Source organism: Nitrospiraceae bacterium (assembly GCA_019637075.1).
Classification (GTDB): Bacteria; Nitrospirota; Nitrospiria; order Nitrospirales; family Nitrospiraceae; genus JAHBWI01.
The window spans coordinates 114295-171965 of the sequence record JAHBWI010000006.1; the positions used below are offsets into that span (position 1 = coordinate 114295).

The window sequence follows — 57671 nt, forward strand, 5'->3', positions numbered from 1 at the left end:
TGGTGAACGGCACACCGCCCAGGCTACAACCGAACGGGCCTGAACGGCGTGCCATTCTACACGGAAGTCTGCGCGGATGAAATCAAGAGTTCATCGGGTCTTAGGCAAACCGCTGGAGCTGATCGGCCAGCGTGCGGGCGACCGTCTGCAAATCGAACGGCCAGGCATAGCGGAGGTCGATCCCTGGATGTTTCGGCCTGAGCTGATCCAAGATCTCGGGAATTTCGATCTCCGAATGGGACCCGCCCGGCGTAAACATCGTGGTAATGACCGTCACTTGTGTCGCGCCTTGGCGAATCAAGTCCTCCACCGCATCCTCCAGCGTCGGCGCGCAGAACTCATTGTAGGCAATGCCGAACAGCGTGCCGTTCAATGAACGACGGAGCTCGATTGCCACCTTCTCGAGGCCGGTTTGGTAGGGATCGGTTTCCGAGGTCCGCGGCCACTGCCGAATCTTTGCATCCAATTCCAATTCCTCGGCGCCGGGGGGCAGCCCGGCCCTCCGACGCTGCGACTCGAGACGCTTCAACTTTGTCACCAAGTCTTGTGGGCAATCTTTTGGAATCCCTCCATGCCCCACCAACACCACGCCTTTGACCGAACTTGCCATCGCCATCTGTCCTTTCTTCTGTGGGTCTCTCTCACACATGGTTCCGCAACATCAATTCCTTCGGATGCGGGCTCAAATATACCTGGTCCTGAATGTAGGCAATCTCATATAAGGCCACGTAGTGCTTGATCAGCACCACCGGCACGATCAACGGCACCAGTCCCCGATGGTAGTCCAGGATGACCCCGTCGAGTTCCACCCGTTCCCGAGGAGACAACCGGTCTTTCAAATGCCCCACCAAATGCTGCAGGACGTTCACGTGTTTGCGCGGCGTCGCCTTGACGGCCAGCGCTTCCATGAACAGCCCACCGTAACGCGCCATCAGATCGGGTGGGCGATAGCGATGCACCTGTGCCACCAACCGGCCCAACACCTGGTAATGCTCGCGGCTATGCGCGAGCAGGAGGTACTTGTGGGCCGTGTGGAACTGCACTACGCCCCGTCTCGTAGGCGCACTCAAACCAAGCATCCGCCACCGGTGATAGCAAAAGACCCGCTCGATAAAATTCTCCCGCAGGACCGGATCGCACAGGCGGCCTTCCTCCTCGACCGGCACCAACGGAAACCGCTTCATGAAGGCGGCGGCAAAGAGCCCGACGCCATTGCGGCTGGGCATGCCGTGCTGATTGAAGATTCGTACGCGCTCGATGCCGCAACTGGGCGAATCCTTCTTGAACACATAGCCGCACAGGTCTAACGCCTCCAGATCGCGCAACCGCCGGTCGGTCACCTCCTTGAGCGGTTCCGTGCAGTCGCGATTGCCCCGGATCGTGACCAACCTCTGTTCGCGCCCTTGCTGGACCAGCCGCATGGCTTCGCGCGGTGTGCCAAGGCCCGCCTCCACCTCAGGGCAGACCGGCACCCATTCCACATAGCGCCCCAACACATCGACCAAAAACTGATCGCGCTTGTGGCCGCCGTCGTAGCGGACCTCCTCACCCAGGAGACAATGACTCACCCCCAAACGCAGGGGAAGCACGGAGGTCGCCGGATGGTTCAGAGCCGCGTCAGGCATGGGATGTCGTCGCTTTCGCGAGGTCGAGATACTCCTGTCTAGCCTGTCCATGATCGACGATCGGATCGGGATAGCCTACCCCGATCCGGCAGGAAGCGGCCGCCTGCTCCAAGGGAGGCATGAGGTGGGGCTCATGAATCCATTTCTCCGGCACCTGGCTGAGTTCAGGAACAAAGTGCCGCACGTAGCCCCCGTCCGGATCGAACTTCTTTCCCTGCAGGGCTGGGTTGAAGATCCGATATCCCGGCATCGAGTCGGTGCCGGTGGACGCGCACCACTGCCAGTTGCCGTTGTTAGCGGCCAGGTCGGCATCCAGCAGTTGTTGCATGAAATACCGTTCGCCGTCCCGCCAATCCAATCGCAGATCCTTGATGAGGAATGACGCGACGATCATGCGGACCCGGTTGTGCATCCATCCCGTTTGCTTGAGTTGCCTCATGCCGGCGTCCACGATTGGATAACCTGTGCGCCCTTCGGTCCAGGCCCGCCAGAGCCGGTCCCGTTCCGACCCCGCAGGCCGAGGCTCCGGCAACCCGTGCTTCCGTTTGAAGGGGCCGTCGGCGACGTGCGGAAACGCCGCCAGGACTTGCTGGAAGAATTCCCGCCAGACCAGTTCGTCGATCCACGTCATCACATCCGCACGCGACACCCGGCCTCCGGCAGTCAACGTATCGAGCGCGGCATGCACGGCCGTGCGGACCGAGAGCGTCCCAAAGCGGAAGTGTGGCGACAGTGCGGAGGAGCCGTCGACCGCCGGTCGGTTTCTTCCTTCGACGTAGCGATGGACCGGACCTTTCAGAAACCGCTGCAATCGCGCGAGGGCCGCCCGTTCTCCCGGTTCAATCCAGGGCCGTAGCGTCTCGTACCCCAATGCCTCCGCCGTAGGCAACGGCGGCTCCCAAGTAGGCGGCCTGCCCGACAAGTTCTCGTTGCGTTTGGGAGCAGGCAGGACGGAAGGCCTCTGGCTTCGCCACGTGGACCACCAGCGCTCGCGGTAGGCGCTGTAGCGCTGAAACGGATCTCCGGACAGGCCTCGCACCTCGTTGGCCTCGAACACAACGTGGTCCTTGAACGTCCGCACCGTACGCCCATCCTGAGTCAGCCGCTGTTCCACCGCCTGGTCGCGGGCGATCGCCGCTGGTTCGTAGTCGCGGTTCCAGTAGATCGTGTCGACGTCGAAATCCCTCGCTACACGGACGACCTCCTCGACTTGCTCGCCGCGGCGCCAGATCAGTGAGAGGCCCCGTTCGGCCAGCGATTGTCGAAGCCCGTCCAGACAGCCCAACATGAAATTCACGCAGGCAGACCCGAACGCGCGGGATTCCAGCAGCGGCTCATCGAACACGAACAGCGGCACGACCTCCGAGCACTCCGCACAGGCCGCCGACAACGCCGCCTGGTCCCGCACGCGCAGATCCCGCCGCAACCAGACCAACCCCTTCATGACGGCACCTCGGGGGCGGGCGGCGCAATGGATCGATTCGTCTGGTCCGGATCGGCAAAGAGCGAGCGGCGCCACACGAGATACAGCACGAATAGTGCGGTAGTCGCCATAAAGCCGGACCTGACGGGATGAAAACCGAACGCCGATTGATTCATGAACTCGCTGATGATCCCGAACGCGCCGTACGCTACGGCCAAGCCCCAACTCCAGGGTCGGAAAAAGAGAAATCCATAACCGATGAGGAAATGGACTGCCGGGGAGTGGAGCTTGACCGCATAGGCCGCCGGCCCAGCCACGACCACGCCGAACAGCTTCAACGCGTAGGCCGGGAAGAACTCGATGATCATCAGGTCGATGAGCCCGACTGTCAGAAACATGGCTCCGAACAATTGAATGTCGCGTCCGTGTGAACTACTCTGCATGGTGCCCTCTCATCGCATTCGCGTCTCGATCGGGTGGCGCCAGGCTTCCGGTATGGCCGACCACCAATCGTCGGGACGAGCCTGCCGCCAAGCGGTTTGCTGCGCCCACCGCTGTTCCGTCACGGTGCGGTTCAGTCGCGTCGCCATCGCGGCGCTGAGATCCCCCTGTTGCCGCACGCTGGTCTGGATCATTTCCTTCGCCATCCTGGCCAACCCGCCGGGCGGGTCGACCAAGTCTTGGACCTCGTGATGCGCCAAGTTCAGGTAGAGCTGCTCCACATCGTTCCACCGCTCGGCCTTCGCCAGAACCTGCAGATACGCGTCGATCGAGTGATAGACATAGGTCAGATGCAGGTACGCCTCGACCGATGGGTGGGATTCGATCTCGCGCTGACAGGCCTCGACGGCGCGGCGGTAATCAGCCGCCGCGAGAAACACGCCGACTTTGGTCAGGTCGATCGCCTGGTCACCCGGCTCGGCCGGACCAGCAGCGAGGACCGAGCCGGTGGAAAGGCTGGCAATCAGCATGGCCCCGCAGATGGCTTGGGTGAAGGTCGCCATCATCGTCACCTAGCGGGCGGGACCGCCGTGGGAATCCATCGGACCCTTGCTCAAGGTCTCTCCCGCCACGCGCGTGACGGTGAGATCGCGAGCACCCTTGTCTCCCTTCACGGACAGCGTCACGGGTTTTCCCGGCTCTCCCCGCACCATCAAGATCACCTGCTCGTAAGTTTTTCCGGCAACCGGCGTCCCGTCCACCGCCGTCACCTCATCCCCATGTTGCAGTCCCGCCTGCTGCGCCGGCCCCTGCGGATGGACCATCGCCACGTAGAGAATCGCGGGATCCCCGATACGCTCAGCCCCCACATGCAACGACACGCCGATCACCCCCTTGGGCATCTGCGGTTCGTCCGCGGAGGGTCGGGCGGCAGGGCCGCTTTCATGTGCTTGGGCGGTACCGATGGAACCGCCCGCAAGGCCCGACATCGTACTCAACACCCCCAGCACCGTGAACATGGCCAACGATTTCTTCATGCTCATCACGTGACCTCCTTCATGAAAATGAACGACCGACAAGTCCCAACAACAACAGCCCTGCGAGCAGGACCGTTGAGTTCAACCACACCGACCACCGATGCAACCGATCCCATGTGCGCCGAAGCTCCGGATCGACCGTGCCCTGCCGTTCCTGTTCCTTCAACCGATCGCGCATCTCATTGCTGAGGGGCGTCAAAGGGGACCGGCAGTAGGACTCGGCCGCGAAGATCAACAACCAGAGCAAGCCCGTCAGCACCAGCGGCCAATTGATCCCATGCAGCAAACCGATGCCTGCAAGAGACAGCAGCCCCAACACCGCCGCTCCCATGCCCAGTAGGTAGTAGGCAGGAAAGAGGGCGCGGACCACCGCCGCAAACGACTCCCGATCCAGCGTCTTAGCCAGCACCGGCGCGACCACGAACGACAGGAGCGTCACCTTGCCCACTAGAACTGCGATGGCGAGCTGCTGGAGGTAGTTCGTGAGTGCATCCATTGCTGCTTATCCTCAGCGGGCTACTGCCCCATGCTGCTCACCCTTCAAAACCGCGCGGAGGGCCGACTCCACCGTCGGAAAGCGAAATTGAAATCCGCCTTCCAACGCGACGGTCGGCATGACACGCTGCCCCGTCGTCATTAACGAGCCGAGTTCGCCGAGCCCGGTCTTCAAAGCCCACTCAGGCACCGGCAGCCAAGACGGCCGATGGAGAACCTCTCCCAACACCGAGCAGAAGCGGCTCATCGGTACGGGATCCGGTGCGACCGCATTGACGGCTCCGGCCACCGATGGTGTCACCAAAACCCACTCGATCAATCGGATCAGGTCCGCCCGATGGATCCAGGAGATCCACTGGTCACCCGGCAACATCGGCCCTCCGACAAATAATTTGAACGGGACCATCATGCGAGGCAATGCCCCGCCGTCTTTCTCCAGCACCATACCGATCCGCAGTCGCACGACTCTCACCCCAAGCGCTTCGGCGCGGCAGGCCTCACGCTCCCATTCCACGCAGAGGTCGGCCAGAAAGCCGCTGCCTGGTTCGGCCGTCTCCTGGACGATCTCCCCCTGGCTGGGGCCGTAGTACCCGATGCCGGAAGCATTGACCAGCGTACAGGGTTTCGTCGAATGCACGCGGAGCGCGTCGACAATGCCGCGCGTCGCGCAGATCCGACTCGACCGGATCGTCTCTTTTCTGGTTCGAGTCCATCGGCCGTTGGCAATCGGCTCGCCGGCCAAATTGATGACGGCGTCAACCGAGGAAAACGATTCGGTCCACGGGCCCGGCCATGAAGCGTCCCACCCGATGGTGTGCACGGAGGACGAGAAGGAAGCACCGCTTGAGTCCGGACGGCGACTCAACACCAGGACCTCATGCCCCTGCCGGCTCAAGGCGGTCACAAGCGCCCGTCCGAGAAATCCCGTTCCCCCCGCTACGATAATCTTCATCGGCGCACCCCGTCCGATTGACCGGTAGGACTAGTCCGTTCCGTTCCCCCCGGCTCCGTCGGTGTCATGGTTGCCCGAGAGCCGTTTGACCTGTTGACTGAACTTTCTTGCCTTTGTGCCGTAGAGGAGATTGGGCGGCGGACTATTTCGATTCTTGAGAATGACGGCATCCGTGACATTCCCGCACATGGCGCAGCGCAAGGCAGTGAAGTCGATCTGGCCCGTGTCATCCTGCAAGTCCATGTAGTATTCCGTGACCAACAGCCCCCCGCATCGGCTGCAGCGCGGGCTCCCTGCTGTCGTGGGGAGGGCGGATGAATCGTTCAGATTCCCATGAGATGCCACAGTACCCTCCTATTCTACGAGGGCTCGTCGTCGAATTCCTCACATGATCGTGGCCTTCGAGCATATTCAGGTCCAAATGCGCCAGACGAACAGCACAAGCAGGACGATCATGCGACGCTCCGGGCTTCGCTCCGAGACAGATACCCCGTATAAGTTCGTCCCACCGAAGCGACGGGCCCTCCCTGGGAAAAGGACCCGCCATCTTCGGCTGGGAACACCGTGCGGAGTCGCGGTGTCCCCCTTCGGGAACGAATGCTCAACTCGACGGTCACGATTCCGATCGGCGTCATCAGTGAGCGGTCACACCCCCGGCTGGCGATTGGTCGGTCACTTCGAGTGAACGGGCACATCGAAAGCCCGTGCCGTGCGTCTGCAGGGCAAACCCCCCTCGACCGCGGGCACTCGTCGTGATGTCCGCCACTGGGCTATGCCACGATCCGCCTCGGATGACCCGCACCACGCCCTTGTCCGGGCCGCGAGGGTTTTTCGCCGGTGCATGGCCGTAGTACTCCGGGTCATACCAATCCTGAACCCATTCACGGGCGTTCCCTGACAGATCTTTGACGCCGTACGGGGAATCGCCCCCCGGTAACGCACCGACTGGATGCATGGTCTTGTCGCCGTTCCATTCGCGATCGAAGTTGGCCGACTTCTCACTGGGTGCCTCGTTCCCCCAGGGATATTTCCGGCCGTCTGTGCCGCGCGCGGCCTTTTCCCATTCCGCTTCGGTCGGCAACCGCTTCTTCGCCCACGCGCAGTAGGCTTGGGCGTCGTACCAAGTCACTTGCACAACCGGAAGTTGCTCGATGCCCTTCTCCGAGAGGAGCGGCCCCGTACCGTAGGGGTTCGGCGGATTGCGATGACCGTTGGTCCTGACGAACGCCATATAACGCTCGTTGGTCACTTCGACCTGATCGATGGCGTAGGCGTCGAGATAGACGGATCGCTGCGGCCGCTCATCTTCGCGACCTTTGCCTTCCGGATTCCCCATGAGAAATTCTCCCGCCGCGATCGTTACCATCGTCACCGGATCTGCCTCCTTCGCCGAGACGGTATTGGCCATCACGAGGCAGCCGACGATCGAAACAACCAACCGGAAGCTCCATCGGGTGACCTCGACCCTCTGTCGCTGTGTCATTTCTTCTGCTCCTTGCTTCCATCAATCGCCTGCGCCGTGTGACTATGTACCTGACCGACCAGGCGATCGACTTGTTGTTGGTCCCCACGCTCGGCGGCCTGCTGTGCTTGCGTCACCAGCGTCCGCGCCTCGTGGAGATGGTGCTCAATCTCTGCTTGCAGAGCCGGGGATGCGATGGTCCCTCCCAAGGCGGCACGGTGATAAACCTCCCACGCATGGTCAACGACGTGCTCCGCCTCATGGACCTTCTGCATGTGCTCGGGATGGGGATGATGGGTCGGATCGATCGGACCGGCCAGACCGACCGCTGCGCCAAACAACGTTCCAAGTGCGACCCCCAACATGACCGAACTGTACTTGTTCATAGGCACACCTCCCTCACCATCACATCGCCTGTCACGCCCCAGCGACAGGCCTTAATGCTTGACGATCGCTCGCTCGATCAGCTGGCGAAGCTCCAGCAATTCGAGGTTCTTCGGGTCGATCGTGAGCCCGCGGAGCACCGCCTGTTCTGCAGCCGGAAATTGCTCGCGCCCCATGGCGATCAAGTTCCTGCGGCGCTCCCTTTGCGCACCGAAATCCCAAACCGACCCCGTAGCTGTTGTTCAGCGGATGATTCCAAAACCGATGGGTGCTGCGAACCGTGCCTTCCGGAGCAATCCAAGACCCACCTCGGATGACCCGCTTTTCTCCGACCGTCAACCGATCCACATAGGTGCCGGTTCCACCGATCCAGAGAGGTTGGGCCTGGCCGGTAGGATTCACGCTCGTTTCCAGCCAACTGTAGTACCGCGGGTCATACCAGTCGGAGACCCATTCGAACACATTCCCGGCCATGTTATAGGCGCCGTAGTAACTGATCCCCTCGGGGTAGGTGTTCACCGGTGCCGTAGCCTCACGATTCTTGCCGAAGTTGACCTTGTCTGGATGAAACTCGTTTCCCCACGGATACAGATGGCCGTGAGGTCCGCGTGCGGCATTTTCCCATTCGGCCTCGGTCGGTAGCCGCTTACCTCGATATTCACAGTAGGTCTTCGCCTCATACCAATTCACACCAACCACGGGCTGATCCGGCTGATTCAGCCGCGGGTCATCCCAGCACGCAGGAGCCGGATGCCCGGTCGACTTGATGAATTCGGAGTAATCCCGGTTCGAAACCTCGTACTTATCGATGAGGTAGGAATCCAACATCACCATATGAGCCGGGCTCTCATCGTTTAGAACCTCGGCCGACCAGGGGGTCTTCATGCGCTTCTCGTAGGCCGTCAGTCTCCTGCTCGAGTCGGGCGGCGTTTCCTTATCAAGCCCCATCACCGAGGCTCCCTGTGCGATGAACACCATGTCCCGCGGGATCAGGGAGTCGTCCGGCGGGCCCGCATCGGCAAGCCCCGGTACAACCATAGCGGCACCAATGATTGCGGTGATCCATCCCAACTTCATTGCTCACATCCCGGAGGCTTCTCTGTGGGGGCGGAGTCCGCCCCCACGTGACCGGCCCCCTTATTTCTTCTTGAGCGTCATGGTTTTCTTGATGAGTTCACGCGTTGCCAGATACTCCTGATTCTCGGGTTCCACCGCCAAAGCCTTCTCGATTGAGGCCATGGCATCCGCGTTCTTCTCAGCGCCCATCGCGACAAGCGCTTGGATAAAGGCATCTCGCCCGGCCTGCACCGCCTCATCAGACAACGCTTTCACGGACTTGGCGCAACGAAATCCCAAGCCGACCCCGTAGGAATTGTTGTCAGGCTGGTTCCAGAAGCGATGGCTGGTATGCAGCGAGGTTTCAGGGGCTAACCACGATCCCCCTCGCAGAACGCGCACCGCCCCCTGATTGGCAAAGTTGTACCCCTTCTCAGGACCCTGGGGATTCAAAGCCACGCTCTCCTTGTAGTATTTGGGGTCATACCAGTCCGCAACCCATTCGAAGACGTTGCCTGCCATGTTGTAGACACCGAATCCGCTGCCCCCTTCCGGGTAGGAGTCCACCGCCACAGTGTGGCCCACGTTCTGACCATAATTGGCCTTCTTCGGATCCAGGTGATGACCCCACGGATAGTGACGGTCACCGTCCGGCCCCTTCGCAGCCCGTTCCCATTCCGCTTCCGTCGGCAGACGCTTTCCGTCCCATTTGCAGAAAGCGTTCGCGTCAGTCCAGCTCACACCGACCACAGGCTGTTCCGGCTTGCTCAGGCGCGGATCGTCCCAGTACGCCGGGGCAGGATGGCCGGTTGCCTTCATGAATTCCTTGTATCGTGCGTTAGAGGTCTCGTACTTATCGATGAGGTACGCATCGAGGACGACCCGGTGCTGCGATTCGTCCGCATGCTCGCTGCTCCCCATCATAAATTCGCCTTTGGGTATGAGCACCATGTCCTTTTCAGTTGTCGTCGACTCACCTGCCTGCGCCAGCGAGAGGGTCCCCGCCACAAGCGCCACCCCCATTCCAATCTGCAATCCCGTTCGACTCCGCATGTGAAACCTCCTCGTTAAAGTGACCGGGCTACACCCGGTGGGTTGTTCATCTCATTCCGCCGTTACTGACACCCGACCATTCCGGTCGCGTTGAGCCCAGGCCGGCGGGGCTCTCGATGGACCAGCCGGTTCCGCAGAATGACTGGATCCACTACGTCGCCACACTGAACGCAGCGGCTCGCCGCACATTCGATCTCTCCGGTGCTGTTGAAAAGATCCATGCAGTACTCCGTGACCAATAGCCCTCCGCAGCGGAGACAACCGGTCGATGGCATGACCGCTGCGAAGGCCTTGTGAATTCCGTACCGCCCTTCCATCCGCTCTGCCTCTGCCGTGATTGCCATTGCTCCCTCCCTGCACCGCGTCCAATGATTGTAAAATGTATGTCTAATGTATAGCGCTATTTGTCCAATGTGTCAAGGCCTGCTTATATTTTTATTTGACAAACATTGGACAAGGCCATATACTAGAATCACCATATGAATACACATAGAATTCATAGGGTTGCAAGACTGACTGGGCTGAGCCGTGACGTGATTCGGGTATGGGAGCGGCGATACGGGATTGTCCAACCTTCGAGAAGTGTGAATCGCTATCGTGTCTATAGCGATGAGGATGTCGCGCTCCTGAGGTTCCTGAAATCTGAGCAGGACAAGGGCCGTTCCATTGGGGAACTCGCGTCGGAAGGGCGCGAACTCTTATTGATGCGAATGCGGACGACGCCGGCGCCGAGCGCGCCGGCTCAGCCGTTTGATCGGCTCCTCGATGAACTCATCGCCACACTCGAGCCCCTCGATCGCGCAGAATTTGAGCGGCGTCTCAATGGCGCCGTCGCGGTGATTCCATTCGAAGAAGCACTGCAATGCCTGCTGCTGCCATTACAGCATCGGATCGGCGAATTGTGGCATCAGGGCCGACTCAACGTCGGGGTCGAACATTACGTCACAAAGCTCATTCAACAGAAGTTGTTCTCAGTCATGAATCAGCTTCCGCTCAATGAGAATGGACCGCGTGTCGTGGTGGGCTGCCCGGCGGGAGAATTCCATGAGCTTGGGGCGCAGGCCGTGGCCTATCACTGCGCCATGCGGGGGTGCCAGATTTATTACCTCGGCCCGAACATTCCTATCGCGGACCTCCAGGCTTTCTGCCAACGCGTGGGCCCCGACCTCATTCTGCTGTCGATCGTCGAATACCAGACAGACGAGGAAGCCGAACGCTTCCTGCAGTCTTTGGAGATGATCGCAACGACCTGGCCCGTGGTGATCGGCGGCCAAGGGGCCAGCGCGATGAGCCATTTGATCGGGTCCCGGCATGTTGAGGTGCTCGACGATTCCGCCGCGCTCAACGCGCGCGTGCAAAACCTGCTTGCTCGACGCCTTCCGGCGAAAGCCTAGACGGCATTTCCTCGCACTTCGTTCAGCCACTCTCCGCCCTTATTCCCAGACGCACGAATTTCCGGTATGGTTCGCTTGGCAGCGCTCAGCGGCGGAGTATCCCAGATGGCAATCGACAGCGCGCACTACTACCGGCTCACCACTCGCATCTCGGGAAAAGATCTTGCGCTCGACGTGTCGCCCGACCAATCGGTGCGTCCTGTCCTTCGTGCCCCGGCGGATGTGAGCGGGCAATATTGGCGGTTCGTACCGGCCGGCGCAGGCCACCAGGCCCTGCGCAACGCCTATCTGGGAGAAGCGTTCAGCCTCGAGATGAACCAGCCGGCGGCGATCCGTCTGGCACCGACGAACCCCTCGCCGAAACAGGTGTGGATGGTTCAGCAAAGCAGCGCGACCTGCGCGCTCATCAATCAGGAAGGCGGTTCGCACTGCTGTCTTCGCGTGAAGGGAGGGGGGTTGACCGTCAGTCGTTCGACAGCAGCCAAGCCGAGACACCTTCGTTGGAGCGCGACGTCCCTCGCCACGGTGCCTCAGCCGGTTGCCATCCCGCCGCTCCAGCAGGCCGGCGACGTGTATTGCCCGGAAGGGCCAACCGATTTCAACTTCTATGCGCGCCCCGAAGGCACAGTCAGTGCCGTCATGATCTTCGTGGACTTTCCCGATGCAGAGGCCGGGTCCCTCTCCGCATCAGATTGTGCGGCACACCTGCTCGGGGAAGGCCGGGCTCAAGGTTTGTTCGAAGAACAAAGCTACGGGCATTGCCGATTGGCCGTCGACGTGCGATCCGACCTCGGCTGGAAACGGGTAACGCAACCATCCACGGCCTATGACTGTCACAATTTCCTCTCGCATCGGCAGTACGTGGCCGATGCCGCCGCGCGCTTCGCCGGCGAGATCGAGTTTTCCCAGTATCAGTTTGTCTTGATCGTGGCACCACCGAGCGCAGCATTCCTCGACTCGCCGGCGTTCAATGCACGTCCCGGCGAGGGAGTACCTCTGCCGAATGGAGAAATCAGGCTCGGGGTGACCTTCGGACGAGACAGTTACCGCAACAGCTACATCAATCTGGTGCACGAAGTCTCGCACCTGATGGGCCTGCCTGATCTGTATCCCTATGGCGGCGGGGTCGACAGTTCACGCGCCGGCTGCTGGGACATCATGTCCGACATTTTCCACTGCGAAGCCTTCATTGGATGGCATCGGCACAAAAACGGCTGGCTGCGCGCAGAAAGAAGCCATTACCTTCCGGAAGCCCCACAAGAACGCTACCTGACCCTCAGCCCGCTCTCGACCGGCTTCGGGACTTCCATGATTGTGGTGCCGATCGATGATGCACAACAACCGGGAAAAATTTTTGTGGTGGAGCTGGCGCAGCCAAGGGCAGGCACGGCGGCAGGCCCTCGACGAGATGGGGTGCTGGTCTATACGGTCAATGCGTCGATCCCAACCGGTCACTCACCCGTTGCGGTGCAGGCACGTCTCGTGAGCAACAGCCAGGAGCACGGCTACTTGTGCGAAGCAGCTTATCGGCCCGGCGATAGCGCGACGTTCACGGAGGATCACACCAGCCTGACCCTCGCGGTGTTGCAGCAATTCGGCGACTGTTTCCACGTGAAGCTGGCGATAACGCGGGCATAGGGCGGGCAAGAGACCATCGGCGAGCGACACCTGTTCATTCGGCTGCAGGCAAATTTACTGCGCGGGGGTCTCGACCCACTGCTGAGACACGATGAATCGTTGGATCGCCTCGCCTTCCGGAGATGTGCGGGCGACATTTGTGCTGCGAATGTTGTGTCCTTCTCCGAAGTGGAGGATGTAGTCTTCGCGCTCTTCGTGGATAAACTGCAGGTAGGCAAGGTTAATATGGAAGCGCCCCACCTTCAGCAGCTGCATAGGGTCCTTTCTGAACCAGCCCTCCGCGCAAGCTGCTCGCGACGGAGGCGGCTCGTTGGGCAAGAGCATCGCAGGCCTCGTTTTCCGGATGGCCGTCATGGCCCCGCACCCATTGCCAATCAATCCGATGGATCGCCGTGAGCCGGTCCAGTTCGGCCCACAGGTCTTGGTTCTTCTTCCGTTTCCATCCCAGCGTCATGGTTTTGATCAGGAGCTGAGAATCCGAATAAAGAACGACGCGGTACGACATGTCGAGAGTCTTCAACGCCTCGATGGCTGCCGCCATTTCCATGCGGTTGTTGGTGGTGTGACGCTCGTGCCCGGCCGCCTCGCGGCGGTCGGCCCCACGCTGAATGATATAGGCCCAGCCGCCGGGCCCCGGATTACCGAGACAACTGCCGTCGGTCCAGATGAGAATCTGCTCTATGGTCGAACTCTGTGGACGAGGAGGAGCGGACATACGATGTGCCAGGGTACACCATTAAGCGGATGGGCGTAAGAGGGAAAGTACGAATCCAGCAACTATCGTCGAATATGCGCGAGCGGTGGGCGCTAGGCCTTCATGGACCGATGAGCTTGCAGATCATCTTCCGTCATCGCCAAGCCACAAGACTGCTCCTGCAATCCTACCCGCACCGGTGTAGAATCCGCTGCAAACATTGAGGCCTGGGGGGACATGGCTCACGATTTTAATAAGCGTGTGCGCCGAACCGAACGCTTGTTCAAGTGGCTGGCACTGATTGCCTTTGTCTCCCTTATCCTCATTTGGATATTCGCGCTCGTGAAGTGATGCGGACGGCTGTCCGCTCACGATCAGACCCACCTGGGACAGGTAACGTTCGACCTTGTGCCTGGCCGAATGCGAGCGATGCAGGAATGGAGGCCACCAGCATTGAGAGGCTCCAGGAGCCTTTCTCGGCGGGGCTATGCCTACGCCGGTACGGCGTTACAACGGACAGAGTCGACGCGGCCATGGCCAGCATTGACAGGCGGGAAACCGCTGCACCACGCCAAGTCTCTGAAATCGTTGCAGGTTGAGGTGGGTGGTGCCGAAGCCGGGGTACGGGGGAACTTTTCATTGTGAAAATGACACCGCATCCCCCCGACACCTCCTTCCCTCAAAAAGCCAGCCCTCAAAATTTCTCGGCCATAAAAGTCCTTGGCGAAAGGAGTACCACTTCCTACTTTTTGAAAAGTTTCACATAGTCGGCAAAGATGAATAATCTATTTCTCTTTTGCCCTGTGAACTCTTTTAATATTCCTAGCTTTACGAAATCATCTATTAGTGTCGCGGCGGTATTCGTCTGCGCTCCAATCAGGCTCACTACTGCTTTTATGCTCACCATTGGTCGCTGATATAAACAGCGCATAAGAGTTTGAGCATTTTCCTGCCGGCGCACATGAAACGTCGGCATTAGTTTTCGCTCGATTCTCTCTTTAAGGGCAAGAATGTCCTTGAAAACCTGAATCGATAACGCTGTTGTCTCTCGCATACCAAGAAGAAAGAAACGCACCCATTCTCCTAGCTTATGAGCGGATCGTACCGATGTTAACTGGTCGTAATATTCGCCTTTGTGGCGTTCGAAAAAATCCGATAGGTACAACGCAGGTTTATCAAGTAAGCGGAAACTTACCAGATAGAGCACAATGAGGAGGCGTCCCAATCGGCCATTGCCATCCAAGAAGGGGTGAATAGTTTCGAATTGATAGTGGATAAGTGCGATTTTCAATAGATGGGGAACATGGATTTCCTCATTATGCATAAACTTCTCTAGGTCACTCATCAGGTCTTCCACATGCCGATGATGCGGAGGAATGAAGGTGGCATGTTTGAGACTAACGCCTATCCAATTTTGGCTTGTTCTGAATTGTCCTGGCTGTTTATGCTTTCCTCTCACACCTTTCAGTAATACGGCATGCGTGTCACGCAGCAAGCGATTTGAAAGTGGCATGCGAGGCAAGCGCTCAATTGCAAAATTGATAGCTTGAATATAATTTTGTATTTCCTGCCAATCATTTCTCTTTTCTGGGTCGAGATCCTTCTTTTCTAACAGAGCCTCTTCAATGTTAGTTTGAGTCCCTTCTATCCGACTGGAAGTCGTGGCCTCCTTTCGTATGTGCATACCTATGAAGAAATCCACATCTGGAATCAGCTGAGAATATGCGTTTAGCTCCCCAAGAAGACGATTCGCTTCCTCCAATAGCGTCAATGTCTCTGGTTCCGTTAAAGTCCACTCCCTGTTAATTAGAACGGGTAAAAAGCTCTTATATTCATACTGCTGCTCTAGCTCCCCAGATTTAAAGTCACTGATATTCATAGTCTTTTAGTCCTGCCCAAAGGCGATTTGATGTAACGAAATCTCTTATGTCAATTAGCGACGATAAATTGATATATATAAAAACGAATGTCAAATGGCAATTACATAAGGTTCTTCTTAGGGACTAGGCCTCAGCCAGGCTTATTGAAAGCAAAGTATGGACCTATCAGCACCGACAACTGAAACGCAGAAGATCACCGAATTACCTATAACGCGCAGACACAAAAGGCTTGCATCAGACTATGCCACCACCCGAGCGATCAGAGTTACTGGCAATTGCTAGTATCCACGCAACGATTCTTGCAATAACGGTCGCTGTTTTAGGAATTTCAGCTTCTTTGCTGAATGACAAGAAATTAGACCTTCTAAGGGATCTGGCGGAAGATCAAAGAAAGGTCGAGGTACGGTTTCCAATTGGGGACGCACGCAACTTTAAATGGGATGACCCGGCGTTTGCTACAGGGCACAACCAAACCCGTGACAGCGCAGTGAAAGCCATGTTAGATGCAGCGCGAACACCGATTTGCGGAGAAGGCATTACACAGAAATGCGAAACCGCCAGTAAACTGGGAGAAATCGCTTTCCCGAGGCTAGTGGCACTTGTTCACCATTACCCTTTCTCAAATGTTCGTGGCCCGCAAGCCATCATAAGGCGTCCTTTCAACACATCTCGTGCCCTCGCAGGTTGGAATACTGGACAGTACAAGAAGTGGCGAGACGACGTAATCAAGGTTGTTTCCATAACAGATGAGCCATATTGGGTCGGAGCATTAGAGAGTCAGGCTAAGGCATACCAAGCTAGTCTCGGCATCCCCACCAATCCGGATAGGGAGCGCGCCGTTGCGGAAGCCGGGCAGTTTATCAAGGATTTAGAGGAAAGGCTGCACGCCCTGCCTGATCAGAGAGGAACGGAAGCCAGAGATTTGCTCTTCCACATTGAAACGCAGCGAAGGTATTACAGGGACTTGGTCAGCACTACTCCGCCTAACTATGTCAGAACAATAAGAGACATTGTCGCGGAATTTATTTGGACGAGGGAGCTTCTTGATTCATCGGCAAGCTTTGGACTCCTCGACCATTATGGAGCTATAGACAGTCACAGCAAGAATGAGATTGCTTTCTATACAGTGCTCGGCACGTTCTTCTTTGGCGTTTTCCTTCCTTTAGTTGCTTGTCAACGAGTCTCGCAAAGCTCGTGGTGGTTTGTGCTGTTTATTGTCCTACCTTTAGCAGGGCACATTCTGACCGCAACCGTAGCTCGTGAGATGCTTGGTTTCTAAGGCAGGAGGTCCCTCGTCACTTTCTGACTGCGGAGTAATCTGAGGGTTCTACCCCATTTCCACGTGTAAGCTTCCCTGTCAACGCGACAGTGCCAATGGAGAACTTCGGGCTTCAAGATTGGCCCGATACGTGGCCGGCGGGAGTCCCGCCAGCGCGTCGTGCGGCCGCTCCTCGTTGTAACTCTGTAACCATTCCGCTGTGATCTCCCGGACCTGTTCGAGCGACTCGAACACGTAGGTATTGAGGACTTCCGTGCGATAGGTCCGATTGAATCGCTCGATAAAGGCATTCTGGTCCGGCTTGCCGGGCTGGATGTACCGCAGTTCAATGCCGCGCTTCGCACATCAGGTGATGAAGCGCTCGGCAAGCAGTTCGGGGCCGTTATCGAGCCGAATCGCCTGCGGTCGTCCGCGCCAGGCCACCACTTGCTCCAAGACGCGAATCACCCGGTCCGCGGGCAGCGACGTGTCGACGTCGATCGCCAAGCCTTCCCGCACGCCCTCATCCAGCACATTGAAGGTCCGAAACCGGCGGCCGCCGTAGAGCGTGTCGCGCATGAAGTCCACGGCCCACGTGGTATTCGGCTGTGGCACCACGACCAACGGTTGGCGTAGCCGAACCGGAAGCCGCTTCTTCGTCCGCCGTGGCAAATTCAGCCGCAACTGACAGTACACGCGCCAGAGCCGCTTATGGTGCCAGGGATGGCCGAGGTTCCGCAGCCGATCGCAACACTTCCAGAATCCTCAGCGACTCTTGGCCGCCACGAGCGTGGTCAGGGCCGCAATCACCGGCGCATCCCGCCGCGCCCAATCCACAAGCGGCTGATAGTACGTGGCGCGGCTCAATCCCACTGCACGGCAGGCCCGCTGAACCGGAAGGCCGTTCACCGTCACCAAATGCGTGACGACCTCCCGTCGGTCAGCAGGCCCTAGAGCTTTTTTGCGAGGACATCCTTGAGGGCCAGATTCTCCAACGACAGGTCGGCATACATCCGTTTGAGCCGGCTGTTTTCGTGCTCCAGCTCTTTGAGCCGCTTCACATCCGAGGCCTCCAGCCCCCCGTACTTGGCTTTCCACTTGTAGTACGTGGCGGAGCTGATGCCGTCGTGCCGCCAGATCTCGTTGACCGGACGGCCGGCATCGGCCTCTTTCAGAATGGAGACAATCTGCGTTTCAGTGAACTTCGACTGGCGCATGGGAACTGCCTGGCTGAGGGTGACTATTGTGCCAGAAAGTTCTCCGTTTGACTGTCTACGGTTTCGGGGAGCTTACAGGCTGGCGTGTGTTAGAGGAAGACGACCATCGATGGGGTATCCATAGTTTTGTGGTCGAGGATGAAGGAAGGACTGTGATCGAGTCAGGTGGGAGTTTGCCGGATGGTGCGCCAGCGGTGTACCTGGCAATTGCGTGGAATGTTGAAATCGTGGAGCAGTTGAAGAGGAATGCAGAAAGGGAAGCAATACTCTTGCAGTGATGGCGCAGATGTGGGGCAAACCCTTATGATGGGGCAGCTTGTCTATGTAGCAGGTTGCCCCCCTTTATTTTGTGCCACAAGCAAATGTTCTGTTGTATCTGACAATTCCGACACTCATTGCTTGTGCATTGGCCGACCTGCCGTAGAATTGGCCGTTAGCATTAGTATAGGTACCGACGGTTGTCTCATCCATCGCAAGCAGTGTAGCTGGTCCGCGACAATACTCATCGGCAGCTTCCTGATAATTCGCATCACTGGCCCACTTTCCCCCCTGGACAGTGACAGTGTTCTGCCTCTTATCAAAAGAAACGATCTTGATATGCGAGCAACCAGACAAAGCAACAAAACAAAAGAAGGTCGCAACACCAAACACACCTCTCAACATACGCCCTCTCTCTCGAATGGATGTTTGGATTATTCATTTGAACAACAATGAGAAGACGGAAACTGCAAGGGAAGCAACTGAGATGAAGATCGCTAAGTACGATCTGTAGGCATTATTCAAGTCAGCCCGTTGTCTGAGTTCGACATCTGCGGCAATGTACAGCGGAGAGCCCTTGTCCTGAGATCGAAGCAGAGAAAGCAGGTTGTCATCGGGTGCATACCTGATTTTGTTCTGGTCCGGCATATGCTTGTATCCTTCAAGCATATCCAGGTCTTCTCTTATCTCATCCGCGTTCATTCAGGCTGCCTCTGGTAGCCTCGTTAGAATTGTCAGATGATGTATACAATAACCGTTGACAAAGATTATTGACATGCAATAAAAGGAAAGCCCCTGGAGTTCGTGGCTCCAGAGGCCTCCCCGTCCTAAGCTCTACCTTCCCTTGCGCCGGTCTCTAAGGCGAAATGCCTTGAGGCCGTATTGAGAAGCGTAGATACGCTTTCCGTTCCGCAGCGTAATGTACTTGACGTACACATAATCGCCGGGGACTTCAGGTCTTCCCTTTTCCACGGGCCTTGCTCCTTTCTGGGGCACCATCGCCCCGCCGTTAGGCGAGTGATGCCTGTAAGGAGTGCCAGTCAAAAGGGATGCTTCGGACGGCGTTTATGTATCAAGTTTGCCGGAACGTGTCAAACAAAAATCATGCCAGTCTTTGCTCCCTGCTAGTTTCGCAGGAACGGCCTCAGGTTGACCCGTTCAAGATGCTGCTTGAGGACCGCCAAGGGAGGCCCCAGGTACACTGCCTCGTGAACATCCTTACCGCTATGCCCTAGCAATTCCCTTCTGGTCTCCCCATCTACACCAGCCTCGTAAAGCTTCGTTGTCATGGTCGGACGAAAGGAATGCAGACTCTTTTCCCCTGGTATGTTGAGTTTGAGCAACAGACGATGAAACCACTTTGCAACCAAGTCACCGGCAGTCCCTCGACCCATGCCACGACCTTTCTTCTTCAGAGCGAGATGCTTCGGGAACAGCAACAACTCACCCTGCGCCTTCATCGAGTCTACGTACTTCAGGAAACCAAGTTCAATCAGGTGCGAGTGGATCGGGACACGCCTTCGGCTCGCCTTGTTCTTGAGTCTTCGGCCTCTGCCTGGATCAGGCGCAATGTCGAAACAGTTCAGGCCCTCTTCGTCCTTGATGTCAGAGAGGGCAAGATTGGCAACTTCTTCGCGCCGAGCACCAGTGAGAAGGAGAAGCAGGGGCAACCAGTACCGAGCGGCGGAAGTCACCTGAGCATGTTCCCCATCCTTCAACTGCCTCCTGTACTCGCTGCTTGTGAACACCGCCTTGATGTCAGCATCCGAGAATGTCTCAGTCTGCTTCGCTTCGATGCCTTGGTAGGTCAGGCCGTCAACCGGATTGGTTTCAGAGTATTTTCCTTCGTTGATTAGCCATGAGAAAAAGTGCGTCAGATGGGTCAGGTCTTGGTTGATCGTCTGCTTCGACAGCAAGTCCTTCTCCGGCCACCCCGGATGGCGGCCATCACCTTGAGCACGCTTCAGGACATCCTTGAGCGCCATCCCAGGGAACTTCTTCGAGGCATTGCTAGGGAGCTTCCTGATGGTGTCACGATAGGTGATGCAGTCCTGTTTCGTGATGGTGTGAATAGGCTTGTCACCACCGAGTTCCAAGAACCTCTTCAGGACATTCCGCTTGGCTTCGATGGTGCCCGGCGCTCTGTGCTCGAAGTGCTTCAGGTATGCAGGGATGGCTTCTGACAAATGGAAGACCGCCTCCGGATCACGAATGGTGGCCGGTTCCGGTGTAGTTGGACTTATGCGATCTGTCGGACCATCGAGGGGCTCACCATACTCTTCTCCATAGTTGCCCTGTACTCAACCTTGATCTTGCCAGCAATGACGCTCTCAGCCTTCAGCAGTTCGCGGCAGAGCAGCTTGTGAGTCTGCGAGCCTTCCTGAAGATCCTTGATGTCGTACCGTCGAAGGAACTCTTTGAGCGTAGCCGAAGGCAATGCCTTCAGGTTGTTCTCTCGGAGGCCTCTGGCGTAGTCCTCAAGGTTGCTTCGGGAGAAGTCTGAAAGACGATCTTGCCACTGCCCGTTGACCTCGTTGGTGAGATCAGTCGAAGCGATAGACTCCTCCCACTCATCCAACCTTTCCTTGATGTATCGAAACACGAGGAAGCGAATCTGAGTGAGCGTCATCGAATGGCCGTGCCGTTGTAGATGAAGGAAGAGTGCCGAAGCGTTTCCCTCGACCACCCTTGATCTCAACTCTGCCACGGCCTGGTCAGATGTGCCGAGAGATTTCCAGATTTCTTCCTTGCCGAGGAGTGACTTCAGATCAGCGGGAACGAAGATGCGAACGTAGATTGAGTGACGATTGGACCTTCGCACAAGACGACGTACCGTAGCCAGTCACCTGGTCTACCGTAGCCACTGTACGTATCTGCTTGTTAGATCAGAACAGGAAGGAAAGCTGGTGCCGAAGCCGGGATTTGAACCCGGACACCCTTGCGGGCGCTAGACCCTGAATCTAGTGCGTCTGCCAGTTCCGCCACTTCGGCCCTAGGTGGATGCTGAAATAAGCCTACAACTGCGATCTCGCTTCACTTAAACCGTCGACATACAAAACCGGAGTACGCCTTCGGTTTTCGTGCGCTGCGGCCTTGTTCTAGGCTTGTTTGAGCATCCCCACCGGAGAATCGCTCAATTCTTTGTCAGCTCGCTCCAGCTCAGTGCGAACTACCTGCTAAGCGAACGCGGATTATCGCTGATCGTCATTCACCCGTCAAGGTGAGGGAATGACGATGCTCCAGGGACCGTCCGGCGTGACGGTACGAAGGTCGCCGCTCAGGACGATGCGCTCACGGACCAAGCCTGCGCTGGCCAGCAACCAGGGCCGCCGGATCAGGGGCGCTTCGTCGGCCAGCAGCAGGTCGAAGCGAATCTTCTTGAACAGAGGATCGGCCGCCACCCGAGCCGCAGTCGTGACGACGACGCGGCGATTCTGCACGAACGCCTGGCGGTTAGTGTCCTCTTCGGCCGCCAGCAGCTCGCGAATCTTCTTGGTGCCGCCCAACTTCACGATCTCTTCCTTGAGTTCGGCAAATTCGGGCTTCATTTCCTTCGGCACCGCCGCCTCGGGAATCAGCTCGTCGATCCGCTGCTTTGCAATGTTGAGTTCCTTCATCAGGCCGGCGATCTGGCGGTCATAGATCTGCTTATATTCACGCAAGGATTCGACGTTCTTCCCGACGGCCTGCATCGAGAGCCGCTTCCAAATGGGCAACTCTTCATACTGAGCGAGCGTAGCGTCGATTTCCTTGATCTTGCCCTGTAGCTCGCTCAAGTGGGTCAGCAGGCGCCATTCGAGGAGCCGCACTTCGTCCAGATCCTTTTGCTTCTGAGCCTTGTACGCCAACAACGGCGTCAGCTCGCGGAAACGCTCGTATTTCTTCCGCAAGGCGGCCTTTTCAGATCGAGCCTTGGCGTAGAATTGGTGCATCTGCGCCTCGAAACCCAGCTCGCCTAGAGGAATGCCGGCCTGTTCGCGACCCAACGCCACTTCATAGCGGCTGAGCCAGCTCCTATAGGTGAGGCCGGCGCCTTTCATGGCGCGCGCCAATACCAGGGTGACCGCATCGGCGGATTGATGGTCCGGCGTGACCAACAGAATTCGCTTATTGGTTCGGGTGAGCTCGATCGCGAGGGTCGCAAGCTTTTGGCGTCGCGCCGCAAGATCCTCCTGCCACAGAAGCGTCAGAACCGTGGTGGATGCCATCGACTGCAGGGTGGCCACATCGCCCGATTGCGCTGCATCAAAAACCGGCAGCAGCCGCTCTGCCGGCCCCAGGCTGTAGGAGGCGCCGGTTCGGCTCATGTCGGCCAGCCGGCGGCCCACGGTTTGGGCAAATCCGCTGGCGTCGGGTACCAGCGTCACGGACGGCACAAGATCCCCGATGGGATCGAAGAGCTGCAGCACAAGCCGGTCGCCGTGCTGCGACAACACGACCCCTTCGGTCGGTTCCTCGTCATCCGGCAGCAAAACGGTGACCGGAAAGTCCACGCCGATCCGAACGTCGGGGGGCAACACAAACTCATACAGCTGCAACGCCCCGACAGTCTGTAACCTCCGCCCCTGCGAGGCCGTCACCGGCTGATCCCGGCCTCGTTCGGCGTCGGAGGCCGCCTCCGCGTCCATTGCCATAGCCATGTGCTCGAGCCATTGCTCGAGCGTTGCTGGGACCAGTGTCACCGTGGGTGCTCCTCATGAGGCCGGCTGTTCAGGATTGCTGCACAGGCGGGACTCTGCCGTTGGGCCCCGTATCTTAATGAGTGCGCGGAGAGTCTGTCCAGGGACCTGCGCCCCTCAAAACCGCCTTCCACCCGGAATCGCCCCTCCGTCGATTCATCCGGAATTTCACTCAGGCGAATTGACTTTTCCCCAGGGCGCCAGTATGCTTTTTCCCTTTCCACTCAAAGGAGTTGCAGTATGAAGGTGATTCTACAGGAAACTCTCGAAGGCGTAGGCAATCTCGGCGACCTCTTGGATGTCTCGGATGGGTTCGCCCGAAACTATTTGCTGCCCCGCCGCAAGGCCGTGCTGGCGAACGACCGGAACATCAAGGAATTCGAGCACACCAAGCGCGTCGCAGCGGAACGGGCCAAGAAGGAGCGGCAAGAGATCGAGGCTCACGGGAAGAAGATCTCTGCGGTGTCGTTGACGATCGAGGCGCAGGTCGGGAAGGACGACAAGATGTTCGGGTCGGTCACGGCCAAGGACATCGCAGAAGGGCTTGCCGAGAAAGGCTTCACGGTGGATCGCCGCAAGATCCAGCTGGCGCAGCCGATCAAGGAGTTGGGCACCTTTACGATTCCAATCAAGCTGCCGCGCGAAGTGACGGCGAGCATCGCCGTGCAGGTTGTGAAGAAGCAGGGCGCGGAACCGGAAGCGGAAGCCACGGCCTAGTCGAGCCAGATCGAGCGCGGCCCTTCCCGGGCCGCAGCGCACCCGGAGGAATTGAGAAATAATGGACGAGCTTATCGGTTCGTTGGATGCACTGAAGTCGACCGATCCCGACACGTACGAGGCCATTCGGGCGGAGGAACAGCGGCAGCGTGAGAAGCTGCTCCTCATCGCCTCGGAGAACTTCGCCAGCCCGGCGGTCCTGGCGGCCCAAGGCTGCTTGATGACGAACAAGTACGCCGAAGGGTATCCGGGGAAACGGTATTACGGTGGCTGCCAGCATGTCGACACCGTCGAAGACCTCGCCATCCAGCGGTGCAAACAGATCTTCGGCGCCGATCACGTGAACGTCCAGCCCCATTCCGGGTCGCAAGCCAATATGGCCGCCTACCTCTCGGTGTTGAAACCGGGTGACACGATCCTCGGATTGGATTTGGCGCAGGGCGGGCACCTCACGCACGGCAGCAAGGTCAACTTCTCCGGAACCATTTTCCGAGCCTTCTCTTATGGGGTGGACCGGCAGAGCGAAACCATCGACTATGCAGCGGTGCAGAAGATCGCGGAGGAGTGCCGTCCACGTATGCTGGTGGTCGGAGCCAGTGCCTATGCCCGCACGCTGGACTTTGCGAAATTTCAAGCGATCGCGAAATCGGTCGGCGCGTACTTGATGGTCGACATCGCGCACATCGCCGGTTTGATCGCGGCAGGCCTGCATCCCAACCCGGTGCCCTACGCCGACTTCGTCACCACGACGACCCACAAGACCCTCCGCGGACCACGCGGTGGCGTCACGATGTGCAAGGCCGAGCATGCGAAGGCCGTCGACAAGATCATTTTCCCGGGCCTGCAGGGCGGTCCGCTTATGCACGTGATCGCCGCCAAGGCGGTCGCCTTCAAGGAAGCATTGTCTCCCGGCTTCAAACGCTATCAGCAACAAGTGTTGGCCAATGCCAAGACCTTGGCTCAGGGTTTGATGGAGCGGGGGTACAAGATCGTCTCCGGCGGGACCGACACCCATCTGATGCTGGTGAACCTGACGAACAAAGGCATCACGGGGAAGGAAGCCGACGCCGCGCTGGACGCCGCGGGCATCATCGTCAACAAGAATGCCGTGCCGTACGACGAAAAGCCGCCGGCCATCGCCAGCGGTATTCGATTAGGAGCACCGATCGTTTCCACCCGCGGCATGCGCGAAGCCGATATGCGAGAAATCGTCGCGCTGATCGACCGCGTGTTACAGCATCCGCAAAACCAAACCGTACAGGCTGAGGTTCGGGCGCAGGCGAAGGCTCTCTGCAGCCGCTTCCCCATCTTTCATGCCTACGATTCATCTCCCGCTTAGGCAGGATATGTCCCGGTGAAGTGCCCCTTCTGTGACGATGTAGAAGACAAGGTCGTCGATTCGCGTATGGCGAAGGAGGGCGAGGTCATCCGACGCCGGCGCGAATGCCTGTCCTGCAAGCGCCGCTACACCACCTACGAACGGGTTGAAGAGACGATGCCGGTGGTCGTGAAGAAGGACGGCCGCCGCGAGCCGTTCGACCGGGGCAAGATCGTCGCCGGACTGAAGAAAGCCTGCGAGAAGCGGCCGATCAGCACCGCCACGATCGAAACCGTCACCGATCGAATCGAAAAGCGCATCCAAGAACTCGGCGAAACCGAAATCGACAGCACCGCAGTGGGCGAGGAAGTCATGCGGGAACTGTCGCAGTTGGATCAGGTGGCGTACGTCCGGTTCGCATCGGTATACCGCGAGTTCAAAGACATCGACCAGTTCATGGACGAGATCAAGGCGCTCGCCCAACAGCGCCGGGAACGCTAGTTGGCCGTTCCGGTGTGCTCGAGGGTTCTTCCCCTCCCCTCCCTCTGCTCTCGTCCTTCCCGACGGTTCGTGTCTGATACGATAAACCACCGCCGGCTTTCCGGTACGAGGGGTGTCTGAGACTATGGCCGCGACAACAGCGAAACGAGACCGCCGGCGCACCGGCCGCTCTCGCGGAAAAGGCCTTCCGGGAACGACCAAGGTCGCGATCATCGGCGCGGGCCGCGGCGGCACCGCCCTGATGGAAATCTTCGCGACCGATCCCTTGGTCCGGATCGTCGGGGTCGCGGAAATCAACCCGAATGCACCGGGGCTGGGGCTGGCCAAGCGCCTGAAGATTCCCGTCACCCGCAATTATCGCCGGCTACTGAGCCTGGAACGGATCGACCTGGTCATCGACGTCTCCGGCAACGCCGAGATCGGCGAGTACTTGATGGACTTCCATCGCATGGGCGTGACCGTGATCGGCGGCGCCAGCGCCAAGTTCATGTGGCAGCTTATCGAGGCACGAATTCGCGCCACCGCCGAAATCGAGAAGACGTTGAACAAGTATCAGTCCCTGTACCGGTTGTACGTGAAGGAAACCGGGGCCGCCGTGACCGAAGAACGGACCAGGATCGCCTGCGAGATCCACGACGGCCTGGTGCAGAGCTTGGCGGGGGTGAACTTCAAACTGGAGCTGTGCCAGGAACTACACCGGAAAGACCCGAAGGAAAGTCTTGCGACGTTGCGTGAATCGAAAGCGCAACTGAAGCTGGCCATCCAAGAAGCCCGTCAGGTCATTTTCAATCTGCGCCCCCTCCATTACGACAAGATGGAGTTGGTCCCGGCCCTGACCAACTATCTTCGATCCTACGAGACCCAGTACCACATCAAGACGGAATTCTCGGCGGCCGGCGACGAGAAGATCCTCTTTCCGCGCACCAAGATTTTCCTCTTCCGCATCGTCCAGGAAGCCTTGAGCAACGTCCAGAAGCATGCAAAGGCCGATCGGGTGTCGGTACGGCTGGATATTCAGCTGGACCTGCTTCAGGTGACCATTACGGACAATGGCATCGGGTTCGACATGGAGGCGGTGCTGCGGGACCCCGAAAAGTGGGATCACTTCGGGGTCAAGGGAATCGTCGAGCGCGCCCGTTTAGTGGGGGGCGAAGCGACGATCGAGTCCAAGAAGGGGCGTGGCACACGCATCGTGCTCAAAGTCCCGCTAGCCGACAAGGAGACGATTCGCAATGGAAAAGATTAAGGTCCTGATTGCCGATGATCACCGCGTCGTCCGAGAAGGATTGGCCGCGATCCTGAAGACGAAAGACGACATCAACGTCGTCGGGGAAGCACAGGATGGCGTCGAAGCGGTCGAGAAGACGCGGACGCTGCTCCCGGATGTGGTGCTCATGGATGTGAGCATGCCGCGCATGGGCGGTGTGGAAGCCACCCGGCAGATCAAACGGGAATTTCCCCACATCGGCATCGTGGCCCTGACCATGTATGAAGAACAACAATATATCTTCGACTTGGTTCGCGCCGGAGCGACCGGCTATCTCCTGAAAGACTCCGAGTCTTCCCAAATCGTCGCCGCCATTCGAGCGATCTATCGCGGCGAATCCCTGATCCATCCGTCGGTCGCGAGCAAGATCCTCGCGGAGTTTTCCCTCATGTCCCAGAAGAAGGGAAAGAAACCGGCCTGGGTCGAGCATGACCTCACCGAACGTGAAATCACGGTCCTGCGCCTGGTCGCCGACGGCAAGACCAACAAGGAAATCGCCAACAGCCTCGACCTGAGCGAGAAGACCGTGAAGAACCACGTGCGCAACATCTTCCACAAGCTTCAGGTCTATGACCGGACGCAAGCCGCGATTCTGGCTATCCGTAAGGGCCTCATCGAGCTGGAACCAAGGCCGTAAGGGAGCGACCTGACATTAAAGTTGTAGACATATCCCCATAGAGGCAGTGCTGCCTACTGACGACCTCTTCACCAAATCTCACTCCTCCTGGTGGCGGACCTATCGCAGCCTGGCCGCCGGGATTGGGCCCTTCGGGGAGGGTGGCAGCTTCAACTATCACATCCAACTCGCCGCGGTGGGAACGGTGTTACGGCTCCAGATGCCGGACTTCACAACAAGAAAAGGGCGCGGGAGTCTTTTCTTGAGGCGGATGGACGGCTTCAGGTAGAAGGGCCGCATGCCCCGCCGTCCGCGCCTTCCTACTGGAGACTTCGTGTACCATGTCCTGAACCGGCGTGTGGGGCGGCTTCCCCTGTTCGACAAGCCCACCGCTATGCGGCCTTCGAGAAGATCCTGGCGGAGGCCCACGCGGCCACCCACATTCGTCGCAAGAAAAGACTCCCACCCCTGTTCTCTCTTTGGCCCCTCCTGGAAATCTCATCTCACCACAGTGGAGAGAACGTCGAGGACGCATTCTTTCTAGACTCGAGGCAATATGCTATAGATACGAACACGTAACTATAGGACGCAGACATTAAGAGTGCATGCTTCGGTCACAGTTTGCAAACTGGAGAAATCTTGTAAGGTGCTCTCGTAAATCGCACGACGAATCAGGTGTTCACGCACAGCTCATGAAAGGGTAACGGCATGCAAGATATGGGCAGACATAGCATTCCCGGGGCGCTACTCTCCTTCTGGATCATGGCGCTCCTATTGATTTCTGGGAGTGGCTGTACTGTCCCGCTGTATAAAGACTCATTCAACAAACAATATGAACAACAACAAGCCGAAGCACTACGGTTTTTGAACGCTCCGCCCAATCAGCCGTCCAGACCAGACGAGATTCTTGCGAGCACTGTTTCAGAGCTGACGGAGCGATCGATGAAGGAACTCGGCTCACGAAACGATATTGTGCTCGTGATGTTTGTGGCCCAAAATGAGGTGACGACCACACTCTATAAAATCAGGGACACCATGCGGTCCAGGGATCCGAAGTCGTCCTTAAACCCCTATTGGGTGATTGATGTCCCCGGATTAGTCGGAGACCCACAAACGAATTGCGGTGTTGTGGTCGGTCACTGGTATGCGTACGAGAAATATCCATATCGTGCGCCATGGGAACGAATTGTGGATGCGGTCTTAGAACGGGAAGCGACGTATGGCACATACCTTTACTCGCACAACGGGAAATTTCTCCTGACCGAAGATGGCCAACCCGAGATGGAGGCGCTACAAGAGGTTTGCTTCCCAGGTCACGCATTAGCCTCGACTCGTTTCGATTCGTTTGGGGCGGCCAAACAGAGCCGTCCGGCCTTGGCGCGGTGGAGGCCGACATCTACGTCAGATGAATTTGCCACTGTGCAGACGACGACAAAAGATGTGGTTGCCAAGACACTCATGGGCGACACGCTAGTGGGACAGGCATGCGTCAACACCGTGAATATTAACCTGAGGATCACCGATGTCTTTCTCAATAATCGCGCTGAGCAGAATGACCCGATGTACTTAATGAAGGGGGTCTTGAAGGTCTCTCGCAATGCACAGACTTCCCCGGAGATTGCCTTGGTAGGAGCCATTTCACGAGTAAATGGCGTCGTGAATCTCGCGGCCTCAAGCGAAGAGCCCAATCCCCGTTACAGAAACACCATCATTTCGCTTTTTAGAGATGATGCGGACAGTGGATTGGAAGGAATGATTGAGGGCATGGAGGAAACTGAGACTGCGGGGTGCGACGATGTTCGGCTCACGAGCAAGAATGGGACGAAATTGACTGCGTTTCCCAAGATGACGGCCCAGGTTGCGTTCTTCTTCTCCAACCCCCAAATGGCCCCTCGATCCAAACTTTATTCAGTCTACTGGCTCAAAGTCGCGGAGGCCCGTGACAGTATTGATGCACCGTATTACCTTGGATCTCGCTACGAACAGCGCGGCGCGACGGACCCGAATTACTATGCCCTCGCAGTGCAGTATTACTTAGCAGCGACCACCGCCTACGATGATGCAAGGGCACAAGCCGCTTTAGGGCGCATGTATGAGAAGGGGCAAGGAACAAAGAGAGACCCGGAGAAAGCCGAGCAGTGGAGCAGCGTGGCAAAGACCACCCGCCAAGGCGCTACGCGCATATGTGCGTCCCCGCAAGTGAGAGAAGTGATTCAACGTCTTCTTACGCAGGTCTATCTCCAGAACAAGGCTGGGTCTGAGGCGATGAACGCTCTGACCGGGATTCGTCCAGACCGAGGGGAGATCACGATCAGCAAAGTGACGGCTGAAGACGTGTTATCGTTGAACCACGCGTTTATCTGCCGCGCTAAAGGCGGGTTTGATAATCCCAATTTTCAGATGGAGATGCCTGAGACAAAGATTACCGTTTGGAGAGACCAATACGGCAACGTAACTACTACGGACAATTCAATGGAACAGTTTTCGTCGCAAGCAGGACCCGCACTGATGAACGAAGCTGCCAGAAACGTGGTGAACTATCTCACGTTTAAGCTGACGCCATTAGGCAATAGTCGTTTCAAAATAACCTACCGAGGCCCAAGAGGCATTCAGTCGGAGGAGCTCCAGGTAAACTAGTCCCCCACGTCTACCATCTTGGTGAGAGCTGTCCCTCCATGGAGTGCATTCACGGGGCAGGTCGCAACGCCGAGCCAACTCTCTTCATTGATGGAGTCCCCGTTAAAGACGGATCACGCATCATCAAAGTGGAAGGCAATATTACCGTTATGGGATTTCTAGTGAAAAGCCCTGAGTTATTGAAAGAGGGGGCCGCGCTGGAGGTGCGCATGCCAGATCAGCCCAGCACGAAAGCTACAGTGCCTGGCGAGCTACAGAAAAATAACATTCGACCTCTCTCAGAAGATGCCGCAAGACGACCGAATATATCGTCCTTTAAAGAGTGGCTAGAACGGGGCAAGTGACCTTCACCGGATTGGATTTCAATAGAGAAAAGAAAAAGGATCGTAAACACAAACTCCCGCCCCCTTTCTCTTCCTCCCCAAGCAGGGTCCCACTCTCGGCTTGCCGAATGGCCTAGACGATCTGCTCTTCGGAGAATCGTGACTGCTTCAACGATCCGCTCCTTTCGTCGAGGACCGCCGAAGCCGGTATCGTACTCTGGATTTGACTTGCCGCCGTTTTCGGGGGAGACGTCACTCAGAGGAGCGGAGAATTTATCTGCAACTTTAATGGCAGCTCACAAGGGACCGCGTCAAGACGCCGCTCGCCGCTGGGAAGAGGCGGATGAAGCAGTGGAGATGTAGTCGCACAACCGGCGGGCGATGATGCCGTTGGACAGCCAGGGATAGTGGCCTTCCGAAGCTTGATGACCGATTTCCGCCACGAGTTGGTCCTCGTTGCTTCCTCCGAGTTCGTGGATCATCGGGGCAAGACGGCGTTGCGCTTGCCTGAATACCTGATCGACCAACTCCCAAGCCCGATCGTCACCCTCCGTCCGCACGAACGATTCCGCCGATATCGCGCTTGCCGCAACGGTCAGCAGTTCTTCACCGATTGCTTCGATCCTGGCCTGTCGACCTTGATCGTCGCGGAGCCCTTTGCCATGGCGGACCATCGCCCAGAAGATGGCGCGCGCCAGCCGGCGGCTGCTCCGTTCCACCTGACGCAAGATGGTTTCGAGCCGGGGATCGCACGACCCGTTAATACCGCGCAGCGACTGCCGGCGCCAGAGACTCAGGTACCAAGGGACATAGAAGCAAACCAGCTTCAGCCATTCCCAGAGCCGCTGGGTCTTGCCGACTTCCGTGCCGAGGTATCGCTGGGCCCGATCCAGGTGGGGACTCAATCCTTCCCTCGCCACGAAGGGTCGGAGAATATCCGTCGCGCCTTCGCCGATGCGGTACATTTCGGCATCCCGCACCAACTGTTCGATCCCGAATGCCGGCTCCCCTCGGCGTCCCTTCGAATCCGCCGTTTCATACCCCATCCCCCCGAAGATGACCTGCGCATCCTTCAGGAAACGAATCGTGGTCTCCGAACAAAAGATCTTGGCGACGGCGGCCTCGATACGAACGTCGTAGCTATGTTGTTCCGCCATCCGCCAGACCGTCGAGGCCAGCGCCTCCATGGCCCAGAGGTTGGCAGCCATCCGCCCCAGCCTGACACGTTGCGTCTGGCGTTGGCTCAGGGGCCGTTGAAAGGTCAGGCGTTGATTGGCCCGGTCGAGCGTCGGCTGCCACGCCTGTTTCGCCATGCCGAGACAAATGGCCGGGATGCTGACGGCTCGCCCTACGTTGAGAATGGTAAGGGCATACTTCAGGCCTCGCCCGACCTCACCGATCAGGTCGTCAGCCGGAATCTTCACATTGGAAAACGTCATGTAGGCGTTCTCAATGCCGCGACAGCCTTCGAACTGACAACGCTGCCGGACCAGCACCCCCGGCGACCTCATATCCAATACGAAGGCGGTGTGCACCAGCTCCTCCGCTCCTTGGCCATCTGGACAGGCAACCCAGCGGGTCTGCTCTCTTTGTCGTTCGCGCCTTGCCGGGACCCTGGCAATCAACGTGACATAACGGGCGATCGAGCCGTTCGTGCACCAGAGCTTCTCGCCGTTGACGAGAAACGTGGTGCCGCTGGGATCCAACACCGCCTCGGTTTGAATGTGCGCGGCATCCGACCCCGTGATGGATTCCGTGAGCGCAAAAGCCGAGACGGCCTCCCTGGCCACGACCGGTAGGTATTTGCGTTTCTGTTCTTCGTTTCCGAACAGCAGCAGCGGCATGGCGATTCCGATCGACTGCGGTACCGCCACGGTCAGGGCGAGAATGTTGCTCCAACTCGCCATCAACACGAGGGCCCGGCCATAGTTGCTGTAGGACAAACCGAGGCCTCCATACTGCGTGGGAATTTTCATCCCGAAGGCCCCGAGTGCAAAGAGCCCCTGAAGCACGGAGTCCGGGATTTTTGCGGTACGTTCAATTTCGTCGGGATCGACTTCCGTGCGCAGAAACGTTTCCAGCCGGGGACGGAATCGTTCCCACAGTTCCTGTTGCTCCGGCGGCTCCTCCGGAGCGAGCAAGAGGGAGAAATCCGGCTTCCCGACGAAGAGGCCGGCCATGAAGCTGCGACCGCTCAGCCGCTCGCGCGCTTCTTCGATCCGTTCCAAGCCTTTGAACAGATGTCCCACCGTATCCCCCCTCAGGTGGCGCGGCACAGTGCCGCCGGTTGTTGCACCGCTTCAAAACGTGCGGTGAAATGCCGCAAGACCGGTGCTTCGTACGTCATGGTCAAGCCCTGCACACGGTCTCGTTGCCGATAGAGTTCGGCGATCGATTCAGCGACGTACGCGATCTGCATGCTCGTATAGACCCGTCGAGGAATCGCGAGCCGCACCAATTCCAGTTCGGGATGAATCGTCCGGCCGGTGGCAGGGTCTTTTTTCCCGAACATCACCGTGCCGACTTCAACGCCGCGAATGCCATACTCTCGGTAGAGCGCGACGGCCAGCGACTGGGCAGGAAACTGTTCACGCTCGAGATGCGGGAGAAACTCCTTGGCATTCACATACACCGCATGGCCACCGATGGGCTTGAGGATCGGTACGCCCGCCTGCTCCAGCATCTCACCCAGATACCGAACCTGGCCGATCCGAAAACTCAGATAGGCCTCGTCCAGCACCTCGCGCAACCCGCGCGCCATCGCCTCCAAGTCGCGGCCGGCGAGGCCCCCGTAGGTTGGGAAACCTTCGACCAGAATCAACATGTTGGTAATGTCCTCGGCCCACCGGTCATGGTTGAGGCTCAGAAACCCTCCGATGTTCACCAGCCCGTCCTTCTTGGCCGACATCGTACAGCCGTCCCCGTACGAGAAGAGTTCTCGGGCAATCTCCAGGACGGATTTGTCGGCATACCCCGGCTCACGCTCTTTGATGAAAAAACAATTTTCGGCGAATCGGCAGGCATCGAAAAAGAGGGGAATACCGTATCGATCCAGCAACGCTTTGGTCCAACGGACATTCTCCATCGCCACGGGCTGACCACCGCCGCTGTTGTTCGTGATCGTCAGCATGACGAACGGGATGCGTTCCCGGCCGATATGCTCGATCGTATCCTCCAGTCGCACCAAATCCATGTTGCCCTTGAACGGCACCTCGCAGTGAGGGTCGTACGCTTCCTTAATCACGAGGTCGAGCGGATAGGCCCCCTGATGCTCGATGTTGGCGCGGGTGGTGTCGAAATGGATGTTGTTCGGCACGCACATGCCGCTCTTGACGACGGTGGAAAACAACAGGTGTTCGGCCATGCGGCCTTGGTGGGTGGGGATCACATGCCGATAGCCGAAGATCGAACGGACCGTGTCCTCGAAATGGTAGTAGTTCTTGCTCCCGGCGTAGGACTCGTCCCCAAGCATCAACCCGGCCCACTGCATGTCGCTCATGGCCGAGGTACCGCTGTCGCTCAGCAGGTCTACATACACGCTTTCGGCGGGAACTCGAAAAAGATTGTAACCGGCTTGGCGCAGGAGACGCTCTCGCTCCTCCCTTGTAGTCAATCGAATGGGCTCAACGACTTTGATCTTGAACGGCTCCGAGGGAAATTTCATGGGATGACCTCCGGAAACGAGCCAATTCCGCCTTGAAGGCTTTTGGGCCGGCGTATTCGAAGACGTACCGGGTCATGTCGAAGAGCGGAGCAGGATCGAGGTCACGCAGCAGTTCCGGCTTCCAGGTGATCTCGAGTTGATTGATCATCGTGATCGGCGTCATGGGCCCGACCATGCCGAGCTGCACCTGGCCGTATGATCGGGAGAAGATGAGAATTTCGCGGTCGAAACAGGCGGTGTTCAAATCGCTGGCTGCGCCCTGCTGTCGATAGTCTTCTTCGAACCGTTGGAACGCGGGCGCCCGTTCCAGTTCATCTCGAAATGCAAAGAAGATCGCGATGCCGGCACGTTGCTGGTCGTCCATGACCTGAACGGCATCCGCGACGACCCCCTCCTCCTGCATCTGCTCGCGCGTGAGCACCAACAGACGTCGGATGGCGACCCCGCGTTTGACGGCGCCTTGATTGGCCAGGAGATAACTGGGATAGAGGGCTTCTCCTTTCTTCCAAATATTCCATCGTTCCATGATGGCGTCGATGGAAGTGGTCGCGGTTTGAACGAGTCGAACCGCCTCCGCGTTCGCCTCGGCTCCTTCATAGAGAAGGGTCTGGGTCTCGAGCTGACGCAGTTCACGACCTATCGCTTCCACCTTACGCGGAATGTATTTGGGGGATTTCGGGACATGGAGCATCACGTCAACTGCCGTAAGCGCCAGCGTCCAATATTCCTTCGCCTGCCTGGGAGCCTTATCCTTCTGCGCAATCAGCAGCAACTCAACGGGATTCTTGTCCAGCAACTTCGCCATCTTGATGCAGAGTTCAGGCTTGGGGATCTTCAGGCCCCGCCGCATCAAATTCGCCTCGGGTTGCGCAATGCCAAGCTTTCCGGCCAGCGCGTAATCGCTGGTAAGTTCGTACCGCTCCTTGATCGCATCAAAATAGGAAGCAATCTCTGCCATTCCTCGCTCCTCTCAGCACATGCTTTCGTGGCGTACCGACCGCCCCATATCAGGCTGCGTGCGGATGGACCTCGTGTGGCGTGAAGTCCGGAGACCGCCGCCGGTCCAACCCCACCCAAAACCCTTCGAGATAATCGAGGACGGCTATGACTCCCTTGCGAAAATCCTCGTTCCCCTGATCGGCAGCCTTCAGGCTGGACGTTCCTTGAACCGCCGCCACGGCATGTTCCATCGCCTCCTCGTGCGTCGCTTCGAGCTCACGATGGTAAGTGAAATAGGTCAGATCGAGGCTGGGATGGCGGGTGAATTTCACGTGGGTCAGGCCGGGGATCAACTGATCCCACATGCTGATGGCCATGTTTTCCAGCCCGAAGCTGGCACCCAGAGCCAACGCATGATTGCCGTCGCTGTAGAGCCGTTCCATCCCTTCGATGTATGCGCGGGTGGAAGGCAGCATCGGACTCGTCATCGCCTCATGGATATCGACGCCGAGGGAACGCAGAAAATCTCGATAGAGCAACTCGTGACGCCGTCGAGCCTCGCCGTCGCCCAGCTCTGAATACAGCACCTTGGTCAGTTCATCCGCTACCTGTTCATCCTCGGTGTTCACAAGCTGCGCCACCAGAATGCGGGGAAAGAACCGGGCAAAGCTGTAAAACTCCACAGCGAACTCTTTGAGCTCACTGTCGCTGAGATCCCCGAGGCCAAACCGGTCGAGATAGGAATTATTGATGGCTCCGTGGCGAAGCACCAGGTTCCGCATGTCTTGATAAAAGCTCATGGGCACCTCCCGATTCCTGGTCGATATATCCCGGCGGTCTTTCAGCGCGAGTACGACTCTGAATCGGAATGATATAGTTTTGTTATTGCCATATCAATAGGCAGTCTCCTCTTATCCATCTTTATCTATAATGCTTTCCTCCACTCATGGCACGAGCACATGGCCGCCAGACCTCCTCCATGACCATAAATAATATTTTCGCCCTATCATTTGATATTTCTCTTATGTTATCTTTTGCCTATTGGCAAGAGTCGAAGACTCGGATCCCTCGGCAGATCGCTCCTCACTCCCGTCCCGCAAGCAGAGGAGGCTTCGCCATGCACGTCACAACCGGGATCGATCACATCACTCTCTGCGTGGAGAATCTCGATGCAGCGGAGTTCCTTTTCACCAAAGTGCTGGGCTTCGATCTCTTGTGGTCGGCGCGCGATGTCGGCAGCGAGAAATCCTCGATGGATACGGTGGTCGTGCAGCGGGGAACCGCCCGGATCGCGCTCATGCAGGGCCGCGACAAGGTGTTGCGCTCCCAGATCAACGAATTCATCGGCCGGTTCGGGCAGGGCGTCCAGCACTTCGCGCTCGAGGTGGAAGACATCGAAGCCGTGTGCCGTGAGTGGGAGGAGCACGGCGTCAAATTCAGCGGCCCGCTGAAAGAAGGGCGAGACGGTTTCGGGCCGCTCAAGCAACGATTCACGTACCCGCTCTTTCCGGCCAGCGGGCTTTTTATCGAGCTCACGCAGCGGGAACAGGGCGGAGAAAAATCCCAAACGTTTGTCCGCAGCACCGTCGAATCCCTCTATCGAGACATTGAGCGGGATCAGGCACTGGGCGTCGAGCGCACGATCATCGATTACGGCTCGCCCGCTGCTCCGAAAAAGCGCAGACCGTTGAAGCACGCGTCCTGACGATCACATCGCGCCTCCGGCAAGGGGGGTCGGCCATGTATCTCACAAAGAAGGGCAAGGCGCCTCACCAGGCCCACGTCGGGATCCCCGAGGGACTCTGCGAAGAAGAGCATGGACGGGAAGGGTTCGCGGGGGCGGTCTCGCACCTCTATCGAACGCATCCCCCGACGGCCTGGGTCAGGATCGAGGGGCCGCTCAAACCGCGCGCCTTTGCCTACCGTAAGATTCGCGGAACGGATTCCCCGACCCGCTCCAACCTTCCCATCCCCATCATGCAGAGCCGGGACGCAGTGCTTTCTGCTTGGTGCCGGCTCGACAGCATGCCGCACTTCATCCGGAACGCAGACGGCGATGAGGTGCACTTCGTCCACCAAGGCACGGGACGTTGCGAGACTGATTACGGCACGCTGCACTATGAACCGGGCGACTATCTGCTGATTCCCAAAGGCACCACCTACCGCATCCATGTGGACGCCGGTCCTTCATTGCTCTTGATCATTGAGACGCCGACGGCAGTGGCCTTGCCGGAGCGGGGGCCGCTTGGACAGCACGCCCTCTTCGATAAAGGGGTGATTGCCGCCCCGGAGCTGGGCATGGGAGATGCTCCGGACCTCGAGGGTTGCGAATGGGAAGTGGCCATCAAACGCCACAACGAATACACCAGGGTGTTTTATCCCTTCTATCCGATGGACGTGGTCGGCTGGAAAGGCGATCTCTGGGCGGCCAAGCTGAATGTACGGGACATCCGACCGGTCACCAGCCCTCGGTATCACTTGCCGCCCAGCGTTCACGGGACATTCCAGGCGGGAGGCTGCCTGATTTCGACATTCGTTCCGCGGCCGCTCGAAAGCGATCCGGACGCGTTGCGCGTGCCGTTCTACCATCGAAACATGGACTATGACGAGGTGCTGTTCTATCACGACGGAGAATTCTTCAGTCGCGCCGGCATTCAACCAGGCATGTTGACGCTACACCCGCAAGGCATCCATCACGGCCCGCAGCCGCAAGCCGTCCAGGCCAGCAAAGGAAAGACCCATACGAACGAGATCGCCGTCATGATCGAATCCAAGAGCCCGTTCATGGTGACACCTGAGCTAGAGGCCGCGGAGATCGACGGCTACGCCTTGAGTTGGAGCAGGCCATGAAATTGGTCACGTTCCAGGTGCGCACTCCGGTGGGAAACTTCGCGCGTGTGGGAGCCATGCACAATGGGGCATTCGTGGACCTCAACATGGCATATGCGCGGCTGCTGGCGGACGAATGTGAAACCCAGCCTCGGCGACTGGCCGACGCTCACGTTCCGGCCACCATGCTGGAGTTTCTTGAAGGCGGCCCCTCCGCGATGGCCGCGGCGCGGAAGGCCGTGGAACATGTGAGTACGCTGGGCTCCACCACCGAGGGTCCGGAGGGAGAGGCTGTGTTTTATTCTCCGACCTCCGTGCGACTGGCTCCGCCATTGCCGAATCCACCCTCGCTCCGCGACTTTATCGCCTTCGAAGAACACATCGCCGCGACATCGACGCGGCGAGGCCAGCCGATTCCGCCGGAATGGTACAAGATGCCGGTCTACTATAAGGGCAACCCCCGCACGATTATCGGTCCTGAACAGGACCTGGCCTGGCCGCTCGACACGACGAAGCTGGACTATGAGCTGGAACTAGCCTGTGTCATCGGTCGGAAGGGAAAGGATATCGCCGAACAGGACGCGCCGAACTACGTCGCCGGCTACACGATCATGAACGACTTCAGCGCCCGGGATATCCAATTTCAGGAAATGGCCTGCCGGCTGGGCCCGGCGAAGGGAAAGGATTTTGCGACCGCCATCGGACCCTGCCTCGTCACGCCGGATGAAATCCCTGACCTGAGCAGGCTGACGATGGTGGCGCGGGTCAACGGAGAAGAATGGTCGCGCGGGCGATTCGGCACGATCCATTGGTCCTTCCCGCAGATGATCGCACACGTGTCCCGCGGTGAGTCGATCTATCCTGGAGACCTGTTCGGCTCGGGAACCGTGGGCGGGGGATGTGGGCTCGAACTGGACCGCTACTTGAAGCCAGGCGATGTGGTGCAATTGGAAATTCAACCGATCGGGGTGCTGACAACCAGGGTGGTGGGCGTTTCGTCCCACTAGCCGCAACGAGGTCGGATCATGAGCCTCATCCTCGATGAACGGGCTCTCGCCGAGCTGGTGCAACAGCAGCGTGAGATCTACGATGATCCGGCGTTCGACAGCAAGCTGGAAGCGATCATTCGTGACGGCTCCGAGACCAAGCTGAGCGGCTGGGAAATCCTCAGGATCTTGCACACCTCCCGCTGCGTCTACTTCGACACCCACGTGGAGGTGGTGTCGGGTCATCACACCGCGACCTACCTTCGGTTTGACTCGATCGCCCGTTACCCCCATCTGATCAAGCTGCTGGCGGCCGACATGGCCGACTGGATCCGGCGGGCATTCCGTCAGGCGCCGCCGACCGGCATCCTGACCACCGCCTCTGCTGCGCAGTCTCTCGCCCATGGGATCGCGGAGGAACTGCGCCACACGATGCCCCTGCGCGTAACCCTCACACCCTACAGTCACGAAACTGGACGCATCGGGACCGACATTGCTGTCGGCACAGTACACAAGGGCGAACGGTTTGTGGCGCTCAACGACGTCACGACGCGGGGGAATTGCGTCGGCAAGCTCGGCAAGGTCGTGACAGATCAGGGCGGCCAGCTCGTCGGCATGATGGTCTTCGCGCGTCGCGACAGCGGTCAGTTCCCGCTCATGAAAGAGCTCACGACGCAATACCCGTTTTACTACACGACGGATCTCGACATGCCCCAATGGGAACCGGCTCAGTGTCCGCCATGCCGGGCGCTGAAGCCCCTGTTAGCCTGGAGAGATATGCCCGAACTCTGATCCTGCTACCCTGCGAGGAGGCGCCTATGGACTTGGCAGAGGCGACGAAAGCCATCAAGCGAGCAGATCTCCTGCAGATGTACTACTACCTCCGGCTCACCCGATCACTGGAAGACCGCATCACGGCCCTCTATCGTCAGGGGCGCATCGTCGGCGGCGTCTATACGAGCCACGGCATGGAAGCCATCGCCGTGGGCTATGCATCCGCGCTCGAGCGCGATGACGTGATCGCGCCGTTCCATCGGGACATGGGCGCCTTCCTGATCCGGGGATTCTCTCCGGGCGAAATCATCGCGCAATATCTGGGAAAGCGCACCGGCCCGACCAAAGGCAAGGACGGCAACGTGCACATGGGGGATTTGAAACGTGGCGTCATCGGCTTCGTCAGCCATCTGGCCGACAACATGCCGGTTGCGACCGGCCTCGCGCTCGCGTTCAAGATCCGAGGGGAATCGCGGGTCGCCATTGCCGGTACCGGCGACGGAGGTTCCAGCCGCGGCGATTTCCACGAGGCAATGAACTTTGCAGCGGTGCGCAAGTTGCCGGTCGTGTTCTTCTGCACCAACAACCAGTACGCCTATTCGACGCCCATGCGGCTGCAGATGGCGATCACCGATGTCGTGGAGCGGGCCAAGGCCTACGGCATGCCGGGAGAAATCGTGGACGGGAACGACGTCGCCGCAGTGTATCTGTCATCCAAGCAGGCGATTGCCCAGGCGCGTTCCGGTGGGGGCCCAACGTTTCTCGAATTCAAAACGATGCGGATGCACGGCCATTCGGAACACGACCCCGCCAAGTATGTGCCCCGTGAGTTGCTGGAGGAATGGAAGAAGAAAGATCCGATCCTCAAAGCGGAACGGTTGCTCACGGAGCTTGGGTACGGCAATGAGTCGTACTTTCACGATGTGGAAGAGCGGGCGAAGAAAGACATAGAGGCCGGCCTTGAGTTCGCCGAGCACAGCCCGCTGCCTGATGGCCCCGAAGTGCTGGAGGGAGTCTTCGCAGACACAGCGGAAAGCCATTAACCGGCCCGGCTCGGGAAGGAGTACCCATGACGACGACGGCGGCAGCTACCGGCGAAGTGACCTACCTGGAAGCGATCTCCCAAGCCCTGGACGAAGAAATGACGCGCGACGAGCGGGTCTTTCTCTTGGGCGAGGACATCGGCATCTACGGCGGGGCCTTCAAGATTACCGAGGGCTTTCTCCAGAAGTACGGGGAATGGCGGGTGATCGACACGCCCTTGGCGGAATCCGGGTTCGTGGGAGCCGCCATCGGCGCGGCGATGATGGGTCTGCGTCCGGTGGTGGAAATGCAGTTCGCCGACTTCATCTCCTGCGCCTTCGACCAGATCACCGAGGTTGCGGCAAAAAATCACTACCGCTGGGGAGCGGCCGTGCCGATGGTGATCCGCGCGCCGTTCGGAGGCGGTGTCCACGGCGGCCCCTTCCATTCGGAATGTCCAGAAGGCTGGTTCTTCCATTCACCCGGATTGAAGCTGGTGGCTCCGTCCACTCCCTACGATGCCAAGGGTCTCCTGAAGGCAGCGATCCGCGACCCCAACCCGGTCATTTATTTCGAACACAAGTTTCTCTATCGGCGGATCAAGGCCGCCCTGCCGGCTGAGGATTACGTGGTCCCGATCGGCCAGGCCGATATCAAGCGATCTGGCACCGACCTCTCCGTCATCACCTATGGCGCCATGGTGCACCTGGCGCTGGAGGCGGCCCAACTCTTGGCCAAGGACGGCATCGACGTGGAAGTGATCGATCTGCGCACGCTGATCCCCCTCGACGGGGAGACGATCTACCACTCGGTGCGCAAGACCAGCAAGGCCATCCTGCTGCATGAGGACAACAAGACCGGCGGAATCGGGGCCGAAATCGCCGCGCGATTGGCCGAAGACTGCTTCGACTGTTTGGACGGGCCGATCGTGCGAATCGCGGCGCCGGATACGCCGATCCCGTTCAGCACGCCGTTGGAAGAGTATTTTCTGCCGAAGACGAGCGACATCGTCGCGGCCGCCCATAAATTGGCAGCGTATTGAAGATCGAGGGACGCATCCTCATTTGCCGTTTCACGTCTGACAGCTGACGTCCGACGAGGCTCCAATGGCGACCGAAATCATCATGCCTCAGCTTGGAGAAAGCATCGCCGAAGGCACCGTCGTCAAATGGCTGTTCCCGGTGGGAGACCTCGTCCAGAAAGACCAGCCGCTGCTCGAGGTGGAAACCGAAAAGGTGACGCTGGAGATTCCCTCACCGGCGACGGGCCGATTGACCGAGGTCCTGGTGAAACAGGGAGCCACCGTTCCGGTCGGCACTCTGCTGGCACGGATCGACAGCGCCCCCCCGAGCGAGGTGATCAACCGGGTCGGTGGCGTCGTGGTCCGTCAAGCGGCAGGGATGACTGGAAGCCCTGAACACCACTCACCGGCTGTTCGCCAGTTGGCAAAGGAACATGGGGTGGACCTCGCTCAGCTAAAGGGAAGCGGGACCGGCGGACGAGTCACCAAGAAAGATGTGCTGGATTTCGTCGCCGCTCATGCATCTTCGACCGATCAAAGCCGACCCTCGCCACCGAAGGCAGCCGACGACGAAGTCCTGCCTTTGACGCCCATGCGAAGGACGATCGCCGAACGAATGGTGAACAGTCGTCACACGGCAGCCCACGTAACCACGGTGTTCGAAGCCGACTTCTCGCACGTCGCGAAGGTCCGAGACGGGCACAGCTTGACGTACCTGCCTTTCGTCATTCGAGCCGTGGGCCAAAGCCTCCACGACGTGCCGCTCCTGAACTCCTCATGGAGAGACGACGGTATCATCCTCAAAAAGGACATCCATGTCGGAATCGCGACGGCCTTGGACGACGGACTGCTGGTGCCGGTAGTCAGACATGCAGACCGCAAGGGGGTGAAAGAACTGGCGGATGCCGTGGCGGATCTGGCGGAACGGGCGCGGTCCAAACAGTTGCAGCCAGACGAAACGCAGGGAGGGACCTTCACGATCACCAATCACGGAGGGTTCGGCAGTCTTTTCAGCGCACCGATCATCCACCAACCACAGATCGCCATCCTCGGGGTCGGCGCCATCCAGAAGCGGGCCGTGGTAATCAATGACGCCATCGCGATCAGACCGATGGGATACTTGAGCCTATCCTTCGATCATCGTGTGATCGACGGTGCGACGGCCGACCGGTTCATGGCCAAGGTCAAAACACGTCTTGAGCAGAGCGATTGGGAGAAGCAGCTGTGAGCAGAACAGAACGGGTGGTCATCGTGAGCGCAGCGCGAACACCGATGGGCAGTTTCAACGGTATGTTCAGCTCCGTGCCTGCTACCAAGCTGGGCAGTATCGCCATCGCCGAGGCGTTGAAGCGGATCCATCTCGCGCCGGAACAGGTGGACGAGGTCTTGATGGGTTGCGTACTGACCGCAGGACTGGGGCAAGCGCCGGCCAGGCAAGCTTCCATCGGCGCCGGCATTCCCAGTTCGGTCGGCGCCACGACAGTCAACAAGGTCTGCGGCTCCAGCCTGAAGACCGTCATCATGGCAGCCCAGGCGATCGCGCTGGGCGAGGCCGGCGTTGTTGTGGCAGGCGGCATGGAGAATATGACACGGGCACCCTACCTGTTGGAGAAGGCGCGACAGGGGTATCGGTTGGGACATGCTGAGCTGGTGGACAGCTTGATTAAAGACGGCCTGTGGGACGTGTACAACCAATTCCACATGGGCATCGGGGGGGAACGCTGCGCCGCTCGATACCAATTGACCAGGCAAGAGGTGGACGACTTTGCGTTGGAAAGTTACCGCCGCGCCAGAGCCGCGATGGCGATGGGGGCCTTCGCCCGGGAGATCGTGCCGGTGGCGGTGCCGCAGCGAAAGGGGGCGCCGCTCGTCATGTCGGTCGACGAGGAACCGAATCGCGTGGATCTCGGGAAGCTACGCGAGCTCAAGCCGGTCTTCCAGGATGACGGCGTGCTGACCGTCGGCAACTCGCCTTCCTGCAATGACGGGGCTGCCGCATTGGTAGTCATGTCGGAGCACAAAGCCGCCCAGCTCGGGCTCGCTCCGCTGGCCCGCATCGTTGGATACGCCGGCGCGGCGCTGGCTCCCGAATGGTTCACGATTGCGCCCGTGGAAGCCATCAAGCTCGTGCTCAAGAAGACGGGGCTCTCGGTCGGAGAGATCGACCTGTTTGAAATCAATGAAGCGTTTTCCGCCGTCTCGCTGGCCGTCAATCGGGAGTTGGGGCTTGATGAAAAAACCGTCAACGTGCACGGCGGCGCCGTTGCACTGGGGCACCCCATTGGCGCGACCGGAGCGCGCATCCTGACAACCCTGCTTTCCGCGATGGCAGCCCGGGGAGTCCGTCGAGGGTTAGCCAGCCTTTGCATCGGGGGCGGTGAAGCCTTGGCGATTATTGTCGAACGGGACGGGTGATCGGCAAGGAGTGATCGGTTCTACCGGTCTCACCCGACGCATCACGAGGCGAATGTGACGCCGGACATCAGGACCATCGGCATCGTCGGAGCAGGTCAAATGGGCCGCGGCATCAGCCAGGTCTGCGCCGCAGCCGGGTTTGACGTGCTGCTCGTCGACGTGACGGAAGCGCTCCTCGGGGAAGCTCTCGTCAAAATGCAGGCCGCCGTGGACAAGGCCATCGAACGGGGCGGCCTCGGTCACCGGCAGGCCGATAGCGTCATGGCATCGATCCATCCGACCACACAGCTCGAGCGGTTGCAGGAAGCCCAGCTCGTCATCGAGGCGATTCCGGAAGACCTCCTGCGCAAAGAGAAACTCTTCGCCGCACTGCACTCCCTCTGTCGGCCGCAAACCGTCCTGGCCAGCAACACATCCTCCATCTCGATCACGAAACTGGGCTCGGCCTCCGGGCGGTCGGGACGTGTAGTCGGGCTGCACTTCATGAACCCTGCGCCGGTGATGCAATTGGTGGAGATCGTCCGCGGTCTCGAGACCTCCGATGAGACGATGGCCGTGGCGCTCGACTTCGTGAAGCGGCTCGGGAAAATTTCCGTCGTGGCCAAAGACGTGCCGGGATTCATCGTCAACCGGGTCCTCATGCCCATGATCAATGAAGCCGTGTTCGCGTTCGAAGAAGGCGTCGCGTCAGCCGAAGATATCGATCTCGCCATGAGGACCGGCGCGAACCATCCGGTGGGGCCCCTGGCGCTGGCCGACCGCATCGGATTGGATACGGTCCTTGCCATCTGCGACGTGTTGCTCAGAGACCTCGGTGATCCCAAATTTCGCGCCGCTCCCCTGCTTCGTCGATACGTCGAAGCGGGCTGGCTGGGGCGTAAAACGGGCCGTGGCTTTTACGACTATCGGGAGCAGGAAGCCGGCAGCCCTCAATTCTCGGCGCAAGCAAGACGCTGATGACCTCATCGTCGCCGGCTTCTGTCTCCGCGGGGGAGACCATGCAGGAACGTCGATCTCGATTCAGCACCCTGTCGGGTCTCGAAATCAATCGCCTGTATACGGACCACGACCTCAAAGACTGGTCGCCTGAGAAGGATCTCGGGGCTCCGGGAGAATTTCCCTACACGCGAGGCGTGTATCCCTCCATGTACCGGAGCCGACTCTGGACGATGCGCCAGTTTGCCGGATTCGGCTCGCCCGAGGACACCAATCGACGATTCCAATACCTCCTGGAACAGGGACAGACCGGACTGAGCGTGGCATTCGACATGCCGACGCTGATGGGCATCGACGCCGACGATCCCCGTGCCCACGGCGAGGTCGGTCACTGCGGCGTGGCGATCTCGTCGCTGGCGGATATGGATCGCCTGTTCAAGGATATTCCCCTCGATGGCATCACCACGTCCATGACCATCAATGGCCCGGCCGCGGTGCTCTTCGCGATGTATGTGGCCGTCGCCGAAAAGCGGGGTATTCCCATCGAGCGGCTCGGCGGGACTCTACAGAACGACATTCTAAAGGAATACATCGCGCAGAAAGAGTGGCTCTTTCCTCCGACCCCTTCCCTTCGCCTCATCACGGATCTCATCGCGTACTGCGTCAAGCAGGTTCCCAAATGGCATCCGATCAGCATCAGCGGCTACCACATCCGCGAGGCAGGATCGAACGCCGTGCAGGAACTGGCCTTCACGCTCTATGACGGCCTGACCTATGTCGATGCAGCGGTGAAGGCCGGGCTGGCGGTCGACAATTTCGCGCCCCAGTTATCGTTCTTTTTCAACGCTCATAACGACTTTTTCGAGGAGATCGCCAAGTTCCGGGCGGCGCGCCGGCTCTGGGCCCGCGAGATGACACGCCGCCACCGTCCAAGCGATCCGAGGTCGGTCCAGCTTCGCTGCCATGCCCAGACCGCCGGCTGTTCGTTGACCGCACAGCAACCGATGAACAATGTGGTCCGCACCACGGTTCAAGCACTTGCGGCCGTGCTCGGCGGTGTGCAGTCACTGCACACCAATTCCATGGACGAAACCCTCGCGCTGCCGTCGGAGGACGCGGTGAAGCTGGCGCTCCGAACACAGCAAGTCCTTGCTCAGGAGAGCGAGGTTGCGAACTGCGTGGACCCGCTGGGCGGCTCCTATTATGTCGAGGCGCTGACCAACCGGCTGGAGGACGGAGCGCAGGACTACTTCCGCCGGCTGGATGAATTCGGCGGGATGGTGAAGGCGATCGAAAGCGGCTATCCGCAACGGGAGATCCTCGACACATCGCAGCGGTATCAGCGCGAAGTGGAGCAGAAAGAGCGGGTCATCGTGGGCATCAACGAGTATGTCGAATCGGGCGCGAGACCCATACCGATCCTCAAGGTCGGCCCGGACGTCGAACAGCGGCAAATCGCACAGCTCGCCGATCTCCGGAAATCGCGCGATCCGTTCAGAATGGCGGGAGCGATCGAGGAACTGCAGGAAGCCGCTTCCTGCAGCGAGAACGTCATGCCGTACTTGGTTGCGTCGGTGAAGGCCAAGGCCACGCTGGGCGAGATTTGTTCGGCGCTCCAGGAAGTGTTCGGGACGTATCGGGAGCCGGTGGTGCTGTAGCCGATTTCGGCAATCAGCTCTCAGCGGGAAGTATCGAGGGAGACACGCAAGCCGGCCACTGAAACCTAACGTCTATTGCTTGGTGATGAGATGAAGCTCGGCGGCTACGACATCTACCCGGTCTCCGACGGCCGGTTCCGGCTCGATGGAGGAGCCATGTTCGGGGTCGTTCCCAAAGTACTGTGGGAACGCTGTTGCGAAGCCGACGGATTGAACCGCATCCCTCTCAGCCTCACTTGCCTGCTGATTCGCGCGAGAGGCCGGAACATCCTGGTGGACACGGGGCTGGGGCCGAAGGAAGACGAACGATTTCACCGGATGTTCGCCGTTGAGCGGACCCCGACATTACTGGAATCCTTGAAGCGGCTTGGAGTCGGTCCGGACGACATCCATCTGGTGATCAATACCCATCTCCATTTCGACCACGCGGGCGGCAATACCCTGAGGGGGGACAACGGAGCGTTGAACCCGACGTTCCCCAAAGCCCGCTACGTCGTCCAGCGCGGCGAGTTCGAAGATGCGGCCGGCGCGAACGAACGGACCAAGGCCAGTTATCGCTCCGAGAATTTCTCGCCGATCGCCCAGCTGAATCAGTGGGAATTCCTGGATGGCGACACCGAGATCGCCCCGGGGATCACCGCCGTCGTCACAGCCGGCCATACTCGCTACCATCAAGGCGTCAGGATCGAATCGCAAGGACAGGTGGCCTTCTTCCTCGGGGACTTGATTCCCACCGCGTCTCACCTTCCGCTCCCCTACATCATGGGTTACGACCTCTTCCCGATCCAAACCCTGGAGGCCAAGCGCCGGCTGTTGGATCGCGCCGCCGAGGAACGCTGGCTGTTGTTGTTCGAGCACGACCCGCAGATCCAGGCTGGGCTGGTCATGAAGGATCACGACGGCAAGTACCTGCTCCAGAAGGTGAACATATGGCAGTAGCGACGAAGCCACTTCGCATCCTGATCGGCAAGGTCGGACTCGACGGGCATGACCGCGGCGTGAAGCTCATTGCCCGCGCGCTACGGGACGCCGGGATGGAAGTCATTTACACGGGACTGCACCAGATGCCGGAAGTCGTGGTCAGCACGGCCATTCAGGAGGACGTGGATGCCATCGGCCTGAGCATTCTCTCCGGAGCCCACAATACGCTGTTTCTTCGGGTGCTGGAATTACTGAAAGACCAGGGCGCGGAAGACATCGTGTTGTTTGGGGGCGGGATCATTCCGGATGAGGACATGCCGGGGCTCAAAGCAGCAGGGGTCAAAGCGCTCTTTAGGCCTGGCACTGCCATGCAAGACATCGTCGAGTTCGTCAAAGAACTTCAACCGCGCGACTGAGGGACCATGCGTACCCTTTCTACCGCCGTGGTCGGCACCGGCGATGACTTCGCCGCAAACCGGCTTCACTATGAAGGACTGATCGCGGACCTCCGGAAGCATCTTGCCCTTGCAAGGGCGGGAGGGCCTGCCGAGGCCGTCACGTTGCACAAACAGCGCGGTAAGCTGACCGCCCGCGAACGCATCACGGCGTTGCTCGATCCGAATAGGCCTTGGTTGGAGTTGAGTCCCCTCGCCGCCACGGGGACCCACGACGAGCAGGTCGCAGCCGGAGGTCTGATCACCGGCATCGGCTATGTGTCCGGTCGGCCCTGCCTCATCGCCGCGAACGACGCGACCGTCAAGGGCGGCACGTACTTTCCGATCACGATCAAGAAGCACCTGCGAGCCCAGGAGATCGCATTGGAGAATCGCTTGCCGGCGATCTATCTGGTCGATTCCGGAGGAATCTTCCTCCCCCTGCAGGCGGAGGTCTTCGCCGACAAGGACCACTTCGGGCGCATCTTTTACAACCAGGCGCGCCTGTCCGCGCTCGGCATTCCTCAGATCGCGGTGGTGATGGGCATGTGTACGGCAGGCGGCGCCTACGTTCCGGCGATGTGCGACGAAAACGTCATCGTGAAGGGGACCGGTACGATTTATCTGGGAGGTCCGCCGCTGGTTAAGGCGGCCACCGGCGAAGACGTGACGGCCGAAGAACTCGGCGGAGCCGACCTCCACACCAGGCTCTCCGGCGTCAGCGATCATCTCGCCGAGAACGATCAGGATGCATTGGACATCTGCCGTTCGATCGTGGAGACATTGCCTCGGCGGCCGCCAACGCGAAAACCAGAGCCGATCGAGGAACCTTGCTACCAGGCTCGCGATCTCTACGGGCTGATCCCGAGCAACCCTCGCCAGACCTTCGACGTGCGGGAGGTCATTGCCCGGCTTGTGGACGGAAGCCGATTCCACGAATTCAAGGCTCGATACGGCCGTACCCTGGTTTGCGGGTTTGCCCGCTGGGTGGGGCATCAGGTCGGGATCGTCGCCAACAACGGAGTGCTGTTGTCTGAAGCTGCCTTGAAGGGTGCGCATTTCGTCCAGTTGTGCAACCAACGGCGCCTGCCGCTCGTGTTCCTGCAGAACATCACCGGGTTCATGGTCGGGAAGGACTACGAAGCCCGTGGAATCATCAAGGACGGGGCCAAAATGGTGCAGGCCGTCGCGACCGCGGACGTCCCGAAATTCACCGTCATCATCGGGGCCTCTCATGGAGCGGGAAACTATGCCATGTGCGGACGCGGCTATGGTCCTCGATTCCTATTCCTATGGCCGAATGCCAGGACCTCCGTGATGGGAGCGCAACAGGCGGCCGAAGTGCTGGTGACCGTCAAGCAGCAGCAGCGAACCCGTGAGCAAGCCGCCTTCTCGATTGAGGAACAACGCAAGCTGCGCGAGGCCACCCTGGCTCAGTACGAACAAGAAAGCAGCGCCTATTTCAGCACCGCCCGTCTCTGGGACGACGGGATCATCGATCCTCTGGAGACGAGGCGCATCATCGGCCTATGTTTGAACGTGGCCCCGACCACTCCGATGCGCGGGTCGCAGGCACCTGTCTTTCGCATGTGAGGGATCCATGCAGGCATGCAGCTCGATTCTCGTTCAGTCGAACAAGGGCCTCGTGAGAGTGACGCTCAATCGGCCCCACCGCCGGAACGCGTTTGATGCCGGGATGGTCGCCGAACTCTGCGAAACATTCCGCCGGTTGGGAGCGGAGTCTTCCGTGCGCGCGATCGTGCTGACCGGCGCCGGATCAGTCTTTTGTGCAGGTGCCGACCTCCGTTGGATGGGGACGGAACGAACCGTTTCACCACCAGAAGCGCGCCAGGATGCGGAGGATTTGTCGGCCATGTATCGAGCGATCGAGGCTTGTCCCTGTCCGGTGATCGGGCGAATCCAAGGGGCCGCCTTCGGAGGCGGGGTCGGATTGATCTCAGTCTGCGATATCGCGGTGGCGGCGGCGGACGCGACGTTTGGTCTCAGCGAGGTCCGTCTGGGATTGATCCCGGCCGTCATCGGCCCGTTCCTTCTTCGGAAGTGCGGTCTGTCGTTCGTGCATCGGTACAGTTTGACCGGGGAGCCGTTCTCTGCCGCAACGGCCAAGGCAGCAGGCCTCGTCCATGACCTGCTCGAAGCGACGGCGTTGGACGCCAGAGTCGATGAACTGTCGGACATGGTCCTGCGGCTCGCGCCTCACGCGGCGCGGGAAACCAAGGCTCTGTTCCGTCGTCTGCCGAGCCTTCCCGACGACCAGCAGTGGAAGCTCTGCATCGACAAGAACGTCCAGGCCCGCCTCTCGGCGGAAGCACGCGAAGGGCTCCGGGCCTTCCACGAACGACGCCCGCCGGTCTGGGACGAACAGGGTGACGCGACGCAACTCGCTCAAGGAACCTTGCGCGATGCCGAACCACAACGGACATAACCCGGTCCCGCCCGCGATTCGAATCATTGAAGTGGGTCCGCGGGACGGGTTGCAGCATGAATCGACCCACGTGCCGACGGCAACCAAGGTTTCATTCGTCGACGCCCTTTCGCGGACCGGCGTGACGGAAATCGAGGTGGGGTCGTTCGTGTCCTCGCGGGCGATCCAGCAGTTGGCGGATTCCGACGAGGTGTTCCGGATGATCCCGCGTCGGCCGGGAGTGATCTACTCCGCGCTCGTGCCGAATGAGCGGGGGCTCGAGCGGGCCAGGGCCGCGTCGGTGAGCAAGATCGCCGTATTCACCGCCGCGTCGGAGTCGTTCACTCAACGCAACATCAATTGCAGCATTCGCGAATCGATCGAACGATTCAAGCCGGTCGTCTCCCGCGCCAAACAGGACGGAATGATCGTGCGGGGATACATTTCCACCGTCACCCATTGCCCCTTCGAGGGCCTGCTTCCGCCCTCGCGCGTCGTCGACGTGATGCGGCACCTCCTGGACCTGGGGGTGGATGAGATCTCCCTGGGAGACACGATCGGGAAGGCTGCGCCTCCAGACGTTCGCAGGCTGCTGGATGCCGTCGTGCCGCACGTGTCGACGACTCGTCTCTCGCTGCACCTTCATGACACCTACGGCATGGCAATCGCCAATGTCTTAGTCGCGTGGACGGAGTACCGGATCGCGGCCTTCGATACCTCTGCCGGCGGGCTTGGCGGCTGCCCCTATGCCCCAGGCGCTTCGGGAAACGTTGCGACCGAAGACGTGGTGTATGCGTTGAAGGCATCCGGTGCAGCCGTCAGCGTGAACGAGTGGATGGCGGCGGCGGCGGCCAGACGGTTGGAAAGCGTCTTGATGCATCCCCTCTCGTCCCGCCTCTCGCGGCTATCGCCGGCACAGGCTGGTGTGAGCGTGTGAACATGACTATTGCCGCACAGCAACAGGAACCACGAGCCTACTCGGCCTTCGCCCTGGCGGAGCAGGTCAAGTCCGGCCAGGTTCGAGCCGTCTCCCGCCTGATCAGCTTGCTGGAGGATCAGCATCCGCACGGCACCGCGGCACTGCACCACCTGGCCCCACCGGGTGAGGCCGCTGCGGTAGTCGGAATTACAGGGTATCCGGGTGCGGGAAAGAGCAGCCTCATCAACCGACTGGTCGGCGCGTATCGCCGCCTCGGCATGAAAGTCGGAGTCCTGGCGGTCGACATCAGCAGCCGTGTGACGGGCGGTGCCTTACTGGGCGATCGGATCAGAATGCAAGACCATGCCCTGGATCGCGACGTCTACATCCGCAGCATGGCGACACGTGGTCATCCCGGAGGCTTGGCTCGCACCACGGGCGATGCCGCGAAGGTCTTGGAGGCGGCGGGCTATATGATGATCCTGATCGAGACGATCGGCGTCGGTCAGAACGAAGTGGACGTGATGGACGTGGCCCACACCGTCTTGGCCGTCGTGGCGCCGGGACTGGGGGACGAGGTGCAGGCCATGAAGGCGGGATTGCTGGAGATGGCGCACATTGTCGTGGTGAATAAGGGCGACCAGGCCGGAGCGGACGCCACGTTGCACGATCTCCGCGAATGGTGTCCGACCGTGCTCCGCACCGTGGCCACGACCGGTGAGGGGCTGACAGATCTCCTCACCGCGATCGCCGCGCATCAACGGCTGCGGGATCTCGGCCGCGATGTCGTTCCGATTGTACGCACCTGAACCGGGCCCTGCACAGCGAGGGACGTTATGCCGCACCAATTGCTCACGATCTCACACCATCTCGCACGGATTACGCTGCACAACCCCCCGGCCAATGTGCTCAACCTGGCCTTGCTCAAAGAACTGGACCACGTGTTGAGTGAGCTTGAAGAAGACGAATACGTGCGTGTGGTGATCATCACCGGGACCGGACGGTTGTTTTGCGCCGGAGCCGACGTGAACGAACTGGCCCACCTGAACAGCGCGCACGGGGGCGCGGAGTTCGCGCTACGGGGGCAGTCGCTGTTCAATCGGATCGAACGGCTGAATAAACCGGTCCTCGCCGCGATCAACGGCGCCTGCCTCGGCGGCGGGCTCGAATTGGCTCTGGCCTGCCACGTCCGCATCGCCGCAGAAAGCATCCAACTCGGACTCCCGGAAGTGAAACTTGGGCTCATCCCCGGCTTCGGCGGGACGCAGCGATTGCCGCGTGTCGTCGGAGCCTCGAACGCGGCGGAGATGATTCTGACGGGGGAAAGCCTCTCGGCGGAGGAGGCGCGGCGCATCGGCTTGGTCAGTCGAGTGGTACCGTTACAGAACTTGCTCAGCGAGGCGGCAGCGATTGCCGCGCGGATGACCGCCAGGGGAAAGAACGCCATCGAAGCCGCGCTCCATGCAATCAGAGGGGGCCTCGACATACCGCTCTCGGAAGGATTGGCACGGGAGGCGGAACTGTTCGGCCGGTTATGTACGACGCCGGAAAAACAGGAAGCCGTACAAGCCTTTCTCGAGAAACGTCAGGCCAAGTTGGTGGATGTGTAAGAACCGACAGCGAGGGGCGCAATGCTGACGGATCGACTGGTTCGATACGGTCATGCCCTCTGCTTCGACGAGTTGCCGGACGCGGTCTGCCATGAGGTGAAGCGCCGGGTACTGGACAGCCTGGCCTGCGCGTTCGGGGGCTGGAACGCACCGCCTTGCCGGATTGCTCGGAAAGCGGCCGCATCGACCACGATGCGAGGCGGCGCCACCGTCTGGGGCACACATCACCGGACGCTCCCCGAGCTCGCAACCTTCGCGAACGGCACGGCGGTTCGCTATCTCGACTACAACGATACCTACCTCGCCAAGGAACCGGCCCACCCCTCCGACAACCTGGCGGCGGTCCTGGCCGCCGGGGAAGTGGCTCATGCGTCCGGCAAACGCGTGATCCAAGCCATCGCCTTGGCCTATGAAATCCAATGCCGTCTCTGTGACGCCGCGGCCCTGCGCCCGCGCGGCTGGGACCACGTGACCTACGGCCCCTTCTCCTCGGCGCTTGCCGTGGCTAAAGTCATGAAGCTCACCGAGGACCAGACTCGGCACGCGATCAATCTGGCCGGTGTCGCGAACGTCGCGCTGCGGCAGACCCGCGTCGGCGACCTGTCCCTGTGGAAAGCCTGCGCCTTTGCGAACGCCGCGCGCAACGCGGTGTTCGCGGCCCGGTTGGCGCAACACGGCATGACAGGGCCCTCTCCTATTTTTGAAGGGGAAAAGGGGTTTATGAAACTCGTCTCGGGACCGTTCGAGCTCCCGGCCCTCGGAGGCGAGCAGAGCTCGAATGCCCCCGTGCCCTTTAAGATTGTGGACACCTACATCAAACACTACCCCGTCGAATACCACGCCCAAACAGCCGTGGAGGCGGCGCTGGCGATCCGGGAACGCCTCCTCAAGACGGAACAGGGTGATGTGCAGGCCGCGATCGCCGAAATTGAAATCGGGAGCTACGACGTGGCGGTCGAAATCATCGGCCGAGACCCGGAGAAGTGGGCCCCGCAGACGCGGGAAACCGCCGATCACAGTTTTCCCTACTGTGTGGCGGTCGCATTGTTGGACGGCGCCATCACGCTGGATTCGTTCTCCGAGAAACGGATGGCCGACGAAGCCGTGACTACACTAATGCAGAAGATTCGCGTGGTGACCGTCCCGGCGTTCACCGGCTGTTATCCCCACAGCATGCCGACGCGCATCACCCTTCGGACGACGGACGGTCAGACCTACGTGCAGGAGGTCGACCATCCCCTCGGACATCCCAAACACCCCATGTCTGATGCTGACCTCGAAGAGAAGTTTCGCCGGTTGGCATCGAGGAAATTGGACCGGGCTGGGATCTCACGACTCATCGACCGGGTTTGGACGCTCGAACAGGTGAAAGACATCGGCCGGTTGATGCCGCTCTTGCAGATCAATCGAAGGTGACCATGCCGCTGAAACAGCCCATCGGTCGAGCGCGTCGTCTGCGCGAACTGATCGAAAAGCAAACGGTGGCGATGCCCGGCGCGTTCAATGCCTTGACCGCGTTGCAGATCGAACGAGCCGGCTTCCAGGGGGTCTATGTCTCCGGTGCCGGTCTCTCGGCCTCTCGCGGTCTGCCGGATATCGGACTGCTCTCGCTGACCGAGGTGGCCGCCGATGCCGCCGCAATCGCCGGAGTGGTGGCGATCCCGGCGATTGTGGATGCCGACACGGGCTTCGGCCCGCCGCTTTCGGTGGCGCGCGCCGTAAGGCTGTTCGAGCAGGCCGATTTAGCCGGGATGCAGATCGAGGATCAGGAGCTACCGAAGAAATGTGGACATCTTCCCGGCAAGCGACTCGTCGAGACCGGCGAGATGACGAGCAAGATTCGCGCGGCCTGCGATGCCAGGCGGGATCGAGATTTTGTCATCATCGCGCGCACGGATGCCCGCGCCGTCGGAGGCCTTGAGGAAGCGGTGCACCGGGCGAAGGCCTATGTGGATGCCGGAGCCGACGCGATTTTCCCGGAAGCCTTGGAGTCCGCCGATGAGTTTCGCTCGTTCGCCAGACGATTGACCGGCAAGGGAGGAACGCTCCCGCTGGTGGCCAACATGACCGAGTACGGAAAGACCCCGTATTTGAGTCTCTCCGAATTCGAGGATCTTGGCTACCGCGTGGTTCTGTTCCCCGTCACGGCGCTTCGGGTCGCAACCCATGCTGTCGAGCAGGCGCTTCAAGAACTCAAAATACTCGGCACGCAACATGGGTTCGTGGACCGGATGCAAACCAGGCAACAGTTGTACGACCTGCTTCGCTATGACGCCTTTGGCGAACGCGACCTGCACTACCAATCGGAGGATCGCCACCATGCCGACCATTGAGACAAGCAAGAGGGGAACCTACAGCCCCGGCTTGGACGGAGTCATCGCAGGAGAAACGGAGCTGTGCCATGTCGACGAAGGAGAAGCCGGGCTTACCTACCGCGGATACGCCATCACTGATCTGGCGGAGCATGGTTCGTTCGAAGAAGTGGCCCATCTGTTATTGATCGGCTCGTTGCCGAATCGAAAAGAGCTGGAAGAATTTCATGCGCGGCTCACGTCGGAATCCCATCTGCCTCGGCCGATTGACGCCTTTCTGCATGCCGTTCCGGCCGCGGCGCACCCGATGGATGTGCTCCGGACCGGCGTCTCCCTGCTCGGGCTGACCGATCCCGATGAGGCCGACCACTCCCATGAGGCCAACCTGCGCAAATCGATTCGCTTGCTCGGGCAGATCCCGCTGGTAATCGCGACGGCGCACCGGTTGAGGCACGGGATGCCCCTGGCGCAACCCCGGCCGGATCTGACCTTCGCCGCCAACCTCCTGTACCTCGTGACCGACCGAAGAGGTGACGCCACTGCCGCCGCCATGGCCCGCGTGTTGGACTTGTCGCTTACGCTCTACGCGGAGCATGAATTCAATGCCTCCACGTTTTCGGCTCGCGTCACGGCATCGACGATGACGGATCTTCATTCCGCCGTCACCTCGGCGATTGGAACGTTGAAGGGACCGCTTCACGGAGGCGCCAACGAGGCCGTCGCTGACATGTTCTTGGCGATTGGCCGACCTGATCGGGCCGAGCCTTGGCTACATGACAGATTGGCGGGCAAACAGCGGATCATGGGGTTCGGGCATCGAGTGCTCAAACAGGGCGATTCCCGTTCAGCAATCATTCAACGGCATGCCGAGACGCTCAGCAGCCTGTGCGGCGATCGCCGCTGGTATGAGATTGCGCGCATCGTCGACCGTGCCATGCAACAAGAAAAGGGCCTGTACCCCAACCTCGATTTCTATACGGCCGTAGCCTATCTCCTTATGGGGATTCCGCGGGACCTGTATACACCGCTCTTCGTCTGCTCCCGCATCACCGGCTGGTGCGCACATGTGACGGAACAGCAAGACCACAATCGGCTGATCCGTCCCAGGGCCCTCTATACGGGACCTCCGTTGCAAACCTATGTACCAATCGAGCTCCGTCGCTGACCATATTGCCCAGGCTCGGGAGCAGGACAGTGGATCGTGGACGCTCCCCTGGAATTCCTTCGCGGAGTTTTTCGACTCCCGTGTCGGCGATTCCGCCTTGGCTTCACATCCCTGCCTCACCTACAACGACGAAGATCTCGCCACCCGCCGGGAATATCGCTACGCGGAATTCGGAGCGGCGGTGGAACGGATGACCGCCTTTCTCCGTGACCGGGCCGGGCTCCACCGGGGAGAACGCCTGGCCACGGTCCTGTTCAACCATGATCTGACGGCAATCTTGTACTTTGCGGCCTGGCGGATGGGCATCGCGATCGTTCCCATCAATATCGAGGAGTCGACGGACAAGATACGGTTCATTCTCGAGGATGCGGAATGTTCAGCCCTGTGCTGCTGGCATGATCGGAGGGACGAACTCCTGGATCTTCAATCGACGCTGCCCGGTCTCCGGCAAATCATGATCTTCACGGACACCGGCTACCGGGTACAGGCTGACGCCAATCCAATCAGCGAGAGGCAGCCGGCAACTGCCGCTGCCGCAGACCTCCGCCCCTGCTCGTTAGACCACGAGGCTCTCATCGTATATACCTCGGGGACGACGGGGCCGCCGAAGGGGGTGGTCCTGACCATGCGGAATCTGCTGATCGACGCGGATGCCATCGCGGACTGGCATCGGCTTGGCACGAACGACCGGCTGATGTGCGTCCTGCCGATTCACCATGTGAACGGTACTGTGGTGACGCTCGTGACTCCATTCTACTGCAAGGGAAGCATCCTGCTGAATCGCCGTTTCAAGAGCGCGGGTTTTTGGCGGACGTTGGAAGCGGAACAGATCACCTGTGTGAGCGTGGTGCCGACCCTGCTCGAATTCCTCCTCGATGCGGACGAAGACGTCTCGCGTTATCGGCTCAACCGGTTCGACGGCTTCATTTGCGGTGCGGGGCCGCTCCTCAGGGAAACGGCCGCGCGTTTCGAAGACCGCTTTCATTTCCCCATTCGACATGGGTATGGGCTGTCGGAAACCACCTGTTACTGTTGCTTCCTGCCGAACGATTTGTCGGTCGAGGAACACCGGCACTGGCTGAGGGACCATGAGTTCCCCTCCATCGGCGTCGCACTGCGGCACAACCGAATGGCCATCCTGGACCAAGAGGGCCGGGTCCTTCCGGAATCCGCGCGAGGAGAAATTTGTATCCGTGGCGGCACTGTCTGTGCCGGATATTTCAAGCGGGAGGACGCCAACCAGGCCGCCTTTCAGTGGGGCTGGTTCCGGTCCGGAGACGAGGGGTTCTATCAACGGGATGGAAAAGGCCGCCCG

General features: G+C 59.5%; 57 protein-coding genes, 1 tRNA gene and 1 pseudogene (1 of these 59 running past the window's edge). 31 read left to right on the plus strand and 28 right to left on the minus strand.

Annotated elements, in window-relative coordinates; translation table 11 throughout:
- Positions 1-100 precede the first annotated feature (100 nt).
- From KF814_15935 to KF814_16000, 14 genes are all read right to left on the minus strand, one after another.
- On the minus strand, positions 101-616 hold the full coding sequence (locus KF814_15935; protein ID MBX3237637.1) for a CbiX/SirB N-terminal domain-containing protein: 516 nt from the start codon (positions 614-616) through the stop codon (positions 101-103).
- Between the two features lie 25 nt (positions 617-641).
- Positions 642-1625 (minus strand): DUF1722 domain-containing protein, encoded by a 984-nt coding sequence (locus KF814_15940; protein MBX3237638.1) that lies wholly within the window; start codon positions 1623-1625, stop codon positions 642-644.
- Positions 1618-3069 carry a deoxyribodipyrimidine photo-lyase gene (locus tag KF814_15945; protein ID MBX3237639.1) on the minus strand — a complete coding sequence of 484 codons (1452 nt, stop codon included), beginning with the start codon at positions 3067-3069 and terminating at the stop codon, positions 1618-1620. Before KF814_15945 ends, KF814_15940 begins: the two co-directional genes overlap by 8 nt.
- Positions 3066-3491, minus strand: coding sequence for a hypothetical protein (locus KF814_15950; GenBank protein MBX3237640.1), 426 nt, complete (start codon positions 3489-3491; stop codon positions 3066-3068). Before KF814_15950 ends, KF814_15945 begins: the two co-directional genes overlap by 4 nt.
- A 9-nt stretch (positions 3492-3500) precedes the next feature.
- Positions 3501-4052: a hypothetical protein gene (locus KF814_15955; GenBank protein MBX3237641.1), complete on the minus strand. Its 552-nt coding sequence runs from the start codon at positions 4050-4052 to the stop codon at positions 3501-3503.
- A 9-nt stretch (positions 4053-4061) separates the two neighbouring features.
- A complete protein-coding gene (locus KF814_15960) occupies positions 4062-4532 on the minus strand; it encodes a PDZ domain-containing protein (GenBank protein ID MBX3237642.1) in 471 nt (156 codons plus the stop codon).
- Positions 4533-4545: 13 nt separating this feature from the next.
- Entirely contained in the window at positions 4546-5022 is a 477-nt protein-coding gene (locus tag KF814_15965; protein MBX3237643.1) for a DUF4149 domain-containing protein, read from the minus strand.
- Positions 5023-5034: 12 nt separating this feature from the next.
- Positions 5035-5973 carry a TIGR01777 family oxidoreductase gene (locus KF814_15970; GenBank protein MBX3237644.1) on the minus strand — a complete coding sequence of 313 codons (939 nt, stop codon included), beginning with the start codon at positions 5971-5973 and terminating at the stop codon, positions 5035-5037.
- Between the two features lie 30 nt (positions 5974-6003).
- Positions 6004-6318 carry a hypothetical protein gene (locus KF814_15975; protein MBX3237645.1) on the minus strand — a complete coding sequence of 105 codons (315 nt, stop codon included), beginning with the start codon at positions 6316-6318 and terminating at the stop codon, positions 6004-6006.
- A gap of 289 nt (positions 6319-6607) precedes the next feature.
- Positions 6608-7381, minus strand: a complete 774-nt coding sequence (locus tag KF814_15980; protein ID MBX3237646.1) for an SUMF1/EgtB/PvdO family nonheme iron enzyme — start codon at positions 7379-7381, stop codon at positions 6608-6610.
- A gap of 71 nt (positions 7382-7452) precedes the next feature.
- Positions 7453-7821 (minus strand): hypothetical protein, encoded by a 369-nt coding sequence (locus KF814_15985; GenBank protein ID MBX3237647.1) that lies wholly within the window; start codon positions 7819-7821, stop codon positions 7453-7455.
- Positions 7822-7852: 31 nt separating this feature from the next.
- Positions 7853-8896, minus strand: a complete 1044-nt coding sequence (locus KF814_15990) for an SUMF1/EgtB/PvdO family nonheme iron enzyme (protein MBX3237648.1) — start codon at positions 8894-8896, stop codon at positions 7853-7855.
- Between the two features lie 60 nt (positions 8897-8956).
- A complete protein-coding gene (locus KF814_15995; GenBank protein ID MBX3237649.1) occupies positions 8957-9928 on the minus strand; it encodes an SUMF1/EgtB/PvdO family nonheme iron enzyme in 972 nt (323 codons plus the stop codon).
- Positions 9929-9990: 62 nt separating this feature from the next.
- Positions 9991-10272 carry a hypothetical protein gene (locus KF814_16000; GenBank protein ID MBX3237650.1) on the minus strand — a complete coding sequence of 94 codons (282 nt, stop codon included), beginning with the start codon at positions 10270-10272 and terminating at the stop codon, positions 9991-9993.
- 135 nt (positions 10273-10407) lie between these two features.
- Here KF814_16000 and KF814_16005 point away from each other — a divergent pair, with 135 nt between their 5' ends.
- A complete protein-coding gene (locus tag KF814_16005) occupies positions 10408-11322 on the plus strand; it encodes a cobalamin B12-binding domain-containing protein (protein MBX3237651.1) in 915 nt (304 codons plus the stop codon).
- 66 nt (positions 11323-11388) lie between these two features.
- Positions 11389-12960 carry a hypothetical protein gene (locus tag KF814_16010; protein MBX3237652.1) on the plus strand — a complete coding sequence of 524 codons (1572 nt, stop codon included), beginning with the start codon at positions 11389-11391 and terminating at the stop codon, positions 12958-12960.
- Positions 12961-13014: 54 nt separating this feature from the next.
- Here KF814_16010 and KF814_16015 read toward each other — a convergent pair whose 3' ends face one another.
- The 3 genes from KF814_16015 to KF814_16025 all read right to left on the minus strand — a co-directional run bounded on the left by KF814_16015 (position 13015) and on the right by KF814_16025 (position 15533).
- Entirely contained in the window at positions 13015-13215 is a 201-nt protein-coding gene (locus tag KF814_16015; GenBank protein MBX3237653.1) for a hypothetical protein, read from the minus strand.
- Entirely contained in the window at positions 13181-13675 is a 495-nt protein-coding gene (locus KF814_16020; protein ID MBX3237654.1) for a ribonuclease HI, read from the minus strand. Before KF814_16020 ends, KF814_16015 begins: the two co-directional genes overlap by 35 nt.
- Positions 13676-14396: 721 nt before the next feature.
- The gene (locus KF814_16025) at positions 14397-15533 is read right to left on the minus strand and encodes a Fic family protein (protein MBX3237655.1); all 1137 of its coding nucleotides are present in this window, start codon (positions 15531-15533) and stop codon (positions 14397-14399) included.
- Positions 15534-15775: 242 nt separating this feature from the next.
- Here KF814_16025 and KF814_16030 point away from each other — a divergent pair, with 242 nt between their 5' ends.
- Positions 15776-16813, plus strand: coding sequence for a hypothetical protein (locus KF814_16030; GenBank protein MBX3237656.1), 1038 nt, complete (start codon positions 15776-15778; stop codon positions 16811-16813).
- Between the two features lie 78 nt (positions 16814-16891).
- Here KF814_16030 and KF814_16035 read toward each other — a convergent pair.
- The 7 genes and pseudogenes from KF814_16035 to KF814_16065 form a co-directional block, all read right to left on the minus strand.
- Positions 16892-18009: pseudogene (locus KF814_16035) on the minus strand (IS3 family transposase).
- Positions 18010-18351: 342 nt separating this feature from the next.
- A complete protein-coding gene (locus tag KF814_16040) occupies positions 18352-18672 on the minus strand; it encodes a hypothetical protein (protein MBX3237657.1) in 321 nt (106 codons plus the stop codon).
- A gap of 33 nt (positions 18673-18705) precedes the next feature.
- Positions 18706-18969 carry a hypothetical protein gene (locus KF814_16045; protein MBX3237658.1) on the minus strand — a complete coding sequence of 88 codons (264 nt, stop codon included), beginning with the start codon at positions 18967-18969 and terminating at the stop codon, positions 18706-18708.
- 422 nt (positions 18970-19391) lie between these two features.
- Positions 19392-20252: a site-specific integrase gene (locus KF814_16050; protein MBX3237659.1), complete on the minus strand. Its 861-nt coding sequence runs from the start codon at positions 20250-20252 to the stop codon at positions 19392-19394.
- Positions 20253-20506: 254 nt separating this feature from the next.
- Complete coding sequence (locus tag KF814_16055) at positions 20507-20896, minus strand: hypothetical protein (GenBank protein MBX3237660.1); 390 nt, start codon at positions 20894-20896, stop codon at positions 20507-20509.
- A gap of 275 nt (positions 20897-21171) precedes the next feature.
- Positions 21172-21258: transfer RNA gene (locus tag KF814_16060), tRNA-Leu, on the minus strand.
- Between the two features lie 224 nt (positions 21259-21482).
- Positions 21483-22949 (minus strand): hypothetical protein, encoded by a 1467-nt coding sequence (locus KF814_16065; GenBank protein MBX3237661.1) that lies wholly within the window; start codon positions 22947-22949, stop codon positions 21483-21485.
- A gap of 237 nt (positions 22950-23186) precedes the next feature.
- Here KF814_16065 and rplI point away from each other — a divergent pair, with 237 nt between their 5' ends.
- The 7 genes from rplI (at position 23187) to KF814_16100 (ending at position 30346) form a co-directional block, all read left to right on the plus strand.
- Positions 23187-23663, plus strand: a complete 477-nt coding sequence (rplI, locus tag KF814_16070; GenBank protein ID MBX3237662.1) for a 50S ribosomal protein L9 — start codon at positions 23187-23189, stop codon at positions 23661-23663.
- 61 nt (positions 23664-23724) lie between these two features.
- On the plus strand, positions 23725-25002 hold the full coding sequence (locus tag KF814_16075; GenBank protein MBX3237663.1) for a serine hydroxymethyltransferase: 1278 nt from the start codon (positions 23725-23727) through the stop codon (positions 25000-25002).
- A 15-nt stretch (positions 25003-25017) separates the two neighbouring features.
- Positions 25018-25482 (plus strand): transcriptional regulator NrdR, encoded by a 465-nt coding sequence (gene nrdR, locus KF814_16080; GenBank protein MBX3237664.1) that lies wholly within the window; start codon positions 25018-25020, stop codon positions 25480-25482.
- A gap of 124 nt (positions 25483-25606) precedes the next feature.
- A complete protein-coding gene (locus tag KF814_16085; GenBank protein MBX3237665.1) occupies positions 25607-26728 on the plus strand; it encodes a Gfo/Idh/MocA family oxidoreductase in 1122 nt (373 codons plus the stop codon).
- Positions 26715-27386 (plus strand): response regulator transcription factor, encoded by a 672-nt coding sequence (locus KF814_16090; protein ID MBX3237666.1) that lies wholly within the window; start codon positions 26715-26717, stop codon positions 27384-27386. Before KF814_16085 ends, KF814_16090 begins: the two co-directional genes overlap by 14 nt.
- Positions 27387-28073: 687 nt before the next feature.
- On the plus strand, positions 28074-30002 hold the full coding sequence (locus tag KF814_16095) for a sel1 repeat family protein (GenBank protein MBX3237667.1): 1929 nt from the start codon (positions 28074-28076) through the stop codon (positions 30000-30002).
- Positions 30003-30040: 38 nt separating this feature from the next.
- Positions 30041-30346 (plus strand): hypothetical protein, encoded by a 306-nt coding sequence (locus KF814_16100; GenBank protein MBX3237668.1) that lies wholly within the window; start codon positions 30041-30043, stop codon positions 30344-30346.
- A gap of 290 nt (positions 30347-30636) precedes the next feature.
- Here the strand turns inward: KF814_16100 and KF814_16105 are convergent, their stop codons facing one another.
- The 4 genes from KF814_16105 to KF814_16120 are packed head-to-tail and all read right to left on the minus strand — an operon-like array spanning position 30637 to position 35728.
- Positions 30637-32574 (minus strand): acyl-CoA dehydrogenase family protein, encoded by a 1938-nt coding sequence (locus KF814_16105; protein ID MBX3237669.1) that lies wholly within the window; start codon positions 32572-32574, stop codon positions 30637-30639.
- Positions 32575-32585: 11 nt separating this feature from the next.
- The gene (locus KF814_16110) at positions 32586-33989 is read right to left on the minus strand and encodes a tryptophanase (protein ID MBX3237670.1); all 1404 of its coding nucleotides are present in this window, start codon (positions 33987-33989) and stop codon (positions 32586-32588) included.
- Positions 33949-34947 (minus strand): hypothetical protein, encoded by a 999-nt coding sequence (locus tag KF814_16115; protein ID MBX3237671.1) that lies wholly within the window; start codon positions 34945-34947, stop codon positions 33949-33951. Before KF814_16115 ends, KF814_16110 begins: the two co-directional genes overlap by 41 nt.
- 49 nt (positions 34948-34996) lie before the next feature.
- Positions 34997-35728: an iron-containing redox enzyme family protein gene (locus tag KF814_16120; protein MBX3237672.1), complete on the minus strand. Its 732-nt coding sequence runs from the start codon at positions 35726-35728 to the stop codon at positions 34997-34999.
- 317 nt (positions 35729-36045) lie between these two features.
- Between KF814_16120 and KF814_16125 the strand changes: the two genes are divergently transcribed.
- The 21 genes from KF814_16125 to KF814_16225 form a co-directional block, all read left to right on the plus strand.
- The gene (locus KF814_16125; GenBank protein MBX3237673.1) at positions 36046-36633 is read left to right on the plus strand and encodes a VOC family protein; all 588 of its coding nucleotides are present in this window, start codon (positions 36046-36048) and stop codon (positions 36631-36633) included.
- A 35-nt stretch (positions 36634-36668) separates the two neighbouring features.
- A complete protein-coding gene (locus KF814_16130) occupies positions 36669-37778 on the plus strand; it encodes a homogentisate 1,2-dioxygenase (protein MBX3237674.1) in 1110 nt (369 codons plus the stop codon).
- Positions 37775-38764, plus strand: coding sequence for a fumarylacetoacetate hydrolase family protein (locus KF814_16135; GenBank protein MBX3237675.1), 990 nt, complete (start codon positions 37775-37777; stop codon positions 38762-38764). Before KF814_16130 ends, KF814_16135 begins: the two co-directional genes overlap by 4 nt.
- 18 nt (positions 38765-38782) lie before the next feature.
- Entirely contained in the window at positions 38783-39535 is a 753-nt protein-coding gene (locus tag KF814_16140; GenBank protein ID MBX3237676.1) for a hypothetical protein, read from the plus strand.
- Positions 39536-39561: 26 nt separating this feature from the next.
- Complete coding sequence (locus KF814_16145; protein MBX3237677.1) at positions 39562-40560, plus strand: thiamine pyrophosphate-dependent dehydrogenase E1 component subunit alpha; 999 nt, start codon at positions 39562-39564, stop codon at positions 40558-40560.
- Positions 40561-40586: 26 nt separating this feature from the next.
- Positions 40587-41582 carry an alpha-ketoacid dehydrogenase subunit beta gene (locus tag KF814_16150; GenBank protein MBX3237678.1) on the plus strand — a complete coding sequence of 332 codons (996 nt, stop codon included), beginning with the start codon at positions 40587-40589 and terminating at the stop codon, positions 41580-41582.
- Between the two features lie 64 nt (positions 41583-41646).
- Positions 41647-42789: a 2-oxo acid dehydrogenase subunit E2 gene (locus KF814_16155; GenBank protein ID MBX3237679.1), complete on the plus strand. Its 1143-nt coding sequence runs from the start codon at positions 41647-41649 to the stop codon at positions 42787-42789.
- Between the two features lie 44 nt (positions 42790-42833).
- Positions 42834-43976 carry an acetyl-CoA C-acyltransferase gene (locus tag KF814_16160; GenBank protein ID MBX3237680.1) on the plus strand — a complete coding sequence of 381 codons (1143 nt, stop codon included), beginning with the start codon at positions 42834-42836 and terminating at the stop codon, positions 43974-43976.
- Positions 43977-44075: 99 nt separating this feature from the next.
- Positions 44076-44933 (plus strand): 3-hydroxybutyryl-CoA dehydrogenase, encoded by an 858-nt coding sequence (locus KF814_16165; protein ID MBX3237681.1) that lies wholly within the window; start codon positions 44076-44078, stop codon positions 44931-44933.
- Positions 44934-44974: 41 nt separating this feature from the next.
- Positions 44975-46570, plus strand: a complete 1596-nt coding sequence (locus tag KF814_16170) for a methylmalonyl-CoA mutase family protein (protein ID MBX3237682.1) — start codon at positions 44975-44977, stop codon at positions 46568-46570.
- Positions 46571-46660: 90 nt separating this feature from the next.
- Positions 46661-47509, plus strand: a complete 849-nt coding sequence (locus KF814_16175) for an MBL fold metallo-hydrolase (GenBank protein MBX3237683.1) — start codon at positions 46661-46663, stop codon at positions 47507-47509.
- Positions 47500-47907, plus strand: a complete 408-nt coding sequence (locus KF814_16180) for a cobalamin B12-binding domain-containing protein (protein MBX3237684.1) — start codon at positions 47500-47502, stop codon at positions 47905-47907. Before KF814_16175 ends, KF814_16180 begins: the two co-directional genes overlap by 10 nt.
- Positions 47908-47913: 6 nt before the next feature.
- On the plus strand, positions 47914-49518 hold the full coding sequence (locus tag KF814_16185; GenBank protein ID MBX3237685.1) for a methylcrotonoyl-CoA carboxylase: 1605 nt from the start codon (positions 47914-47916) through the stop codon (positions 49516-49518).
- A gap of 7 nt (positions 49519-49525) precedes the next feature.
- The gene (locus KF814_16190; GenBank protein ID MBX3237686.1) at positions 49526-50371 is read left to right on the plus strand and encodes an enoyl-CoA hydratase/isomerase family protein; all 846 of its coding nucleotides are present in this window, start codon (positions 49526-49528) and stop codon (positions 50369-50371) included.
- Entirely contained in the window at positions 50349-51287 is a 939-nt protein-coding gene (locus KF814_16195) for a hydroxymethylglutaryl-CoA lyase (protein MBX3237687.1), read from the plus strand. The genes KF814_16190 and KF814_16195 overlap by 23 nt, the downstream gene beginning before the upstream one ends.
- Before the next feature lie 2 nt (positions 51288-51289).
- On the plus strand, positions 51290-52078 hold the full coding sequence (meaB, locus tag KF814_16200) for a methylmalonyl Co-A mutase-associated GTPase MeaB (protein MBX3237688.1): 789 nt from the start codon (positions 51290-51292) through the stop codon (positions 52076-52078).
- 27 nt (positions 52079-52105) lie between these two features.
- On the plus strand, positions 52106-52879 hold the full coding sequence (locus KF814_16205) for an enoyl-CoA hydratase/isomerase family protein (protein ID MBX3237689.1): 774 nt from the start codon (positions 52106-52108) through the stop codon (positions 52877-52879).
- 21 nt (positions 52880-52900) lie between these two features.
- The gene (locus tag KF814_16210) at positions 52901-54295 is read left to right on the plus strand and encodes an MmgE/PrpD family protein (GenBank protein ID MBX3237690.1); all 1395 of its coding nucleotides are present in this window, start codon (positions 52901-52903) and stop codon (positions 54293-54295) included.
- A gap of 2 nt (positions 54296-54297) precedes the next feature.
- Positions 54298-55212, plus strand: a complete 915-nt coding sequence (gene prpB / locus KF814_16215) for a methylisocitrate lyase (protein MBX3237691.1) — start codon at positions 54298-54300, stop codon at positions 55210-55212.
- Positions 55199-56356, plus strand: a complete 1158-nt coding sequence (locus KF814_16220; GenBank protein MBX3237692.1) for a citrate synthase — start codon at positions 55199-55201, stop codon at positions 56354-56356. The genes prpB and KF814_16220 overlap by 14 nt, the downstream gene beginning before the upstream one ends.
- Positions 56331-57671, plus strand: the 5' portion of a protein-coding gene (locus KF814_16225) for an acyl--CoA ligase (GenBank protein MBX3237693.1). It continues 372 nt past the right edge of the window; the window shows 1341 of its 1713 coding nt (coding positions 1-1341); its start codon is at positions 56331-56333; the stop codon falls past the right edge of the window. The genes KF814_16220 and KF814_16225 overlap by 26 nt, the downstream gene beginning before the upstream one ends.

Excerpts from the sequence above, each read along its gene's own strand:
- KF814_15935 (MBX3237637.1), bottom strand. The coding sequence starts at position 616 with ATGGCGATGGCAAGTTCGGTCAAAGGCGTGGTGTTGGTGGGGCATGGA.
- KF814_15940 (MBX3237638.1), bottom strand. The coding sequence starts at position 1,625 with ATGCCTGACGCGGCTCTGAACCATCCGGCGACCTCCGTGCTTCCCCTG.
- KF814_15945 (MBX3237639.1), bottom strand. The coding sequence starts at position 3,069 with ATGAAGGGGTTGGTCTGGTTGCGGCGGGATCTGCGCGTGCGGGACCAG.
- KF814_15950 (MBX3237640.1), bottom strand. The coding sequence starts at position 3,491 with ATGCAGAGTAGTTCACACGGACGCGACATTCAATTGTTCGGAGCCATG.
- KF814_15955 (MBX3237641.1), bottom strand. The coding sequence starts at position 4,052 with ATGGCGACCTTCACCCAAGCCATCTGCGGGGCCATGCTGATTGCCAGC.
- KF814_15960 (MBX3237642.1), bottom strand. The coding sequence starts at position 4,532 with ATGAGCATGAAGAAATCGTTGGCCATGTTCACGGTGCTGGGGGTGTTG.
- KF814_15965 (MBX3237643.1), bottom strand. The coding sequence starts at position 5,022 with ATGGATGCACTCACGAACTACCTCCAGCAGCTCGCCATCGCAGTTCTA.
- KF814_15970 (MBX3237644.1), bottom strand. The coding sequence starts at position 5,973 with ATGAAGATTATCGTAGCGGGGGGAACGGGATTTCTCGGACGGGCGCTT.
- KF814_15980 (MBX3237646.1), bottom strand. The coding sequence starts at position 7,381 with ATGGCCAATACCGTCTCGGCGAAGGAGGCAGATCCGGTGACGATGGTA.
- KF814_15985 (MBX3237647.1), bottom strand. The coding sequence starts at position 7,821 with ATGAACAAGTACAGTTCGGTCATGTTGGGGGTCGCACTTGGAACGTTG.
- KF814_15990 (MBX3237648.1), bottom strand. The coding sequence starts at position 8,896 with ATGAAGTTGGGATGGATCACCGCAATCATTGGTGCCGCTATGGTTGTA.
- KF814_15995 (MBX3237649.1), bottom strand. The coding sequence starts at position 9,928 with ATGCGGAGTCGAACGGGATTGCAGATTGGAATGGGGGTGGCGCTTGTG.
- KF814_16000 (MBX3237650.1), bottom strand. The coding sequence starts at position 10,272 with ATGGCAATCACGGCAGAGGCAGAGCGGATGGAAGGGCGGTACGGAATT.
- KF814_16005 (MBX3237651.1), top strand. The coding sequence starts at position 10,408 with ATGAATACACATAGAATTCATAGGGTTGCAAGACTGACTGGGCTGAGC.
- KF814_16010 (MBX3237652.1), top strand. The coding sequence starts at position 11,389 with ATGGTTCGCTTGGCAGCGCTCAGCGGCGGAGTATCCCAGATGGCAATC.
- KF814_16015 (MBX3237653.1), bottom strand. The coding sequence starts at position 13,215 with ATGCAGCTGCTGAAGGTGGGGCGCTTCCATATTAACCTTGCCTACCTG.
- KF814_16020 (MBX3237654.1), bottom strand. The coding sequence starts at position 13,675 with ATGTCCGCTCCTCCTCGTCCACAGAGTTCGACCATAGAGCAGATTCTC.
- KF814_16025 (MBX3237655.1), bottom strand. The coding sequence starts at position 15,533 with ATGAATATCAGTGACTTTAAATCTGGGGAGCTAGAGCAGCAGTATGAA.
- KF814_16030 (MBX3237656.1), top strand. The coding sequence starts at position 15,776 with ATGCCACCACCCGAGCGATCAGAGTTACTGGCAATTGCTAGTATCCAC.
- KF814_16040 (MBX3237657.1), bottom strand. The coding sequence starts at position 18,672 with ATGTTGAGAGGTGTGTTTGGTGTTGCGACCTTCTTTTGTTTTGTTGCT.
- KF814_16045 (MBX3237658.1), bottom strand. The coding sequence starts at position 18,969 with ATGAACGCGGATGAGATAAGAGAAGACCTGGATATGCTTGAAGGATAC.
- KF814_16050 (MBX3237659.1), bottom strand. The coding sequence starts at position 20,252 with ATGGCGCTCAAGGATGTCCTGAAGCGTGCTCAAGGTGATGGCCGCCAT.
- KF814_16055 (MBX3237660.1), bottom strand. The coding sequence starts at position 20,896 with ATGACGCTCACTCAGATTCGCTTCCTCGTGTTTCGATACATCAAGGAA.
- rplI (MBX3237662.1), top strand. The coding sequence starts at position 23,187 with ATGAAGGTGATTCTACAGGAAACTCTCGAAGGCGTAGGCAATCTCGGC.
- KF814_16075 (MBX3237663.1), top strand. The coding sequence starts at position 23,725 with ATGGACGAGCTTATCGGTTCGTTGGATGCACTGAAGTCGACCGATCCC.
- KF814_16085 (MBX3237665.1), top strand. The coding sequence starts at position 25,607 with ATGGCCGCGACAACAGCGAAACGAGACCGCCGGCGCACCGGCCGCTCT.
- KF814_16090 (MBX3237666.1), top strand. The coding sequence starts at position 26,715 with ATGGAAAAGATTAAGGTCCTGATTGCCGATGATCACCGCGTCGTCCGA.
- KF814_16095 (MBX3237667.1), top strand. The coding sequence starts at position 28,074 with ATGCAAGATATGGGCAGACATAGCATTCCCGGGGCGCTACTCTCCTTC.
- KF814_16100 (MBX3237668.1), top strand. The coding sequence starts at position 30,041 with ATGGAGTGCATTCACGGGGCAGGTCGCAACGCCGAGCCAACTCTCTTC.
- KF814_16110 (MBX3237670.1), bottom strand. The coding sequence starts at position 33,989 with ATGAAATTTCCCTCGGAGCCGTTCAAGATCAAAGTCGTTGAGCCCATT.
- KF814_16115 (MBX3237671.1), bottom strand. The coding sequence starts at position 34,947 with ATGGCAGAGATTGCTTCCTATTTTGATGCGATCAAGGAGCGGTACGAA.
- KF814_16120 (MBX3237672.1), bottom strand. The coding sequence starts at position 35,728 with ATGAGCTTTTATCAAGACATGCGGAACCTGGTGCTTCGCCACGGAGCC.
- KF814_16125 (MBX3237673.1), top strand. The coding sequence starts at position 36,046 with ATGCACGTCACAACCGGGATCGATCACATCACTCTCTGCGTGGAGAAT.
- KF814_16130 (MBX3237674.1), top strand. The coding sequence starts at position 36,669 with ATGTATCTCACAAAGAAGGGCAAGGCGCCTCACCAGGCCCACGTCGGG.
- KF814_16135 (MBX3237675.1), top strand. The coding sequence starts at position 37,775 with ATGAAATTGGTCACGTTCCAGGTGCGCACTCCGGTGGGAAACTTCGCG.
- KF814_16140 (MBX3237676.1), top strand. The coding sequence starts at position 38,783 with ATGAGCCTCATCCTCGATGAACGGGCTCTCGCCGAGCTGGTGCAACAG.
- KF814_16145 (MBX3237677.1), top strand. The coding sequence starts at position 39,562 with ATGGACTTGGCAGAGGCGACGAAAGCCATCAAGCGAGCAGATCTCCTG.
- KF814_16150 (MBX3237678.1), top strand. The coding sequence starts at position 40,587 with ATGACGACGACGGCGGCAGCTACCGGCGAAGTGACCTACCTGGAAGCG.
- KF814_16155 (MBX3237679.1), top strand. The coding sequence starts at position 41,647 with ATGGCGACCGAAATCATCATGCCTCAGCTTGGAGAAAGCATCGCCGAA.
- KF814_16160 (MBX3237680.1), top strand. The coding sequence starts at position 42,834 with ATGGGCAGTTTCAACGGTATGTTCAGCTCCGTGCCTGCTACCAAGCTG.
- KF814_16165 (MBX3237681.1), top strand. The coding sequence starts at position 44,076 with ATGGGCCGCGGCATCAGCCAGGTCTGCGCCGCAGCCGGGTTTGACGTG.
- KF814_16170 (MBX3237682.1), top strand. The coding sequence starts at position 44,975 with ATGCAGGAACGTCGATCTCGATTCAGCACCCTGTCGGGTCTCGAAATC.
- KF814_16175 (MBX3237683.1), top strand. The coding sequence starts at position 46,661 with ATGAAGCTCGGCGGCTACGACATCTACCCGGTCTCCGACGGCCGGTTC.
- KF814_16180 (MBX3237684.1), top strand. The coding sequence starts at position 47,500 with ATGGCAGTAGCGACGAAGCCACTTCGCATCCTGATCGGCAAGGTCGGA.
- KF814_16185 (MBX3237685.1), top strand. The coding sequence starts at position 47,914 with ATGCGTACCCTTTCTACCGCCGTGGTCGGCACCGGCGATGACTTCGCC.
- KF814_16190 (MBX3237686.1), top strand. The coding sequence starts at position 49,526 with ATGCAGGCATGCAGCTCGATTCTCGTTCAGTCGAACAAGGGCCTCGTG.
- KF814_16195 (MBX3237687.1), top strand. The coding sequence starts at position 50,349 with ATGCCGAACCACAACGGACATAACCCGGTCCCGCCCGCGATTCGAATC.
- meaB (MBX3237688.1), top strand. The coding sequence starts at position 51,290 with ATGACTATTGCCGCACAGCAACAGGAACCACGAGCCTACTCGGCCTTC.
- KF814_16205 (MBX3237689.1), top strand. The coding sequence starts at position 52,106 with ATGCCGCACCAATTGCTCACGATCTCACACCATCTCGCACGGATTACG.
- KF814_16210 (MBX3237690.1), top strand. The coding sequence starts at position 52,901 with ATGCTGACGGATCGACTGGTTCGATACGGTCATGCCCTCTGCTTCGAC.
- prpB (MBX3237691.1), top strand. The coding sequence starts at position 54,298 with ATGCCGCTGAAACAGCCCATCGGTCGAGCGCGTCGTCTGCGCGAACTG.
- KF814_16220 (MBX3237692.1), top strand. The coding sequence starts at position 55,199 with ATGCCGACCATTGAGACAAGCAAGAGGGGAACCTACAGCCCCGGCTTG.